Genomic DNA, 56513 nt, shown 5'->3' with positions numbered 1-56513 from the left:
GCAGCGTTCGGCGATGAATTCGGTCTGGCCGGGGTGGGTATAACCGATGCCGTGGAGCGCGTGCTTCGACACCGATCCGGTGACGAGCGCGTCGCTCGCGCCATTGCGGGTCAGGCCGATTCCAGTCTCGAGCGCGTGCAGCGCGCAGGTCGCGCCCGCGGGCGTCGGGGAACCGGGAGTCAGCGGCCCGCTGTCCTCGAGATGCCAGACGGGAAGCGCCGTGTCGAAGGCGCGGACCACTTCTTCCATGGCACCAACGCGCACCGCGGGGCCGTCCCACACCGCCTCGATCGCGGCGATGTCGCCGATCGCGACGAAGGGCGGCAAGCCATATTCGCGCCGCGCGGCCCATGCCCGCGCGGCGACTTCAGGGCCGACGCCGGCCGGGTCACCCATGGTGACCGCGATCGGCCGTCGCTCGTCGATATCAGGCATCAGCTATATTCGATCACCGCATCGCGGCGGAGATCGCGCAAATAGCGCTGGGCCCGCTTGTTGACCTTGTCCTCGAGGATCTTCTCCTCGATCTGGGCGCGATCGGGCTCGGCGGCCGTGTTCGGCATTTCGCGGCCGCACAGCACCAATACGCTGATGCCCTCGTTCGCGGCGCCGAAGGGCTGCGTCGTCTGGCCGACCTGCATCGTCGCGAGCGTCGATTGCAGCGGCGCCGGCAGCGCGCGCATCGCGATATTGTCGCGCGCGACGACGTGCGCGCCCAGCGAGGCCGCGACGCTGTCCGCGCCGCCGCAGCCGGCGATGCTGCGCGTCGCCTGGGCGAATTTGCTCGCCAGTTCGGCCGCCTGCGCTTCGTTCGTTCCGGGCGTGAAGTCGAGCGAGACCTGCTTCAGGCTCAGCACCGCGTCGCGCGGATCGGCGGTCAGCACCTGGCGTCGGTCGATCATCAGCAGGATCGATATGCCGCCCGGCACCTCGATCGGGCCGACAAGCTGCCCCGGCGCCATCTGCTGCGCCGCCTCGACCATCGAGGCAGGCAATTGGCCGCCGCGCACCCAGCCAAGGTCGCCGCCGACGACCGCGGTCGACGCTTCGGAGAATTGACGGGCATAGGCGGCAAAACTGCCGCCGGCCTGTAGCGCCTGAATGATCTTGCGCGCGTTCTCGACGACCGCGGCGGCATTTTCAGGCGTCGCCGACAGATAGATTTCGCCGAGGTGGAACTCATCCTGTCCCTTGGCCTCGTTCATCTGCTTGACGATCGAATCGACTTCGTCGGTCGATACGTTCGTCGTCGACTGGATGTTGCGCGACAGCAGGCGGTCCCAGGCATATTCGCCGCGAATCTGCTGCTTCACCGCCGCCGCCGCCGAACCCTTTGACTCGAGATATTTGGAAAATTCATCGGGAGTCTGCTTGAAGCGCGCGGCCAGGCGGGCGAACTGTTCGTTGATGACATTCTCGTCGATCTCGATCTTCGCGGCCTTGGCTTCCTGGATCTGCAATTTCTCGTCGATCAGGTTGCTGAACACCTGTTGGCGCAGCCGCTGCAATTCCTCCGGGGGCAGATCGACATTGTTGTTTGCGATCCGGATCAGCGCCATGCGCTGCTCGATGTCGGTCGCGGTGATGATCTCGCCGTTCACGGTCGCCGAGGGGCGATAGACGTTCGGCTTGTCGTCGCCATAGAGTTTGACGTCGCCCGGAATGTTGAGGCTCGTCGTCGGAACCTCGGTGTCGGGGACGGTCTGGCCCAGCACTGGCGTCATACCCACGGCCGCCACGCTGATCAGTCCGATCATGGTCGAAAATTTGGTCATTGCCATCCTATTCGAGAAATATCGGCTCGCTCCGTATCAGCGGACACGCCCGATGGTCCAGCGCAATCCGCGTCCGCCTGTCATAACTGCGGTCCGATCTAGGGTCGGGACGCTGAATGGAAGCTGAGTAAGGTGCTTTGGACTTCCGATCCTTTCCGGCCCGATCAGAACCCCAGGTTGCGAAAGGCGATGCGGAACGAGAAGCTGTTGCCGCGCCGCGCATCGCCGGTGTCGATATAGTCGCGGCGCCAGGTCAGCGCGATCGACAGGCATTCGTCGTCATAAGCCAGGCCCAGGCGATGGCGAATCGGGTCGAAGCCGTCGGCGACGCCCAGCGGATCGTCGCTCTTGCGCGTCAGGTCGACGATCGCCGATCCGAAGATCGACCAGTTCTTCGCAAAGGCGACGCGCCCGCCGGCGCGCACTTCCTCGCGATCCTGCAAATCCTCGCCGAGCAGCAATATGTCGCGGTTGAGCCGCGAATAGCCGAGCACGGCATAGGTCGAGCGGCTGCCGATCGTCGCGTCGATCTCGTTCCGGCGGACCGCCAGATTGTCCTTGTCGAGCCGGAAACGATGCGTCAGCCGCAGGAAATCCTTATAGGCGATGGTGGTGCGGCCGACGATGTCCGACGTGCGGTCGGTCAGGCCGGTGCCGTCCGGAAACAGGCTGGGCTTGTCCGACAGGCGATAGCTTTGCCCGATGATGCTGTTGATGTTGAGGCCCGGCCGGCTGAAATTCCATTCAAAGCCATAGGTGATGCGCGCGCCATCCTCGAACCGGTCGTAGCCGTTGAAGCGGTTGATCGCGAACAGATTGCTGTCCTCGAGGTCGAAGGCGCGCGAATCCTCGTTCGGAATGTCGAGATTCTTGAGGCTGGGGGTCGCGACGATCTGGACGCGCGGGGTCAGCGTCTGGGTGCCGCCCAGGAATTCGCCGATGAAGGGCCAGCGCATGTCGGCCGCGACCGCGGCGATGCCGCGGCCCTCCCAGCCCGATTTGCCGCGATAGCCGGGGATCGCGGTCAGCAGATTCTCGTCGCTGTGATAGACGTCGCCGCGCACCATCGCGGTCAGCACGACCTCCTGGCCCAGGCCGGTCAGCCCGCGCAGATTCCACGTCGCCCCGGCAAAGGCGCGCTGCGTGTCCTGGCCCGCGGTGCGGGCGATCGCCAGCGTGTTGAGCTGCAATTCGATCTGCCCGCCGAGCAACGGGTCGGCGAGCCGCTGGCGATAATCGATGATCGGCAGCGCGATCGGCTGCTGCCCCTGCGCGTCGTTGGCGCGCAGCGTCTGGGTCGCCCAGCCCGCGATCGACAAATAGCTCTGCCCGCCGATCCGCTCCAGCTCGAAGGTCGAACGCAGCCGGTCGTCGCGGCTGATGTCGTACCGGCGCATGAAGGTGCGGTCGGTCGTGATGCGGCCCGAATAGGACAGGCTCCAGCGCGGATCGAACTGAAATTTGCCCGCGCTTTCCAGATAGCCGCGGAACTGACGATTGGGGTCGATCACCTGTCCCGACACCGGAACGACCGAGCTGTGCGTTGCATAGCCGTTGATGCGGAACGAGCCGATGTCGGTCAGCGCGCGAAACTCGCCTTCGATCATCGGCACCGATTCGGTGTAGAGATGCGGCGTGATCGTGATGTCGCGGTCGGTCGCGAGGCGAAGATAATATGGCACCGCGATCTCGAATCCGTTGGTGCGGTCGAGGCGGATTTCGGGAACGAGCAGCCCGCTGCCCGCCTCGCTGTTCGCGGGATGGCTGAGCCCCGGCAGCGGGATCAGCGGCAGGCCGAAAATCTCGACCCGCGCGCCCTTGTATCTGACCTTGTTGTGGGCGCGGTCATAGATCACGCGGACGGCCCGAATCTGCCAGGTCGGCTTCTTGGGGCAACCCGACCCGTCCTCGACGGGGCAGGGGGTGTAGGCGGCGTTTTCCAGTTCGATATTGCCATTGTCGAAGCGCGTGCCCTTCACCGCCGCGAGGCGCGCGCCATTGTCGAGCACGACGAGCATGTTTTCGACCACGCCGTCGCGCAGCGTGTCGGTCAGGACGATGCGGTCGCCATAGGCGGTGTCGCCCTCTGGATTCTTCAGCGCGACATCACCCTCGGCGACGACTTCGCCGGTCTTGCGGTTCCACGTCACCCGGTCGGCGCGCATCTGGACCGCGTCGCGCTTCATTTCGACATTGCCTTCGGCGACGACGATCTCGGAGTCGGTGTCATAGTTGAGATTGTCGGCGGCGAAACCGACCTGTTCGTCCGATTTGGGCGCGGGCGCATCGACCGCCACCGCCGACACGTCACGGTCCTGCAGGTCGGGCTGGCCCTGCGGCGCCTGGACGACCGGCGGCTCGACCGTCTGCTGCGCGGCGACGGGGCACGCCATCAAGGCAGCGCCGCTGGCAGTCGCAAGCCAAAGCGGCTGTGTGCGTGCGGACCGATGGAACAAAGCCCAGCTCATTTGATATCTTTGTCCCACGCCTTATCTGGTGTCCACCCGGACAGAGTCGGCTGCTTTCGTTTTGCAACTCGCAGGCAAAACCCCTATCGGTCCGGCACGTTCCAATCAATCATCGCATGAGAAAGTTAAGGCATGGACATCCAGTTTGTCGCGCAAATCGATGCGTCCGCCGACGTCGTCGCATTTCCGGTCCGCAAGGGCGAGGCCGCCAAGCTCGGCGCGCTGCTCGGCGCGGCGGCGGCGCAGGCGCGGTTCGAGGGCGCGGCGGGCGGGATCGCGGAGACCGCGGCGCTCGACGGCGCGCAGGCGAAGCGGTTGCTGCTCGTCGGAATCGGCGACGGCACGACGCACGACCTCGAACGCGGCGGCGCGGCGCTGACCGCGAAGCTCCAGACGAGCGGCGTCACCAGCGTTCATGTCGATTTCGCGAGCGCGGGACAGAGCGACGAGGAGGATGTCCTCGCCTTTGCGATGGGCGCGCGCCTTCGCGACTGGCGCATCGATACCTATCGCACCCGGCTTGCCGACACGGCGAAGTCCAGCCTGAAGACGGTCGTCATCGCGTCGCCGGCGGGCGACCTGTCGGCGCGCTGGGGCCGCTATTCGGCGGTCGCCGACGGCGTCGCGCTGACCCAGACGCTCGTCGCCGAGCCGCCGAACATCCTCTATCCCGAAAGCTTCGTCGAGCGCTGCCAGCATCTGACCGACCTTGGCGTCGAACTCGAAGTGCTCGACGAACGGCAGATGAAGGCGCTCGGCATGGGCGCGCTGCTCGGCGTCGCGCAAGGCTCGACGCGCCCGCCGCGGCTGCTCGCGATGCGCTGGAACGGCGGCAATCCGGGCGAGGCGCCGGTGGTGTTCGTCGGCAAGGGCGTGACGTTCGACACCGGCGGGATCAGCCTGAAGCCCGGGCCGGGCATGGACATGATGAAGTGGGACATGGGCGGCGCGGGCGCGGTTGCCGGTGCGATCAAGGCGATCGCGGGCCGCAAGGCGAAGGCGAATGTCGTCGGCGTCGTCGGCCTCGTCGAAAATATGCCCGACGGCAATGCGATGCGCCCCGGCGACATCGTCACCACCCTGTCGGGGCAGACGGTCGAGGTGCTCAACACCGACGCCGAGGGTCGCCTGGTCCTCTGCGACGCGATCGCCTGGGCGCAGAAGGCCTATGATCCCAAGGTCATCGTCGATCTCGCGACGCTGACCGGCGCGATGGTCATCTCGCTCGGCCATGAATATGCGGGCGTGTTCGCGAACGACGACGATCTCGCCGCGAAGCTGCTCGACGCGGGCGAGGCGAGCGGCAACAAGCTGTGGCGCTTCCCGCTTTCGCCCGCCTATGACAAGCTGATCGACAGCCCCATCGCCGACATGAAGAATATCGGCCCGCGCGAAGGCGGATCGATCACCGCGGCGCAATTCCTCAAGCGCTATGTCGACGAAGGCGTCGCCTGGGCGCATCTCGACATCGCGGGCGTGGCGTGGGCCGACAAGGACGGGCCGGTCTATGGCAAGGGCGCGACGGGCTATGGCGTGCGCCTGCTCGACCGCTTCATCGCCGATCATCACGAAGGGTGATTCCGCATATGCTCGTCATTGCGAGGAGCGAAGCGACGCGGCAATCTCCCGCTATCGGCCTTGCGCGAGGTCGATGGCTGGAGGTTGCTTCCCCCGGCTTTCGCCGGGGTCGCAATGACTGAATAGCGGATGCCTCGCGTCGACTTCTACCGACTGACCCGCGACCCCGTCGAACGGGTGCTGCCCGCGATCGCGACGCGAATCCTGGGTAATGGCGACCGCTTGCTGGTGGTCGCCGCCTCGGCGATGCAGCGGCAGGCGATCGACGAAGCGTTGTGGACGCTTCAGCCCGCGAGTTTTCTGCCGCATGGCCATGCGGGTTCGCCCGACGAGGCGATCGAGCCGATCCTGCTTGCGGGCACGCTGGGCGCCTCACCGCCGAACCGCGCGTCGCACGTCGCGCTCGCCGACGGTGATTGGCGCGAGGAGGCGCTGGGTTTCGAGCGGGTTTTCCTGCTCTTCGACAACAGCCGCATCGACGACGCCCGCGCGGCGTGGCGTGCGCTCGCCGCGCGCGAGGACGTCGACAACCGCTTCTGGAAGCAGGACGATCGCGGCCGCTGGTCCGAAGGGCCGTAGCGCCCGCGCGCTCCGTCCTTGCAGTGCAGCAAAAGCACGGCTAGAGGCGCGCGCACCAAATAGAATAGCAACCCAGGAGCTTTCCCATGGCGGTCACCCGCACCTTTTCGATCATCAAGCCCGACGCGACGCGCCGCAACATCACCGGCGCCGTCACCAAGATGCTGGAAGACGCCGGCCTGCGTATCGTCGCCTCGAAGCGCATTCACATGAGCCGCGAGCAGGCCGAAGGCTTTTACGCGGTCCACAAGGAACGTCCCTTCTTTGGCGAACTTGTCGCCTTCATGATCAGCGGCCCGGTCGTCGTCCAGGTTCTCGAGGGCGAGAATGCGATGCAGGCGAACCGCGACATCATGGGCGCCACCAACCCCAAGGACGCCGCCCCCGGCACGATCCGCAAGGAACTCGCCGAAAGCATCGAGGCGAACACCGTACACGGCAGCGACAGCGACGAAAATGCGGCGATCGAGATCGCCTATTTCTTCAAGCCCGAAGAAATCGTCGGCTGAATTTTCTGCTATCGTCATGCCGAACTTGTTTCAGCATCCACGGCCAGGCCTCTCGGCAAGCGCCGCGTAAATCGATTGCGCAGGCCATGGACCCTGAAACAAGTTCAGGGTGACGAAAGATGGACAAAAATGGGCCGCCGGAGCGATCCGGCGGCCCATTTTTGTCAAAAATCGTCCGCTACCGCCATCAATCCCGCCAGCCTCTTCGGCGCGACCGCGAGCCAGCTCTTGCGCAGCCATTCGCCGATCGCCTCCCAGTCGGTGTCGCCGAGGTCAAGGCGGATGCCGATCCAGCCGTCGCCGAAATAGGCAGGGCGGTAATAGCGGTCTTCGTCGAGTTCGATCAGCATCGCCTGTTCCTCGGCGCCGCTGATTTTCACCAGCAGCGCGGTCTTGCCGTCGCCGTGATGGTCGTGGGTGAAATAGGCGAATTTCTTGGCTTTGACGATGCCGAAGCAGGGCATGCCGTGCGAACTCACCTCGTCGGCCTCGGGCAGCGTCATCGCCAATTCGCGCACGCGTCCGAGCAGATAGTCGGGATTGCGCTCGCGCGTGACGAAGGCGGCGAGGGTGGCCGGGTAAAGCTGATGCTCGGCGAACTGGACGCGCCGCGCGAGGCTTTCGGCGGTATCGCCGGGGGCGATCGCGACTTCGGTTTGCGCCAGCACCGGGCCGTCGTCGAGCGCCGGGGTGACGATATGGATGCTGCACCCGCCATAGGCGTCGCCCGCGTCGATGGCGTGCTGATGGGTGTGGAGGCCCTTATATTTGGGGAGCAGGCTCGGGTGGATGTTGAGCATCCGCCCCGCCCAGCGCGCAACGAAATCGTCGCTCAGGATGCGCATATAGCCTGCGAGCGCGACATAGTCGGCACCGGCGGCGCGGAGCCGTTCGTCGACCAGCGCGTCGAAGGCGTTGCGGTCCATGCCCTTGTGCGGATGCGCCCACGTCGCGATACCCTCGGCATTGGCGAGCGCGAGGCCCGCCGCATCGGGATTGTTGCTGGCGACGAGCACCAACTCATAGGGACAGGCTTCGGCCTTCGCGGCATAGAGCAGCGCGGCCATATTGGTTCCGGTGCCCGAGATCAGGACGGCGACCTTGGCTTTCACCTCTCCCCTCCCGCTTGCGGGAGGGGTCGGGGGAGGGCATGTCGGATGGGGGAGCGCCGAAACAGGTCCTCCCCTAACCCCTCCCGCAAGCGGGAGGGAGATTTTCGCGTCTTAGCCATGATGCGTCGCGCTCCAGGCTTCGCGCGCGCTCCACGTTTCGATACTGCCGGTCACGGTGCAGCCCTTCTCGCCATCGGCGATATGGCCGATGCGGTGCACCGTTTCGCCCGCGGCTTCGAGCGCCGCCGTCACCTCGGCGACGTCGCCCTCGGCGACGACGACCGCCATGCCGATGCCGCAGTTGAACGTGCGCGCCATTTCCTCGGGCTCGATATTTCCCTGCGCCTGCAGATAGGCCATCAGCCGCGGCTGTGCCCAGGCATCGGCATCGATATGCGCGTGCAATGTCTTGGGCAGGATACGTGGGATATTCTCGAGCAGTCCGCCGCCGGTGATATGCGCGAGCGCGTGAATGCGGCCGGTCTTCACCAGCGGCAGCAGGCTCTTCACATAGATGCGCGTCGGCACCATCAGCGCATCGATCAGCAGGATAGTCTGGTCGAACAGGGCAGGGCGGTCGAGTTTCCAGCCCTTGTCCGCCGCCAGCCGGCGCACGAGCGAAAAGCCGTTCGAGTGAACCCCCGACGACGCGAGGCCCAATATGACGTCGCCCGCCGCGACCTTGTCGGCGGTCAGCACCTGGTCGCGCTCGACAGCGCCGACGCAGAAGCCCGCAAGGTCGTAATCGCCGTCGGCATACATCCCCGGCATCTCGGCGGTTTCGCCGCCGATCAGCGCGCAGCCCGCCTGCTTGCAGCCCTCGGCGATGCTCGCGACGACCTCGGTCGCGACGGCGTTGTCGAGTTTTCCGGTCGCATAATAGTCGAGAAAGAATAAAGGCTCGGCGCCCTGCACGATCAGATCGTTCGCGCACATCGCGACCAGGTCGATGCCGACGCCGTCGTGCCGTCCCGAATCGATCGCGAGCTTGAGCTTGGTGCCGACGCCGTCGTTCGCCGCGACGAGCAGCGGATCGTTGAACCCCGCCGCCTTGAGGTCGAAGAAGCCGCCGAACCCCCCCAGGTCGGCGTCGGCGCCGGGGCGGCGCGTCGCTCGGGCGAGCGGGGCGATGGCACGGACCAGCGCATTGCCGGTCGCGATCGAGACGCCGGCCTCGGCATATGTGTAGGGCGTGGGTTGCCCCTCTCGTTGGTTGTGCTTGGAATCCATGGCACGCGCGACTAACGGTTCCAGCCGATAATTGCCATGATTTCCTTGTCGGGGCTCGCGCTTCGGGGCAAAGAATAGAGAAGATATGACTTCGGCCGCTTTCCCCCGCTCGACTCCCGGCTTCCCGCTCCGCGCGTTTATGCCCCGCGACTGGCGCTGGGCCGCGCTTTTTGGCCTGTTTTTCGCGGTTCTGCTCGCGGGGCTGGTCGAGGGGCAGATCGCGCACGGCGATCGCGGCATCACCCCGATCAACAGCAGCGGCGATTTCCTCGCCAGTGGAATCCTGATCGACGTCACCGGCGACAATGCCGAGGATGCGCGCGAAAAGGGCTGGCACGAGGCGCAGCGCAAGGGCTGGACGCAGCTTTATCGCCGCATCAATGGCAGCGACGGTCCGGCGCTTGGCGATTCGGTGCTCGACGGCATCGTCACCGCGATCGTCATCGAAAAGGAACAGATCGGCCCGCGCCGCTATGTCGCGACGCTGGGGGTCCAGTTCGACCGCGTGCGCGCGGGACAGATATTGGGCGTCAGCGGCCGCACGCTGCGCTCGCCGCCTTTGCTCGTCATCCCGGTCTATTCGATCGACGGCATCGAACAGGTGTTCGAACAGCGCAGCGCGTGGCAGCGCGCCTGGGCCGAATATAATACCGGGCAGAGCGCGATCGACTATGTCCGCACCGCGGGCACCGGCGCCGACACGCTGCTGCTCAATCCGGGGCAGATCGGGCGCCGCGGCCGTGTCTGGTGGCGTGTGATCCTCGACCAATATGGCGCCGCCGACGTGCTGGTTCCGATCGCACGGATCGAATATAGCTATCCCGGCGGGCCGATCAGAGGTGTTTTCACCGCGCGCTTCGGTCCCGATAACAAGCTGATCGACAGCTTCACCATGACCGGCCCCAGCCCTGCCGCGCTGCCCGACATGATGGAAAAGGCGGTGGCGCGGATGGACGGCATCTATACCGGCGCGCTCGCGGCGGGGGTGCTGCGCACCGACACCTATCTCGTCCTCGAAAAGCCGGTCGAAAAGGTCGACCTGCCCGACGCGGCGGCGGGCGAGGAGGATGCGCTGCCGACCGAAACCGACAGCAGCGCGCCGGCGACGCCGGCCGCCGGTATCCAGAGCTTCACCGTCCAGTACAGCTCGCCCGATGTCGATTCGGTGTCGGCGACCGAGCGTGCGGTCGGCGGCGTCGCGGGCGTCCAGTCGGCATCGACGACCAGCCTCGCGCTTGGCGGCACCTCGGTGATGCGCGTGGCCTTCCGCGGCGATCTTGCCGCGCTCAAGGCAGCGCTCGCCGCGCGCGGCTTCAAGGTGCAGGAAGGCGGCGGCCAACTCCGGATCAGTCGCTGATGCGCGGGCCTTCGGGACAGATCGCGCTGCCGCTCGACTGGAGTGCCGGCGGCTCGAACGACGGTCCGCTGATCGTCGGTCCGAGCAATGCCGACGCGGTGCGCTACCTTCGCCACGTCGCGACCTGGCCGGTGCGCACCGCGGTGCTGACCGGCCCGCGCGGATCGGGGCGCAGTCTGATCGGCCGGCTCTTCGCGCGCGAAACCGGCGGGCGGGTGATCGACGGGCACGCCAGCATTTGCGAAGAGGAGATTTTCCACGCCTGGAACGCCGCCCAATCGTCGGGGACGCCGCTCCTCATCATCGCCGACGCGCCGCCGCCCGCGTGGGTTATCGGGCTTCCCGACCTCGCCTCGCGTCTCGCCGCCGTCCCGGTACTGACGATCGGCGAGCCCGACGACTGCCTGGCGCGCGACCTGATCGAGGCGCTGTTCGCGCAGCGCGGGATCGCGATCGCGCCCGAGGTGGCGTCCTATATCGTGCCGCGCATGGAACGCAGCTATGCGATGCTGCACCGCGTCGTCGCGGCGCTCGATGCGGCTTCGCTCGAAAAAGGGCGCGGCATCACCATCCGTCTTACGCGTGAAACATTACTGTCACAGGGGCTGATCGATCCCGATTTGCTCGAACGACAGGATGAAGCAATATGTCGATAGCCGGCGGCCCTCTGCGCGCGGACAATGACGCCGATACGGCGCAGCCCGGTTTCGGACCCGACCGCTTTTTCAACCGCGAACTCTCGTGGCTCGCCTTCAACCGGCGCGTGATGGAAGAAGCGCGCAATCCGGCCCACCCGCTGCTCGAACGGCTGCGCTTCCTGTCGATTTCGGGCAGCAATCTCGACGAATTCTTCATGGTCCGCGTCGCCGGGCTGAAGGGCCAGCAGCTCCAGGGAATCGACGACCCCTCCGCCGACGGTCGCTCGCCGGGCCAGCAACTCAGCGAGATCGAAGCCGAGGTGAATCGCCTCGTCGATCAGCAGCAGAGTGAATGGCAGCTTCTCCACCGCCAGCTCGCCGAACAGGGGATCGTCGTCCACGGTTCCGGGTCGGACAAGGAGGCGTTGCGCGCGCATCTGCGCCAATATTTCATCAACCAGATTTTTCCGATCCTGACGCCGCAGGTGCTCGACCCGGCGCATCCCTTCCCCTTCATTCCGAACCGCGGCCTCGGCGTGATCTTCGACCTTCAGCGCAAGGCGACCGGCGACACGGTGCTCGAACTGGTGATGATCCCCGCTTCGCTGGCGCGGTTCGTTCCGGTGCCGGGCGAAGCGGGCAGCTTCGTGCCGATCGAATATCTGATCGAACTGTTCGCCGACCTGCTGTTTCCGGGCTTTGCGGTGCGCTCGCTCGGCGTCTTTCGCATCATCCGCGACAGCGATATCGAAATCGAGGAAGAGGCCGAGGATCTCGTGCGCCTGTTCCGCACCGCGATTCGCCGCCGCCGCCGCGGGCGCGTCATCCTGCTCGAACTCGAAGCCGACATGCCGGCCGAAATCGCCGAGGTGCTGGGTGCCGACATCCAGGGGCATGAAGCGATCGTCGCCAAGATCGGCGGTTTCATAGGCCTCGCGGCGCTGTCGGCGCTCGTCGATATCGACCGGCCCGACCTCAAATTTCCGGCCTATTCGCCGCGCTTTCCCGAGCGTATCCGCGAACATGGCGGCGATTGTTTCGCGGCGATCCGCTCGAAGGACATCGTCGTCCACCATCCCTATGAGAGCTTCGACGTCGTGCTCTCCTTCCTGCGTCAGGCGGCCGCCGATCCTGACGTCGTCGCGATCAAGCAGACGCTTTATCGCGCCGGCGACCAGTCGCCGGTCATCCGCGCGCTGATCGAGGCGGCCGAGGCGGGCAAGTCGGTGACCGCGATCGTCGAGCTTAAGGCGCGATTCGACGAGGAGCAGAATCTGCTCTGGGCGAACCAACTCGAACGCGCCGGGGTGCAGGTCGTCTATGGCTTCATCGAGTGGAAGACGCACGCCAAAATCTCGATGGTCGTGCGCCGCGAAGGGCAGGGCTATCGCACTTACTGCCACTTCGGCACCGGAAATTATCACCCGGTGACGGCGCGTATCTATACCGATTTGAGCTTTTTCACCGCCGATCCGCGCGCCGGGCGCGATGCGGCGCAGCTCTTCAATTATATCACCGGCTATGTCGAGCCCGAGCGGCTCGAACTCATCACCATGTCGCCGCTCAACATGCGCCACCATCTTAGCGACCTGATCGATGTCGAGATCGCGTCGGCGAAGGCGGGGAAGGCGTCGGGGCTGTGGGCGAAGATGAACAGCCTTGTCGATCCCGATATCATCGACAAGCTTTACGAAGCGAGCGCGGCGGGGGTGCCGATCGACCTGATCGTGCGCGGCATCTGCTGCCTGCGCCCCGGCGTCCCCGGTCTGTCGGAGACGATCCGCGTGAAGTCGGTCGTCGGACGCTTTCTGGAACATAGCCGCATCTGGGCCTTCGCCAATGGCGCCTACCTGCCGCATAGCGGCACCAAGCTCTATATCTCCAGCGCCGACTGGATGCCGCGCAACTTCGACCGCCGGGTCGAATATATGATCCCGATCGAGAACCCGACCGTCCATGACCAGATTCTCGACCAGGTGCTGGTCGCCAATTTGATCGACAATGAACAAAGCTGGGTGCTGCGGCCCGACGGCACCTATCGCCGACTGCTCCCGGGTGACAAGCCATTCAACCTGCATCATTATTTCATGAACAATCCGTCGCTGTCGGGTCGCGGCACTGCGCTGCACAAGCGCCACGACGTCCCCACGCTCGACTTTCCCATGCGTGAGGATCGATAGGTTTTGGGCCTTTCCCGCCCCCCGGAAAACGGCGTGCGCCGCTCGGCGGTGATCGATATCGGATCCAACTCGGTCCGCATCGTCGTCTATGAAGGCCCGGCGCGTGCGCCGGCGGTGATTTTCAATGAAAAGGTCGCGGCGGGGCTTGGCCGCGGGCTGGCGATCGACGGCCGGATCGCGCCCGAGGACGCGACGCGCGGCCTCGTCGCGCTGCGCCGCTACGCGCTGCTCGCCCGGCACATGGCGGTGACCGATCTGCAATGCGTCGCGACCGCGGCGGTGCGCGACGCCGCCAACGGTCCGGCCTTCATTGCCGCCGCCGCCGAGGCGGGGCTCGATATCCGGCTCCTGTCGGGCGAGGAAGAGGCCGAGGCGGCGGGACATGGCGTGCTGTCGGCGATTCCCGATGCGCGCGGGATCGCGGTCGATCTGGGTGGCGGCAGCCTTGAACTTGCCGAGGTCGCGGACGGTGTGGTCGGGCGCCGCGCCTCCTTCCCGCTCGGCGTGCTGCGCTTGCCCGCGCTTCGCGAGGACGGCGAGCAGGCGTTCGAGCGCGCGATCCGCAAGATGCTGAAGAGCGCGGGCTGGCCGAACGGCGGACTTTCGGGGCTACCGCTCTATCTAGTCGGCGGCTCGTGGCGCGCGCTGTCGCGCCTCGATCTTGAACTGACGAAAGATCCGCTCGCGGTGCTCGACCAGCACCGGCTACCGCGCAGCGCGCTCCGCCGTCTGCTCCGCGCGACGAAGCGGCTGAGCTTCGAGGAATTGCGCGCGATCCCCGGCATGGCGGCGAACCGCGCCGCGACCCTGCCCGACGCCGCCGCCTTGCTCGCCGCGCTCGTCAACATTCTCGACGTGCCCGAGATGACGGTATCCTCGTCGGGGCTGCGCGAAGGCCTGCTGTTTCAGGCGCTCGATGCCGAAACGCGCGCGCAGGACCCGCTGATTGTCGCGGCCGATTTCGAGGGGCGCCGACTGGCGCGGTTCGCGCCGCACGGCCGCGCGGTCGCCGGCTGGATCGCGCCGCTCTTTGCCGGGGAGGCGACCGAAGACAGCCGCGTCCGCCTCGCCGCGAGCTTGCTCAGCGATGTCGCCTGGTCGGCGAACCCCGATTTCCGCGCCGAACGCGGCACCGAGATCGGCCTGCACGGCAATTGGCGCAGCATCGACATCCAGGGGCGCATATTGCTGGCGCGCGCGCTGTATGCGGGGTTTGGCGGCGCCGATTCCGACTTTCCCGCGATGGGCCGGCTGGTCAGCGACGAGCGACTGGCGCGGGCGCGGCAATGGGGTCTGGCGATCCGTCTCGCCCAGCGGCTGACCGGCGGCGTCGAGGCACCGCTGAAGGCCAGCGCTGTTACGCTCGTCGATGGCAAGCTGCGGCTCTGCCTCGACGCCGGCTGGCATCATCTGGCGGGCGAATCGGTCGAACGCCGCCTGCGCATCCTCGCGCAGGCGCTCGATGCTAAGCCGGAATTGGTGCTGCTCTGAGAATGAAAAGAGACGTGCGTCCCCGCGAAGGCGGGGACCCATCTCCTGCCGGCTCGAAATAGGACCGTCCGGTGATGGGCCCCCGCCTTCGCGGGGGCACACGATCTTTCGTTCAGACTTCGCTTGCCGTCGCGGCGTCGATTTCGCTCATCAACAATTTGCCGTTCTTGACCGCAAAGCCCATCCGCCCCTCGACCAGGTCGAGCGCGGCGTTGCCGAACACATCGTAGCGCCAACCCTGCATCATCGCGATGCCTTCGCGCGCGCCCGCGGCGAGCGCTTCGAGATCGTCGCTCCGCGCGATCAGCCGCGCCGCGACATTGAGTTCGCGCGCGCGGATCTTGAGCAGCAGCTTGAGCAGGTCGGCGACCAGCGCGCCTTCCTTGCCGAGCCCCGGCCCGCGCGGCGCGCGATCGGGCATATCGTCCTTCGCCAGCGGCTCGGCATGGGCGAGCGCGTCCATCAGCCGGCGGCCGATATCGTTCGCCTTCCACGTCGCCGACAGCCCGCGCACCCCGCCGAGGCCATCCTGTTGCTTGGGCGGATGCGCGGCGAGGTCGGCGAGCGTCTCGTCCTTGACGATGCGGCCGCGCGGTAAATTCTTGCCTCGCGCCTCGCGTTCGCGCCAGGCGGCGAGCGCTTTCAGCCGCCCGAGCACATCGGGTTTGCGCGACGGGATCTTGATCCGCTGCCACGCCTTGTCGGGATCGAGGCTGTAGTTCGCCGGATTGGCGAGCTTTTCCATTTCCTCGTCGAGCCAGTGGCCGCGATCGGTCTTGATCAGCTTTTTCAGCATCATCGGGAAAATCGTGGCGAGGTGCGTCACGTCGCCGATCGCATAGTCGATCTGCCGCTTGTCGAGCGGGCGGCGGCTCCAGTCGGTGAAGCGCGCGCCCTTGTCGAGCTGCAGCCCGATCCACGCCTCGACAAGGTTGGAATAGCCGACCTGTTCGGCTTGCCCGAGGGCCATCTGGCCGATCTGGGTGTCGAAGATCGGGTGCGGCGTCTTGCCGGTCAGGTTGAAGATGATTTCGACATCCTGCCCGCCCGCGTGAAAAACCTTGAGCACATCCTGATTGTCGACGAGCAGGTCGAGCAGCGGCTTCATGTCGATTCCCGGCGCCATCGGGTCGATCGCGGCGGCATGTTCGCTGTCGGCGACCTGGATCAGGCAGAGTTCGGGCCAAAAGGTGTTTTCGCGCATGAATTCGGTATCGACCGCGACGAAATCGCTGGTCTTGATCCGGTCTATGAATTCGACGAGCGCGGCGCTGGTTTCGATAAGCGGATGGATTTGCATGTTTGGCCTATACAGCGACTTCTTCGCGACGGGCAGGAAAATTTACCGGGCATGAATTGGCCTCGACAGACCAGCGATTCCGCCGTCTACCCTTGACAAATGGCGCGCCGCATTGCCTTAGGCGCGGCCATAAATCACGTTTTACGTGATATTCTCAATCACTGAAAGACGATCAAAATGCACGCCTATCGCACCCATAATTGCGGCCAGCTTCGCGCCGAGGACGTCGGCCAGAATGTCCGCGTATCGGGCTGGGTGCACAGGAAGCGCGACCATGGCGGCCTGCTCTTCGTCGATCTTCGCGACCATTATGGCCTGACGCAGATCGTCGCCGACAGCAGCGACCCGGCGTTCGCGACCCTCGACGGTCTGCGCGCCGAAAGCGTCGTGACGATCACCGGCGACGTCGTCGCGCGCTCGGCCGAAACGATCAATGCCAACCTGCCGACCGGCGCGATCGAAGTGCGCGCACGCGACGTGTCGGTCCAGTCGGCCGCCGCCGAACTGCCGATGCCGGTCGCGGGCGAGCAGGAATATCCCGAGGATATCCGCCTCAAATACCGCTTCCTCGACCTGCGCCGCGAGCGCCTGCACGCGAACATCCTGCTGCGCTCGAACGTCATCGCCAGCCTGCGCCGCCGCATGGTCGATCAGGGCTTCACCGAATATCAGACGCCGATCCTCACCGCCTCGTCGCCCGAAGGCGCGCGCGACTATCTGGTGCCGAGCCGCGTCCACCCCGGCAAATTCTATGCGCTGCCGCAGGCGCCGCAGATGTTCAAGCAACTGCTGATGGTCGCGGGCTTCGACCGCTATTTCCAAATCGCGCCCTGTTTTCGCGACGAGGATGCGCGCGCCGACCGTAGCCCAGGCGAATTCTACCAGCTCGATTTCGAGATGAGCTTCGTCACCCAGGATGACGTCTTCAACGCGATCGAGCCGGTGCTTGCCGGCGTGTTCGAGGAATTTGCGAACGGCAAGTCGGTGACCCCGGCGGGTTCGTTCCCGCGCATCCCCTACCGCGAGTCGATGCTGAAATATGGCAACGACAAGCCTGACCTGCGCAACCCGCTGATCATCACCGACGTCTCGGCGCATTTCGCGGGCTCGGGCTTTGGCCGCTTCGCCGACATCGTCGCGGCGGGCGACGTCGTTCGGGCCATCCCGGCCCCGGCAACCGCCGAGAAGAGCCGCAAATTCTTCGACGACATGAACAGCTGGGCGCAGGGCGAGGGCTTTGCCGGCCTGGGCTATGCGACGCGCAAGGGCGGCGAGTGGGGCGGCCCGATCGCCAAGAACCATGGCCCCGACAAGATGGACGCGCTCGCCGCCGAACTCGGCATCGGTCCCGACGACGGCCTGTTCTTCGCCGCGGGCAAGGAAGCGGTGGCGGCGCGGCTCGCGGGCTTCGCGCGCACCCGCGTTGCCGAGCAACTCGACCTGATCGACCCCGGCAAGTTCGAAATGTGCTGGATCGTCGACTTCCCGATGTTCGAGGCCGACGAGGACACCGGCAAGATCGACTTCAGCCACAACCCGTTCAGCATGCCGCAGGGCGAGCTGGAGGCGCTGGAGACCAAGGACCCGCTCGACATTCTCGCGTGGCAATATGACATCGTCTGCAACGGCGTCGAACTGTCGTCGGGCGCGATCCGGAACCATCGCCCCGACATCATGTATAAGGCGTTCGCGATCGCGGGCTATAGCCAGGCCGACGTCGACAGCAATTTCGCGGGCATGATCAACGCCTTCAAATATGGCGCGCCGCCGCACGGCGGTTCGGCGCCGGGGGTCGATCGCATCGTGATGCTGCTCGCCGACGAGCCGAACATCCGCGAAGTCGTCGTCTTCCCGATGAACCAGAAGGCCGAAGACCTGATGATGGGCGCCCCGGCGCCGGTCAGCGACAAGCAGCTCAAGGAACTGAGCATCCGCCTGGTGGACGGGCCGAAGAGCTAAAAGATGCGCGCGCCACGCGAACACCGGCTCGCCACGCCGGATGGCGACATCTGCTGGTTCGAGTGGGGCGTGCCGGGCGCGGGGCCTTCGCTGCTGCTGCTCCACGCGACCGGATTTCACGCCCGGCTGTGGGATCAGGTCGTCGCGGCCCTGCCCGTGGACACGCATGTCGTCGCACCCGACCATCGCGGCCATGGGCGCAGCTTCAAGCCTGCATCGCTTGCCGACTGGGGCGGCAATGCCACGGCGCTGTTGCCGCTGCTCGATCGCTTTGCGGGGAGGCCGCTGGTCGGCTGCGGGCACAGTATGGGCGGCACCGTGCTGACCCGGCTCGCCGCCGAACGACCCGAGGCGTTCCGCCGCCTTCTCCTCATCGATCCGGTGATCATGGCGCCCGGCCTTTATGAAGGGCAGGCGGCGCTGCCGATGCCCGACCCCGCCGAGCATCCCGTCGCGCGCCGCCGCAACCAATGGGCGAATGCCGAGGAGATGCGCGCGCGCTTCGCCGACCGGCTCCCCTACAGCCGCTGGCAGGCTCAGGTGCTGGCCGATTATTGCGACTATGGCCTGCTGCCCGCGGCCTCCGGCGACGGCTATGCACTCGCCTGTCCGCCGGCGCTCGAAGCCTCGATGTACCAGAATGCGCTGCGCACCGACCCGCACGCCTGGCTCGGCGCGGTGAAGGCGCCGGTGACGCTGATCCGCGCACCGACGGGCGAGCGCGGCGATGCCATGGATTTTTCGCTGAGTCCGACCTGGACCGGCCTTGGCCCCGCGCTTCATGCCGAGGTCGACGAATTGTGGGCGGGACACAGCCATTTCATCCCGATGGAAGCGCCGCGGCGCGTCGCCGACCTGATCGCCGCCACGCTTTGACGCATCCGGCTGTGCCGGAACCGGACAGACCGCATCGCCCGCTTGGTTCGGCGTGCGTGACTGGCTAGGGACAGGCCATGACCATCGCGCTCTCCGATTATGAAACCGGCGCCAAATATGACGGCGACTATGGCAATGATCTCGCGGCGCTGGAGGGTCGGATCGAGCGGCTGCAAGCCGCGCACATCACCCACGGCCAGCGCAGCGTCATCATGTTCGAGGGCTGGGACGCGGCGGGGAAGGGCGGCATCATCCAGCGGCTGACCGCCTCGCTCGATCCGCGCTATTTCGAGGTGTGGCCGATCGGCGCGCCGAGGGACGAGGAAAAGGCGCGCCATTTCCTCTGGCGGTTCTGGAAGCGCTTGCCGGGAAGCCGCGAAATCTCGATCTTCGACCGCAGCTGGTACGGCCGCGTCCTCGTCGAGCGCGTCGAGGGTTTTGCGAGCGAGGCCGAATGGCGCAAGGGCTATGACGAGATCAACGAGTTTGAGGCGCAACTGACCGGCAGCGCCACCCACCTCGTCAAACTGTTCGTCCACATCACGCAGGACGAGCAGGATAAGCGCTTCGCCGACCGGCTGAACGATCCGTGGAAGCGCTGGAAGACCGGCGCCGACGATTATCGCAACCGGTCGAAGCGCAAGGATTATCTCGCCGCGATGGACGAGATGTTCGAGCAGACCGACACGCGCTGGGCGCCGTGGAAGGTGATCGACGGCAATCACAAGAAGGCCGCGCGCATCGCCGCGCTGACGCATATCGTCGAAACGCTCGAGGCCGCGGTGCCGATGACCCCGCCCGACCTCGACCCCGCGGTCGTCAAACTGGCGCACAAGGCGTTCGGATATGAGGCGAAGCAAGGGGCTTAAGGCCACAAAAGCCCCGCTTGAGCGCGTCGGATTTGTGTCCTTTGTGGCTTTAGGGCGCCCTTGATACCACCGGGACGCCATTGCTTCGCTGGGCTCGCAATGACGCCAATGGCTCTGAAGAAACCGCCCTGCAAAAATTCGTGCGCCCCGCCTGCGTGGGGATCACAGCTTTTCTCGCCAGGATACTCGATATCTGGACGGGAAACCGACGATGGCAAAGAGCCGAGGCGCGAGGCTGGCACGGCGGAATAATGTAGGAAAGGCCTTTTTGCGCCCTTTTCGATCGCCGCCGCCTAGCCATGGCTGCCTCCAGTCGCTACATGGGGTCGGATGAGCCGCGCCAAGAGATCCGATGACTGGGGTTTTCCCCGCTGGCGCCCCTATGGATCGAGCACCGAAGCGCAGAAGTTGCGCCTGTGCGATCGCCACGGCTGCACCAACCCCGGCAACTGCCCGGCGCCCAAGTCGCCGAACAGCCCCGAACGCTGGTATTTCTGCGAAAGCCACGCCGCCGAATATAATCGCGGCTGGGATTATTTCGAAGGATTGAGCGCGGAAGATGCCGCCGCGCGCGCTGCCGAGGAAGCGCGCGGCGCGAACAGCTATGCCCGCGCGCAGCATTATGCCTGGGGCGGATCGGGCGACGGCAGCCGCAGCGCCGACGAAATGCGCGCGCTCGAAATCCTCGACCTCGAACCCGACGCCGATTTCGAGACGACGAAGAAGGCGTGGCGCAACCTCGCCAAGGAGTGCCATCCCGACGTCAAGCCGGGCGACGCCGATGCCGCGAAGCGTTTTGCGGCGGGGCAGGCGGCATTCGAGGTGCTGAAGCAGGCCGAAGAGCGGAAAAGCTGGAAGCCGGCGTAGCGGGCGAACGACGCTGCCGGTTAGCGACCGAAAACCGACATCTCTTTCATCGTCACCCTGAACTTGTTTCAGGGTCCATGGCCGGACGTCTCCTTCAGCGCGGCGCTTGACGAGAACGCAGGCCATGGATGCTGAAACAAGTTCAGCATGACGAGGTTTAAAGCCTGCAATCGACTGATTGCGGACGGCTGCTCTCCCCTCCCGCAGGCGGGAGGGGATGGGGGTGGGCAGCAACGTCGCAATGGCCCACCCCGCTGCGGCTAGCGAACAAGTTCGCAAGTCTCGCTGCCCCTCCCGCTTGCGGGAGGGGGCATCAGTGCAATCCTTCATGGACGTTTCCCGCTCCAAAGCGGTCTCATTTATGGGGATTATGTTGTTTGCAAACGACATAATCGGCTTATTTATAAACACACCCATCCAGCCCGTCGCGCCCGACGACCCCGATGCGCGCGCGGATCGAGTTGCCGTAGCGGCGGGTGAAGCCTGACGGGCTGACCGCCTCGCGCTTTTTCGGCAGCGGCAGGATCGCGGCGATGCGTGCCGCTTCCTGCGGGGTCAGCTTGCTGGCGCCATGGTTGAAATAACGCCGCGCTCCCGCCTCGACGCCATAGGTGCCAAGGCCGGTCTCGGCGACGTTCAGGTAGACCTCCATGATCCGCCGCTTGCCCCAGATTTTTTCGATCAGGAAGGTGAACCACACCTCGGGCACCTTGCGGATATAGCGGGTCCAGCCGCTGCCCTGCCACAGGAAGACATTTTTTGCGGTCTGCTGGCTGATCGTCGATCCGCCGCGGATTCGCTTGCCCTTGGCGTTGCGCTCGATCGCCTGTTCGATCGCTTCGCGGTCGAAGCCGTCGTGGGCGCAGAATTTGCCGTCCTCGGCGGCGATCACGGCGCGCACCATGTTGCGGTCGATATGCGACAGGCCGGTCCAGTCCTTGGTGATGCCGTTGCCGTCGGTGAGCATGGTGATGGTCACCGGCGGCGGCACGAGTGCGTAGAGCAGTACCCACAGGACCGAGAAAAGGATGAAACCGATGAGCAGTTTGGCGGCCGACTTCCAGAGCCGCCCGATGGTGAATTTGCTGCCTGCCCCGCTTTTCCTTCGCATCGATCTCGCCTAGTCCAGCGCGGCGCGAAGGAAAAGTCCCCATCGCGGCCAGGAAGGATCGCTTGATGTTTCGTCGCCTCTGTCTCCTCGTCGCCCTGACCGCCAGCGCCCCCGCGATGGCGAGCGAGGGACGCGACCTTTGCCCCGATCGCCCCGGTCTCGGGACGCCGGCCTGCACCGTCGCGCCGGGCGAGGTGGTTTTCGAGCTTGGGCTGGGCGACTGGACGCGCGAGGATGACGGCCCGCAACGAACCGACACGATCCTGGCCGGTGAGGCGCTCGTCCGCGTCGGCCTGACATCGTCGCTGGAGGCGCAGGTCGGCTGGACCGCGATCGGTCATGTCCGCGAACGCGACGCGGTGCTCGGCACCACGGCCAAGCGAACGCGCTCCGGCGATGTGACGCTCGCGCTTCGCCAGAATCTGCGCAACCCCGATGGGTCGGGCTTTTCGATCGCCGCCATGCCCTATGCCAGCCTGCCGACCGGCGGCAGCGGCGTGGGGGCGGGGGATTGGGGCGCGGGGCTGCTCGTACCGGTCGGGATCGAGGCGGGGCCGGTGTCGATCGGCCTGACGCCGCATATCGATGCCGCGGTCGATAGCGACGGCAATGGGCGGCATCTCGCCTATGGCACCGTCGCGGGGCTGGGTTTCGATCTGTCGGATACGGTTTCGGTGTCGACCGAAGTTTCCGTCACCCGCGACCGCGATCCGGTGGGGCGCACGACCGAGTGGCTCGCGGGGGTTTCGGCGGGGTGGCAACCCGACGATGACAGCCAGTGGGATGCGGGCGTGAACGTCGGGCTCAATCGCGATAGTCCCGATCTTCAAATCTATGCCGGATATGCGCGACGCTTTTAACCCTCAGCGAGCTTAAAAGGCTATGGCTCCCGCGCAGGCGGGGGCCCATCTCCGGTTCGTGCCATGCTGAGCCGGCCGGTGATGGGTCCCCGCCTTCGCGGGGACACGGCGCTTTATTCCAGATTATTCCAGAACGGCGTCTTCCAACCGTCGCCTCAGTCGACCACCAGCTTGCCCGTCATGCCCATCGTCGAGTGCATGAAGTGCGAGCAGTGCACCTTGTAGGTGCCCGCGCGCGGGGTCAGCGTCACGTCGCGGCTTTCGCCCTTGCCGAGCGAAACGCGGCCCTTGGCGCCGTCGACGCGCGCGCGGTTCGCGGCGTCCATCGTCGCGGCGGCAAAGAATTCCGCGGCGGTGAAATCATGTCCGCCCGAACCATCGTTGACGAAATGGATCGTCACCGGCTGCCCGGCATGGAGGTGGAGGTCGGCGGGGGTGAAGCTGAAATTCGCGAGCGTCACCGTCACCCTCGCCGGGGCCTCGGCGGCGGTGACGGGAACGGAGAGGGCGAGCGCCGCGAGAGCGAGGGGAATGACGCGCATGGCAATTCTCCTTCGCCGGAAAAGTCCGGCACGATGGCCCCCGCGATCTTTTCGCTCAGGCGTTGATCAGCCGCCGGTCGCCCGCCAGCTTGAGCATCGCCTTTTGCAGCTTCTCGAAAGCGCGCACCTCGATCTGGCGCACGCGTTCGCGGCTGACGTCATAGACCTGGCTCAAATCCTCGAGCGTCTTGGGGTCGTCGGTCAGGCGACGTTCGGTGAGGATGTGGCGCTCGCGCTCGTTGAGCGTCTCCAGCGCTTCGCTCAGCAGCGAATGGCGCACGTCGCGTTCCTGCGCCTCGGCGACACGCTCGTCCTGCAACGGGCCCTCGTCGCCGAGCAAATCCTGCCACTGGCTGTCGCCATCCTCGCCCATCGGGACGTTCAGCGACGTGTCGCCGCCCATCGCCATGCGGCGGTTCATGCTGGTGACCTCTTCCTCGGTCACGCCGAGGTCGGTCGCGATCTTGGTGAGATGTTCGGGAGTCAGGTCGCCGTCCTCGAACGCTTCGAGGTTGTTCTTCATCCGGCGGAGGTTGAAGAACAGCTTCTTCTGCGCCGCGGTGGTGCCCATCTTCACGAGGCTCCACGAGCGCAGGATGAATTCCTGGATCGAAGCGCGAATCCACCACATCGCATAGGTGGCGAGGCGGAAGCCGCGTTCGGGGTCGAATTTCTTCACCCCCTGCATCAGGCCGATATTGCCTTCGCTGATCAACTCGCTGACCGGCAGGCCATAGCCGCGATAGCCCATCGCGATCTTCGCGACGAGGCGGAGGTGCGAGGTGACGAGCTGGGCCGCGGCCTCATTGTCGCCATGCTCCTGAAAACGCCGCGCGAGCATATATTCCTGCTCGGGCGTCAGCAGCGGAAATTTGCGGATTTCGGCCAGGTAGCGGTTCAGGCTCGCCTCACCGCCGAGCGCGGGCACCGTGGCCGGGACGTTGCTTTTATTAGCCATGGAGAGTGTCTTCCCTAAAACCTGAAATCATCTTGCGCCCGTTTGCCCGGTGCGTCAAAATAGATTTTCATTCGAAACCTAAACGTGCAGTTCGTCGATCAGTTCCCGCATGTCATGGGGGAGGCCGCTGTCGAGCGCGACCTTGTTACCGGTCACTGGATGAATAAAGCCCAAATGGGCCGCGTGCAACGCCTGGCGCGCGAAATTACGCGCTTTTAATATATCCGACAGCGGCTTTCTGGCGCGGCCATAGGCCGGGTCGCCGACCAGCGGATGGCCGATATGCGCCATATGGACGCGCACCTGATGCGTGCGCCCGGTTTCCAGCCGGCATTCGACCAGCGTCGCGCCCTTCAGCGGCTCGATCGTCCGATAATGGGTGATCGCATGCTTGCCGCGTCCTTCGGCGACCACCGCCATCTTCTTGCGGTTGCTACTCGACCGGCCCAGCGCCGCGTCGATGGTGCCGCTGGCAGGCATCGGGCGGCCGGTGGCGAGCGCGAGGTAGCGGCGGTCGATGCTGTGCGCCGCGAATTGTCTGGCGAGGCCTTCGTGCGCCTTGTCGTGCTTCGCGGCGACGATCAGCCCGCTGGTGTCCTTATCGATGCGGTGGACGATGCCGGGGCGAGCGACGCCGCCGATCCCCGAAAGCTGCCCCGCGCAATGGTGGAGCAGCGCGTTGACCAGCGTGCCGTCGAGATTGCCCGCCGCCGGGTGGACGACCATCCCCGCGGGTTTGTCGACGACGATCAGATGGTCGTCCTCAAAGGCGATGACGAGGTCCAGATCCTGCGCGACATTGTGCGCGGGAGTGGGGGCGGGCAGGCGGACCGCCAGCGTCGCCGGGGCCGGGGCCTTGGCCGATGGATCCCACAATATGATTCCGCGGCCGTCCGATACGCGGCCGCCCTTGATCAGCGTCTTCAGCCGTTCGCGCGAAAGGTCGGGGAGCGCCTCTGCCAGCGCCCGGTCGAGCCGCAGCCCGGCCGCGCCGTCGGCAAGCATCACGGTCAGTATCTCGTCGTCCCCCAACATCGACCGCGATATGGGTTGGGGGTGCCGCTTTTCAAGAAGGGGCGTTCGGCTTCTCCCTTGCCCTTAACCATATGCCTGCCCTAGGGAGCAGGCGCGAGCCGGACGCATCCGGCCTGCGGGGAGCCTGTTCAGCCATGTCCGACGACCGCGTCGATTTCGCCTCCATGCTGGCCTCGCGGCTGTGCCACGATCTGCTGAGCCCGGTCGGGGCCTTTGCCAACGGCCTTGAGCTGCTGGCCGACGAAAAAGACCCCGAAATGCGCGCGCGTTGCATCGACCTGCTCGAACAGAGCGCGCGGACGTCGGCGAACAAGCTCAAATTCTTTCGCCTTGCTTTCGGTTCGGCGGGCGGTTTCGGCGAGCGCGTTCCTGCCGACGAGGCGAGGTCGGCGATTCAGGGGATCATCGGCGACCGCGCGATCGACCTCAACTGGATGATCGGCACCGATCCGCTGCCCAAGCCCGCGGTCAAGATCATCCTCAACCTGTCGTTGCTGCTCGTCGACGCGCTGGTACGCGGCGGGCGGCTCGACGTCGGCTGCGAAAACCAGGACGCCCATCCGGGGGGCGGCATCGAAATCGCCTTGCATGTCGAGGCCGAGCGCCTGTTCCTCGACGCCGATGTCGAACGCATCCTGGCCGAGGGCGAAGGCGCCAGCGCGATGACCTCGCGCACCGCGCCGGCGGTACTCGTCCAGGCGGTCGCGAAGCAGAATGGCGGGACGGTGATGCTGGCCCGCGAAACGCCGACCTCGCTGCTCGTCGGGGCGGTGCTGAAGGGGCGCTGAAGGCCCAATCCCGTCAGGGCTTCGGGGCGCGCAATAATCGGTCCCATTTTCGCGAAACAAACCCTCCATTAACCATTGTCCGCCATGGTGAAGCCTCGAATTTTTGGGGCGCACCGACACTCGATGGACGATCTGCTGAACGATTTTCTCGCCGAAACGGCGGAAATCCTTGCCGAGGCCGGCGGGGCGCTTGTCGCGTGGGAGGCGGACCCCGCCGACCGCGCGCAGCTCGATGCGATCTTCCGCCTCGTCCACACGATCAAGGGCAGTTCGGGCTTCCTGTCGCTGCCGCGCGTCACGGCGCTGTCGCATGCGGCGGAAGATGCGCTCGACCAGGTGCGCCGCGGCAACCGCGCCGCCGACGCAGCGCTGGTGACCGCGGTCCTTGCGATTGTCGACCGGCTGTCGGTGCTTTGCGAAGCGCTCGGCAAGGGCGGCGCCGAGCCGGTGGGCGACGATGGCGAGGTGATCGCCGGGCTCGCGGCCACCGGCGCGCCTGCCGAAGACCCATCGGGATCCGGTGAGATTCCGCTTCGCCGCGAGGAGGATCTGGCGACCGACCCGCAGGGCTGGCGCTCGATCCGCGTGCCGCTGCCTTTGCTCGACAGCGTGATGACCGGGGTCACCGACATCGTCCTCGCGCGCAACGAATTCGCGCGCATGCTCCGCGAATCGGGCGCCGATCCGTCGCTGATCGCTTCGTTCGATCGTCTGTCGGATTCGATCGCGGGGATGCGCCAGTCGGTCAGCCAGATGCGGATGCAGCGCATCGACAAGCTGTTCGCGCCGCTGCCGCGCATCGTGCGCGATCTGGCGCAGGATCTCGGCAAGAAGGTCCGCTTCGCCACCAGCGGCGGCGAGGTCGAACTCGATCGCGAGATGATGGAGAATATCCGCGACCCGCTGATCCACATCGTCCGCAACGCGATCGATCATGGCGTCGAGAGCCTCGACGACCGTGTCGCCGCGGGCAAGGAGATTACCGCCACCATCGCGGTTTCGGCGCGCCAGTCGGGCAACCAGATCGAGATCGAAGTGCGCGACGACGGGCGCGGCCTGTCGCCCGACGCTCTGGTCCACAAAGCAATGTCGGCGCGGCTGCTGTCGGCGGCCGACGCGCGGGCGCTGACCCCGCGCGAAAAGCTCGACCTGATCTTTCGCCCCGGCTTCTCGACCGCATCGAAGATCACCTCCATCTCGGGCCGCGGCGTCGGCATGGACATCGTCAAGGCGAACGTCGAGAAGATCGGCGGGGTCGTCGATCTGCGCAATGACGAAGGCCGCGGGCTGGCGATCGTGCTGCGCGTTCCGATGACGCTGACGATCATCTCGGGCCTGATGGTCCGCGCGGCGGGGCAGTATTTCGCGATTCCGCGCGGCGCGGTGCGGGAAATCCTGCTCGAGACGAGCGACAGCGTCCGCATTGAGCGCGTCGGCGGCGGCGAACTCGTCACCGTGCGCGGCGAACCCTTTCCGCTGCTTCGCCTCGAAACCGTGCTCGGCCGCGAACGCGACCCCGACGACGATGTCGAGGATCGCGCGCTCGTCCTCGTCCGGCCGGGGCAGGGGCAAAGCTATGCGCTCAGCGTCGCGGCGATCCACGACCATGAGGAACTGGTGATCAAGCCCGCGGCGCCGATGATCATGGCGACCGGGCTTTATGCGGGTACGACGCTTCCCGACAACGGCCGTCCGGTGCTGCTGCTCGACGTCCAGGGCATCCTCGCCGCCGCCGCGATCGATGCGTCGGAAGCCGGGCGCGAGCGCGATCGCGCCGCCGAGGCCGACGCCAGCGCGGCCGCCGAGCGCAACGCCGCGCAACTGCTTCTTTTCCGCGACGTGGGCGGCCGCACCCGCGGCGTTCGCCTCTCGGTCATCGAGCGCGTCGAGGAAGTGCCCGCGCTCGCGCTGTTCGAAAGCGCCGGCCGCGTCCAGGTCCAGATCGGCGAAGGAATCTTCCCCGTCCACGCTGCGCGCTTGCCCGAGGATCATGGCACGCTGAAACTGCTGCGCCTCCACGACGGGCATATGATCCTCTGCTATCCGATCGAGGCGGTGATCGACATCGTCCGCCTGCCGGAAGTGACGCAGCCGGCCCCGGCGCCGGGGCTGATCGCGGGGGTCGTGCTGGTCGGCGGCGAGCCGGTCGAGATCGTCGATCCCTTCTGGCTGATGGAGCAATATGCGCCCGGCCTCGCCGCTGCGCCCGCCGCGCGCCCGCTGGTGTGCCGCCTCGCCGAAGACCGCGACGGCTGGGGCGACAATTTCCTGGCGCCGATCCTCCGCAATGCGGGCTATCGCGTGGTGCCCGAAAGCTCCGACGAGGCGGCCGACGTGCTGCTCTGCCTGACGGGCGAGGGTGTCTGCGCGCAGGACGGCGATGATGTGCCGGTGATCCGCCTGCGGACGTCCGCGGCGCCGATCGGCCCCGACGACGACACCGTCTATCGCTATGATCGCGGCGCGTTGCTCGATGCGCTGCGCCGCCGCATCGGGGGAGCAAGCGCATGATGGACAAGCTGTATCTGATCGCGCGCATCGCCGACACGCGCGTCGCGCTGCGCAGCCGCTCGATCCATTCGGTCGTCGCGGTCGGCACGCCGGTCGAGGTTCCCGGCGCGCCGCCGCACGTCGCGGGGCTGTTCGCGCTGCGCAGCCGCGTCTTTACGCTGATCGACCCGCATGTCGTCGTCGGTCTGGCCCCGGTCGCGGTCGCCCCCGGTCAGCGCGTCGTCGTCGTCGATGTCGCCGAACATGGCTATGCGCTGCTCGCCGACGCGATCGAGGATGTCTGTTTCATCGACGCGCCCGAGGTGCGGGTCACCGGCAAGCTGCTTCCCGGCTGGGCGCGCGTCGCCGAGGCGATGATCGAGCATGAGGGGCATTCACTGCTCGTCGTCGACCCGGCGCATTTTATCTCGCTGCCCGCGCTTAAGGCCGCTTGATTCCGGCCGTATTAACAACCTGCACACCCCTTCGTCCTAACAAGGCGACAACCCTGGGGGTCGGAGGCATAAATGTCTAAATCTTGTCTGGTCGTCGATGACAGCAAAGTGATTCGTAAGGTCGCGCGGCATATTCTTGAAAGCATGGCTTTTTCTGTCGATGAGGCGGCCGACGGGCAGGAGGCGCTGACCTTTTGCCGCGCCAATCGTCCCGACGTGATCCTGCTCGACTGGAACATGCCGGTGATGAGCGGGATGGAGTTTCTCGGCGCGTTCAACGACCTCGACTTCGGGCGCGAGGACCGGCCGCGCGTCGTCTTTTGCACCACCGAAAACAGCATCGACCATATTCGCGCCGCGATCGAGGCGGGCGCCGACGAATATGTGATGAAGCCGTTCGACCGCGACACGCTCGAAGGAAAGCTCCAGCTCGTCGGCGTGGCCTGAGACACGGTCGATGGCGCGGTCCGCCTCCCTTTCCATCAATCCAGACGGGGCCGAACGCCCCACAGGCCGCAGCGTTCGCGTGATGCTGGTCGACGACAGCCTTGTCGTCCGCAGCATCCTCGAACGCATCGTCGATCAGAGGATGGGGCTGATGGTCTGCGCCTCGGTTGCGTCGGCGCACGAAGCGCTGGCCTATCTGGCGTGCGAACCCGTCGACGTCGTCGTGCTCGATATCGAAATGCCGGGGATGAACGGCATCGACGCGCTGCCGCATATATTGGAGCGCGCCGCCAATGCGCGCGTGCTGATCCTGTCGTCGAACTGCGTCGAAGGCGGCCCGGCTGCGATCGAGGCGCTTGCGCTCGGCGCCAGCGACACGCTCGCCAAGCCCGGCCGCGGCAGTTTCTCGGGCCGCTTTGCCGAAGTGCTGACCGACCGGCTCCTGTCGCTCGGGCAGCTTGAGGCGGTTCCCGCGGCGACGCGCATCGCCTTTCGCCCGCCGGTGCCCCCGGCGCCGGTCGCGGTCGATGCCGACCAGCGGCTCGAATGTATCGCGGTCGCGGCCTCGACCGGCGGCATTCCGGCCTTCGCCAATTTCCTCGCCCATCTCGATCCGCGGATTACCGCGCCGATCCTGCTCACCCAGCATCTGCCCGATGCCTTCATGGAATTTTACGCACGGCAGATCGCGACGATGACCAAGCGCAAGGTGTGCGTGGGCGTGGCCGGGATGAAGGTCGAGCCCGACCATATCTATCTCGCGCCCGGCGACGCGCATCTGATGGTGGTCGCGAACGGCGTACGCCGCGAGATCGCGCTCGACCGGCGGCCGGTCGAAAATGGCTGCTGCCCGTCGGCCGACCCGATGCTGGCGTCGGTCGCCGACGCCTATGGCGCGGGCGGGGTCGCGGTCGTGCTGAGCGGCATGGGCCGCGACGGCGCGCAGGGCGCGGCGCGGCTCAAGGCGGCGGGCGGCACGATCTTTGCCCAGGCGCCCGAAAGCTGCGTGATCTGGGGCATGCCCGGCGCGGTGGCAAAGGCGGGGCTTGCGGCGGCGACGCTCAACCCCGACGCGATCGCGCTGATGCTGCGCGGCTATCTGCCCGGACGCCGTCCGTCATGATGGGCGGGACGGCGAGCGAGTCGGCCTATCGCGTGCTGATGGGCGTGCTCGAATCGCGGACCGGGCAGACGCTGTCGCCGAACCGCATCTGGCGCATCGAAATGTCGCTGAAGCCGGTGATGCAGCGGCACGGCATCACCGATCTCGACGCGCTCGTCGCGGCGCTCGTGACCTCGAACAGCCGGCAGTTGCTCGACGACACGGTCGATGCGATGCTCAACAACGAAACCTATTTCTATCGTGAATATAGCATATTCGACGATATTGCTGCCAACGCGCTTGAGCATATCCACCGCGTCAACCTGCGCGAACGGCGGCTGACGATCTGGCATTGTGGCGTGTCGACCGGGCAGGAAGCCTATTCGATGGCGATGCTGCTCGCCGAACAGGACAGCAAATGGGCGGGATGGCGGGTCGACATCGTCGGCACCGACGTTAGCTATCATGCGATCGGCCGCGCGCGCGTCGGGCTTTACAGCCAGTTCGAAATCCAGCGTGGCCTGCCGGTGCAGCGGATGGTGCGCTGGTTCGACCAGACCGAAGCGGGCTGGCTCGCCAAGGCCGATTTGCGCCGCCGCGTCGATTTTTCGGTGCAGAACATGCTGACCGACCGGCCGCCGCTCGCGGCGCCCGCCGACCTGATCTTCTGCCGCAACCTGCTGCTCTATTTCTCGCTGCCGATGCGGCAAAAGGCCTTTGCCCGGCTGCGCGCGGTGGCGGCGCCGCAAAGCTTCCTCATCCTCGGCGCGGGCGAGACGGTGCTCGGCCAGACCGACCAGTTCGTCGCCAGCCCGCGGCTGCGCGGTCTCTACGAGCCCGCCGACCAGCAGGTCCGCCGTTCGCCGATCGCGCCGCAGGTTGCTGCCTGACCTTGCTTTTTGCGGCCCGCTGGCGCAGGGGAAGACGGGGCAGGGACAGGATGGACCGCGAGGCGCATGAGCGATTTTATCGAACGCTGGTCACCCAATTTCGACGAGCGCGCCCTGCCCATATCGATGATCGTCCTTCATTATACGGGTATGAAGACCGGTGCGGAAGCACTTGATCGGCTTGCCGATTCGGCGGCGAAGGTTTCGGCGCACTATGTCGTCAGCGAGGACGGCCAGATCACCCATATGGTGGCGGAGGACAAGCGCGCCTGGCACGCGGGCAAGGCGCATTGGCGCGGGGTCAGCGACATAAATTCGGCGAGCGTTGGAATCGAGATCGTCAATCCGGGGCACGAATGGGGCTATGTGCCCTTTCCCGACCCGCAGGTCGCGTCGGTTGTCCGGCTCGTTCACCAGATCAAGGATCGCTATGCGATCACGCGCGGCAATGTCGTCGGCCATTCGGACATCGCGCCGACGCGCAAGCAGGATCCGGGCGAGTTGTTTCCGTGGGATGAACTCGCGCGCCGCCGCCTGGCGTTGCCGCGTCCGACCAGAAAGCTCACCGATCCCTTGTGGACCGATGCGGGCTTCCTGCTCGCGCTCGAACGGTTCGGTTATGACGTGACCGACGGTTTCGCGGCGACGGTGGCGTTTCAGCGGCGGTTCCGGCCCGAACTGATCGACGGCACGATCGACGGCGAATGCCGCGCGATCCTGCTCGCGCTGCTGCTGCCGCAGCCCGAGGGGAATTGATCGGCGGCTAACGACTGGAAGCTGGCGTTGCCAATTCCTCCCCGGAACGGGGAGGGGGACCGCCCGAAGGGTGGTGGAGGGGTCGCAGCGGTGCGTCCTGACGAGAGGTTTCGACCCCTCCGTCAGCCCTGCGGGCTGCCACCTCCCCGTTCCGGGGAGGAACTGGCAACGGCCGCTTCCCACCCCAAAACAGCCGCTCCGCACAATCTCTCGTAATCACCCTTCATTCGCGCTATAATGCGCTTCGCCAGAGGGTCGGGCGATCGCCGCTTCGCGCAAGCGAGGGGGAGGAAAGTCCGGGCTCCACGGAAACCACGGTGCCGGATAACGTCCGGCGGCCTCCGCAAGGGGGTCAGGGAAAGTGCCACAGAGAGAAGACCGCCCAAGGCTTCGGCCCGGCGAAAGGTGAAAGGGTGCGGTAAGAGCGCACCGCGCGGACGGTAACGGACGCGGCATGGCAAACCCCACCGGGAGCAAGGTCGAATAGGGATGGCACGAGTTCGCTCTTCGGGGCAACTCAGGGCTGGTTCCGGCCCCGTCGTCCGGGTTGACTGCTTGAGCGTTCGGGTAACCGCACGCCTAGAGGAATGATCGCCCATCCCCGGCAACGGGGTGGACAGAACCCGGCTTACAGACCCTCTGGCGCACTCTCCCCATCGATAGGCGCGGAACCCCGCGCAGCCGACCCGCGTTTCAAGCGGACCAGAAGGGAAACGAGCCATGAAAGTCGTCGATGACCATGTCGAGGTGACCGAAACCGAAGCGAGCGGCGGCGTGAAGGAGCAGGGCGTGCGCTATGTTCTGGCGATTTCGCTGCTGGCCGTGATCGTCGTGCTGTCGGCCATCTGGATCGTGCCGGTGCTGTTATCGCGATGACTCTGCCCAGCTTCTGATCCCGCGGGTTCAGGGATAGCGGACCGCCATCACTTCCCATAGCTTCGGCCCGGCGGGAAGCTGCACGGTGCGCAGGTCGCCGACCGCGGCGCCGCGCAGCGCGCGGGCGAGGGGACTGTTCCAGCCGATCCGGCCGACGCCGGCGTCAGCCTCGTCGTCGCCGACGAGCGTGACGATGCGCCGCGCGTCGTCGTCATCGGCGATCTCGACCGTCGCGCCGAACCAGATGCGGCTTTGGTCGGGCTGCGCCGCCGGATCGACGACGCGCGCCGCCTTCATCCGCCGCGCGAGGAAGCCGAGCCGCCGGTCGATCTCGCGCAGCCGCTTGCGGCCATAGATATAGTCGCCATTCTCGCTGCGGTCGCCATTGCCCGCCGCCCAGCTGATCGTTTCGACCAGCCTGGGACGTTCGTCGCCCAGCAAGGCGTCATATTCGGCGCGCAGCGCGGCGAAGCCTGCCGGGCTGATGATATTGCTCCGCTCCCCCGCCATGGGGCCTAGCCCGGATTGCGCTTGCCGAGGTAAAAGCTCAGCGGCGCCTTGGGCAGCGTCCGCCCCTCGCGCAGCGTGTCGTAGACGACGGCGTTTTCGAGCACGCGCTGGACATAGTTGCGCGTCTCGAAAATCGGGATCGCCTCGATCCAATCGACCATGTCGATGCCGCCGCCGCGCGGATCGCCATTGGCGCGCAGCCATTTGTTCACATTGCCCGGCCCGGCATTATAGGCCGCGACCGCGAGCGGATAGCTGCCGCCGAAATAGCGCAGCATCTGCTGGAAATAGGTCGAGCCGAGCGTGAGGTTGTAATTGGTGTCGCTGGTCAGCGAACCCGCGTCATAGCTGAGGCCAAGCTTGCCCGCGACTTCGCGCGCGGTGCCGGGCATGAGCTGCATCATGCCGCGCGCGCCGGCATGGCTGATCGCCTGGCGGTCGAACTGGCTTTCCTGCCGCGTGATCGCGTGGATGAAGGTCCAATTGCCCTCGTGGCCCGCGGGGACGCGCACGGTCGGGAAGCCCGATACCTCGACCGCGTCGAGGCTGTTCGCCTGCGCGCTGCGGCCGATCATCACGCCCAGGTCGGGGCGGCCGATCGACGAGGCGAGCTGGCCCGCGAGGACATGATCGGCGGGCGAGGTTGCGCGCTGCGCCAGCGCGCGCAGGAATTGCGACTGCTCGCGCCACGCGCCGATCTCCCCCAGCGCGCGCGCGGCGCGCACCAGCCGGTTGTCGTCGAACGCCCGGCGCTGCTCGCTGCTGACCTGAATGGTCGGGTCTTGCGGCGGCTTGGGCTGCGGCCGGCCGAGCCGTTCGAGCGAAAGCTGGCCGTAGAATTGGTCATAATGCTGCGCGGCGTCGTTGAAATAGCGGTTCGCGGTGTCGCGGTCGCCGGCGGCGAGCGCGGCGCGCCCGGCCCAATAAAAGCCCTTGGTCCGCGTCTGCGCCGAGCGCGCGGCTTCGCCATAGGCGGCATAGAGCCGCACCGCCTCGCCGGGACGACCGAGACTCTTGAAGGCGAGCTGGCCGGCGAGCCAGGCGAGCGAGGTATAATCGTCGCGCACGCCGAGCGGCTCCTCGCGGATCACCACGCCCGGCGCGAAACTGTCGCCGATCTGCTTGGCGATATCATAGGCGACGCGCTTGTCGCCCGCCGCGTCGGCCTGGCGCGCGTTGGTGAGCAAGGTCTCGATCCATTCCTCGGCATCGGTCGGCGCCTTGGCGAGCGCGCGCGGCGCAGCGAGCAGCTCGCGCGCCTCGCCGACGCGGCCCGCCTTGCGCAGCCAGGTCGCCTTGGCGGTGATATAGCCGGGATCGGTGCGGGTGAGCGACGGATTGGCGCTTTCGACCGCCGCTGCCTGCAGCGCGGCATCGACCGCGCCGCTGCGCATCGCGAGGCGCGCCGCGAACGCCGCGCGCTTGTCGGGCGAGACATAGGGAAGCTGGCGGCCCGCCGCGATCGTCGAGTTCGACCATAGCAGCCGGTCCATGCGCGCGTCATGATCGGCGAGGCTGAACACGCCGGGGAACAGGCTGAGCGCCCGGCTCACTTCCATCTCGTCGACAATGCCGCCGGTCCAGGCGCGCCGCGCCGCGGCATTGGCGTCGTCGCGGCGGCCCGATGCCTTGAGCGCGAGCGCATAGCGCAGTTCGCCGCTGGGGGTGCGCGGCGGATAGGCCTGGAAGAAAGCGAGCGTGCGCTGCGGGTCATAGCTGTCGAGCGCGATCGCCTTTTCGGCGCGCACGCGCAGCTTGTCGGCGTCGGGCCAGTCGCGGTTCGCCATCAGGAACCGCGAGAGCTGGTCGAAGGAGGCGGTGTTGGTCGCGGTCAGCCGCCGCCACTCCATCACCGCATCGCCGACCGAACTGGTCGAGGGCGGCGGGCCCGACTGGGCGGCCAGGCCCATCTGCGCGCGATACCAGGCCATTTGTTCGGGGGTAAGCTCGCTGGCATGAGCGATCGTGGGAAAGAGAAGGGCGGCGGCGAGCGCCAGACGGGAAATGCGGGTCAGCGAAATCATGCCGGGCATCTTAGTTGCAAACTCCTTGCGGGGCGCTGAATAGGCGTCCAATAGCGAGCGCGCTCCGATCTTCTATCGGTCGAGCGGAGTCCTTGTAAAGGAGCAGAGCATGTTTTCGGGGTCGATTCCCGCCTTGGTGACGCCATTTCGCGACGGTGCGTTCGACGCGCCGGCGTTCAAACGGCTCGTCGAATGGCAGATCGACGAAGGAACGAGCGCGCTCGTGCCGTGCGGCACCACCGGCGAGAGCCCGACCTTGGGCTTCGACGAACATTATCGGGTCATCGACGCCTGCATCGAGGCGGCGGCGGGGCGCGTGCCGGTGATCGCCGGCTGCGGGTCGAACGACACCGCGACCGCGATCCGCCACATGCGCCATGCAGAGGCGGCGGGGGCGACTGCGGCGCTGGTCGTCGCGCCCTATTACAACCGGCCGACGCAGGACGGGCTGCTTGCGCATTTCGAGGCGCTGGCCGAGGCGAGCGACCTGCCGATCGTCGTCTACAATGTTCCCAGCCGCACGGTCACCGACATCAGCGCCGAGACGATGTGTCGGCTCGCCGAAATCCCCTCGATCGTCGCGATCAAGGATGCGAGCGGCGATCTGGCGCGCGTCACCGTCCACCGTGCGGGGGCGGGCGGCGATTTCTGCCAGCTCAGCGGCAATGACGATCTGTGGCTGCCGCACGCCGTTCTCGGCGGGGCGGGGTGCATTTCGGTCACCGCCAATGTCGCGCCGCGCCTGTGCGCCGATTTCGCCGCGGCGTGCGCGCGGGGCGACTGGACCGGGGCGCTCATGCTCCACGACCGGCTGTTCGCGCTGCACAAGGCGATGTTCTCCGACGCATCGCCCGGCCCGGTCAAATATGCGCTGTCGCGCGTCCACGACTGGTTTTCGCCCGAAGTGCGCCTACCTATCATCCCGGCGTCCGAGGCATCGCGCAAGGCCGTCGATGCCGCATTGGTCGCGGCCGGAGTTCTCTAGGTTCAATCGCATGGCCCGTCCGCAGTCCGTAGCCGAATTCGACAAGAAGAAGGTCGTCGCCGAGAACCGGCGCGCACGCTTTGACTTTGCCATCGAACAGGTGTTCGAGGCCGGGATCGCCTTGCAGGGGACCGAAGTCAAATCGCTGCGCTTTGGCGAGGGGACGATCGCCGAAAGTTATGCCGAGGTGAAGGGCAATGAGGTGTGGCTGATCAACAGCAACATCCCCGAATTCAGCCACGGCAACCGTCACAACCATGAACCCAAAAGGCCGCGCAAGCTGTTGCTCAACGGGCGCGAGATCAACAAGATGCACGCCGGGGTGATGCGGCAGGGGATGACGCTCGTCCCGCTGTCGGTCTATTTCAACAGCCGGGGCCGCGCCAAGGTCGAACTGGCGCTCGCCAAGGGCAAGAAGGCGCACGACAAGCGCGAGTCGATCAAGGAACGCGACTGGAAGCGCGACAAGCAGCGCCTGATGAAAGAACGCGGATGAGCGGGGGGCGGCCACAGGATAAAGCGGTCCTGATGAACTGGATCCGCAAGAACTCGCCGACGCGCGAGGAATTGCTGGAAAGCCGCTTCGTCAAACCCTTTGCGCACCGCGTCGCGCACAGCCATTTGTGGCGTTTCAGCCGGACCTCGGTGCGGCGCGGGACGGCGCTTGGGCTGTTCGTCGGCATTTTCTTCCTGATCCCCGGCGTCCAGATTTTGGGTGTCGCGCTGCTCGCGCTGCCGTTCCGCGCCAATATCCCGATCGGCGCGGCGATGACCTTTTTGTCGAACCCGGTGACGACGCCGTTCATCCTCGCCGCGTCGGTCTGGCTCGGCAATGTCCTGTTCGGGATGCACACCAATGTGTCGGGCCTTTATGCGCTCTACGAAAGATCGGCCTCGCTTTCCGACTGGTGGCAATGGTTCACCGCCAATGCCGGACCGGCGCTGCTCGGCGGGCTGGGGGGGCTGTTCGTGATTTCGGCGGTTTCGGCGATCGTCGGCTATATCCTCGCCTCGCTCATCTGGGACAATTGGATTCGCCTGCGCTGGCGGCGCAAGATTCGCCGCGCGCGCGACCAACGACATGAGCCATCGACGAGCGACACCGCCGCCGGTTGAACCGCGGCGGCCCGCGCGCCTATACTGATCGCATCGCAAGATCGCGCCGCCCCGGTTTCGCGGCGCGCTTTTCGCATATCTATCTGGGGAACATCATGACTTTGAACCTGTCTTCGCGCCTGATGGCGACCGCCGCGCTTGGCGCGATGCTGATGGCGACTGCGCCCGCTTTTGCTCAGGGCGCGGCCGCCCCGGCACCCGCAGCCCCCATCTCCGCGACCGACGCCGCCGCCAAGCCTGAAATCGGCGATTTCGGCTTCGACCTTTCGGGCATGGACAAGAGCGTCCAGCCCGGCGACGATTTCTACGCCTATGCCAATGGCACCTGGGCGAAGGACACCGCGATCCCGGCCGACAAGTCGAACTATGGCATGTTCACCGCGCTCGCCGACCTGTCGCAGAAGCGCACGCAGGAAATCCTCGAAGCCGCCAAGGGCGACCCGAACAGCATGATCGGCCGCGCCTATGCCTCCTATCTCGATTCGGCGGCGGTCGAGGCGAAGGGCCTGGCCCCGATCGAGCCTTGGCTGAACAAGATCCGCGCCGTCGACAAGGCGGGGCTTCCCGCGCTGCTCGCCGAGGCCGACCGCAGCGGCGTGTCGCATTTCTTCGGCGGCTATGTCGGGCAGGATGACAAGAATCCCGACGTCTATATCTATACCATGTTCCAGGGCGGCATCGGCATGCCCGACCGCGACTTCTATCTGAAGGACGGCGAGCGCAATGTGAAGTTGCAGGCGGCCTATCTCAAGCATCTGGAGAATGTGCTGACGCTGGCGGGCGAAAAGGATGCCGCGGCGCGCGCGCAGGCGATCTATGCCTTTGAAAAACAGGTCGCGACCGTCCATTGGGACAAGAACGACAGCAGCGACGCGACCAAGGTCTATAACAAGATGACGGTCGCCGACCTTGCCAAGGCCGCGCCCGGCTTTGACTGGGCCACCTTCATTCGCGGCGTCGGCGTCAACGAGGATGCGATCCTCGTTGCCCAGCCGAGCGCGCTGACCGGCGAGGCCAAGCTGATCGCCGACGCGCCGATCGGCGTGCTGCGCGACGCGCTGCTCGTCCGCAGCCTCGACGGCTTTTCGAGCGTGCTGCCCGATGCGGTCGCCGAGGAAGCCTTCTCCTTCTATGGCACCGCGTTGTCGGGCACGCCGCAGATGCAGGAACGCTGGAAGCGCGCGGTCGATTTCACCACCAACAATCTGGGGGAAGCGGTCGGCCAGGATTATGTCGCGAAATATTTCCCGCCCGAAACCAAGGCGGCGATGGATGTACTGGTGAAGAATGTCCTCGCCGCGCTCGACACCCGCATCGGCAAGCTGAGCTGGATGCAGCCCGAGACCAAGGTGAAGGCAAAGAAGAAGCTCGCCAATTTCACGACCAAGATCGGCTATCCCGACCGCTGGAAGGATTATGGCAAGCTGGAGATCAAGGCCGACGATCTGTTCGGCAATGCGCTGCGTTCGAACCAGTTCGCCCACGACGACAATATCAGCCGCCTCGGCGGGCCGATCCGCCGTTGGGAGTGGGGGATGACCCCGATGGAGGTCAACGCCTACGCCAATTTCGGGATGAACGAGATCGTCTTCCCCGCCGCGATCCTGCAACCGCCCTTTTTCGATCCCAAGGCCGACGCGGCGATCAACTATGGCGGCATCGGCGCCGTCATCGGCCATGAGGTCAGCCATCATTTCGACGATCAGGGCGCGAAATATGACGAGACTGGCAAGCTCGCCGACTGGTGGACCCCCGCCGACGTCAAGGCGTTCGAGGCCGCGGGCAAGGCGCTCGTCGCGCAATATGACGCTTATGAAGTGCTGCCCGGCGAACATATCGACGGCACCTTCACGCTGGGTGAGAATATCGGCGATCTCGCCGGGCTGACGATCGCCTATGACGCCTACAAAAAATCGCTCGGCGGCAAGGAAGCGCCGGTGATCGACGGGCTGACCGGCGACCAGCGCTTCTTCCTCGGCTGGGCGCAGGTGTGGCGGCGCAACTATCGCGAGCAGAATCTGGCGCAGCGCATCACGACCGATCCGCATTCGCCGTCGATTCAGCGGGCTTGGGTCTCGCGCAACCTTGACCCCTGGTATAAGGCCTATAACGTCAAGGACGGCCAGAAGCTCTATCTGGCGCCGAAGGATCGCGTCCGCATCTGGTGATGCGCCAACAGGAAAGTTAGTCATTGACCGCGCAAAGCCTGCCCGCTGCTGATGGAGATTTCAGCCGGGGGGCCGGTTCCGCGGGGCCGCTTTCCGCGCGCGCGTCGCTGTCGCGCGTCGATCTTGCCCTGGTTGGCGGCCTCGCGCTGCTGTCGGTCGCGCTGCTGTTCTGGGCGACGGGCAGCGGCGCGCTTGCCGCGGGGTTCCTCGCCGGGATTGCGATCGCGGTCGCCGGCATCCTGCTCGTGCGCCGGCTGTTTCCCGCCTCGGCCGGCGGCGAGGCCGCGCTGCCCGACTGGACGATGCTGCGCGCGGCGGTCAATCACGACGATGTCGCGATCGCGGTGACCGACCGCGGGGGGCGGCTCGTCTGCGCCAACGACCTGTTCGCGACCTGGATGGGCGGGTTCGTGACCCCGCCGGGGCTGCCGCTCGACGGGCGCGGCGGCGAGCTTCTGAAAAACGCCGGGCGCGCCGCGTGGCGCGACGGCGAGGGGCATGTCGACGATATCGCGGTCGGGCCGCTGCAATTGCAGGCGCAGGTGACGCGGACCGGGCAGGCCGAGGATTATCTCGTCTGGCGCTTTGCCGCGCTCGAACGGCTCGATCTCGCGAACGAAGTGATGCGTCATCTCGACGGACCGGCGGGCCGCACGCTGGGGCAGGCGGGGATCATGGCGGCGCTGGTCAGCGCCGAGGGGCGGCTGCGCACCGCCAACCCGGCTTTCCTGCTGCGCGCGTTCGACGAAAGCGACCAGGCGCATTATGCCGGGCGCGACGTCGCCGCGATGCTGCGGCTCGACGATGCGGGCACGCTCACTTTCGCGCGCGAGGGCGATCGCGCGACGCCGGTGCGGATGCTCCAGATTCCGCTGGCGCCCGCCGACGGCCATGGGCCGTTGCTGCTCGCGATGCTCGACGAGGAAATGGGCCCCGCCGACCGCGGCACCGCGCAAACCTATGTCGAGACCTTGCTGTCGCTGCTGCCCTTCGGGCTGGCACTGGTCGATCGCGACGGTCGCTTCCTGTACATGAACCGCGCTTTCATCCGCGCCGCGGGCATCGGCGCGAACCGGACGCCGCGCTATCCCGGCGACCTGGTCGTCGGTGAGGACAAGGGGCCGCTCGCCGACATGATCCGCCGCCACAGCAGCGGGCAGCAAGTCGGCGGCGACCTGTCGATCCGGCTGATCGGGCAGGGCGACGACCCGGTGTCGATGCGCGTCGTCGGGGTGCGCGGGCTCGGCGAGGCGGCGGTGCTGCTCAGCCTCAAGGATTCGAGCGAGGAGTCGCGGCTGAAGCGCCAGGTCGCGCAGGCGTCGAAGATGCAGGCGGTCGGCCAGCTCGCGGGCGGCGTCGCGCATGATTTCAACAATATATTGACCGCGGTGCTCGGCGCCTGCGACCTGATGCTGATGCGCCACACGCCCGGCGACAGCGACTATGACGATATCCAGCAGATCCGCAGCAACGCCAATCGCGCCGCCAGCCTGACGCGGCAATTGCTCGCCTTCTCGCGCCAGCAGACGCTGCGCCCGCAGATCTTGCAACTCCCCGATGTGATCTCTGAGGTCTCGCATCTGCTCAAGCGGCTGATCGGCGACACCATTCAGCTTATCGTGCACCATGGCCGCGGCCTGGGCGCGGTGCGCGCCGATCCGGGGCAGCTCGAACAGGTGATCATCAACCTCGCGGTCAACGCGCGCGACGCGATGGCGGGCGCCGGCACGCTGACGATCGAGACCTATCCGGTGTCGGCGGCCGACGTGCGCCAGATGGGCAATGAGTTCATGCCCCCCGCCGATTACAGCGCGCTCAAGGTCAGCGACACCGGCAGCGGTATTCCCGCCGACGTGCTGCCCAAGATTTTCGAGCCCTTTTTCACGACCAAGGACGTCGGCAAGGGGACCGGGCTTGGCCTGTCGACCGTCTATGGCATCATCAAGCAGTCGGCGGGCTTCATCTTTGCCGACAGCCGGCCGGGCGAGACCAGCTTCACCATCTACCTCCCCGTCCACCGCGCCGACCATGACGTCCCCGCGGTGCCCGCGCCGCCGGCGAAGCCCAAGAAGAGCCAGTGGGGCACCGGCACGATCCTGCTCGTCGAGGATGAGGATATGGTGCGCGCGGTCGCGGAACGCGCGCTGACCCGTGCGGGTTATAGCGTCGTCACCGCCTCGCAGGGCGAGGAAGGGCTGGAGCGCTTCGCCGGGATGGAAAAAATCGACCTGATCGTCAGCGACGTCGTGATGCCGACGATGGACGGCCCGGCGATGGTGCGCGCGATGCGCGCGAAGCGGCCGACGCTGCCCATATTGTTCATGTCGGGCTATGCCGAGGAGCAGCTCCGCCAGTCGATCGATATCGCCGACGTCGCTTTCCTGCCCAAACCCTTTTCGGTCGCGCAACTGGCCGAGGCGGTGTCGGCGGCGCTCGACGATGCGGCGCATCGGGCGGGCCGTGGCTGAGGCATCGCGCATCCTGCTCGTCGAGGATGACGTGCTGATCGGCATGATGCTGGCCGACATGTTCGACGCGCTCGGCCTGCCCGAACCCGCGCAGGCGACGACGAACGACGAAGCGCTGGCGATCATCGCCGCCGAATCGATCGGCGGCGCGCTGATCGACATCAACCTTGGCGATGAAAAGGGCTGGCCGGTCGCCGACGCGCTCGCCGCGCGCGACATTCCTTTTGCCTTCACCTCGGGCGGCGGCGACATGATCCCTCCGGCGCACGCGCACCGGCGGCTGGTGACCAAGCCGTTCCGCCTGACCGACATCGAGGCGGCGATCGCGGAGTTCGGGGCCTGACCCATACGCCGCCCCCGCCTTCGCTGAGGCGGCGAACTATTTTTGTTCCCCTCTTGTTCCACGAGAACAAATGTGGCACATGGGGTCCGGCGTTGCGATGCTTCCGCGGTCGCTCTAGAGCAGGAAAGGACGGCAAATGGCCGGACAATTGTCACTCGTCGAATCGGGGAAATCAGTGAACGGAACGGACAGACAGAAGGCGCTCGACGCTGCGCTCGCGCAGATCGATCGCGCGTTCGGCAAGGGCTCGGTGATGAAGCTGGGCTCGAAGGAAGCGATGCAGGTGGAGGCGGTGTCGACCGGCTCGCTCGGGCTCGACATCGCGCTTGGCGTCGGCGGCCTGCCGCGCGGCCGCGTCATCGAAATCTATGGCCCCGAAAGCTCGGGCAAGACGACGCTGGCGCTGCATTGCATCGCCGAGGCGCAGAAGATGGGCGGCACCGCCGCCTTCGTCGACGCCGAACATGCGCTCGATCCGGGTTATGCGAAAAAGCTGGGGGTCGATATCGACGAACTGATCGTGTCGCAGCCCGACACCGGCGAGCAGGCGCTCGAGATCGTCGATACGCTGGTGCGATCGAACGCGATCGACGTGCTCGTCATCGACTCGGTCGCCGCGCTGGTGCCGCGCGCCGAGATTGAGGGCGAGATGGGCGACAGCCATGTCGGGCTTCAGGCGCGCCTGATGTCGCAGAGCCTGCGCAAGCTGACCGGCTCGATCAGCCGTTCGCGCTGCATGGTGATCTTCATCAACCAGCTCCGCATGAAGATCGGCGTGATGTACGGCAATCCCGAAACCACGACCGGCGGCAACGCGCTCAAATTCTACGCTTCGGTCCGTCTCGACATCCGCCGTACCGGCCAGATCAAGAATGGCGACGAGATCGTCGGCAACACGACGCGCGTCAAGGTCGTCAAGAACAAGGTCGCGCCGCCGTTCAAGCAGGTCGAATTCGACATCATGTACGGTCAGGGCATCTCCAAGATCGGCGAGATCCTCGATCTGGGCGTCAAGGCCGGCATCGTGGAGAAATCGGGTGCCTGGTTCAGCTATGATTCGATCCGCATCGGACAGGGCCGCGAAAATTCCAAGACCTTCCTCAAGGAAAATCCGGAACTGATGGAGCGGCTCGAAGCTGCGATCCGCAGCCGGACCGACGCGGTGGCCGAAGAGATGATGGCCGGTCCCGACGACGACGGCGGCACCGACGCCTGATCATAACCGATTGCCATCCCGGCCGGTTTCGCGCTCCTGTGGAATCGGTCGGCCGACGGCGGCGGGCCTCGCAGCCTCCTTGCGGCTGCATCGCACCTGCACATGTCCCTCTCCTGCAGGTTGGCCCGCCCGCCGTTGAACCATCCAGCCTTTGCGCACGGCGCCCGTTGCGCCTTGCGCGGGTCATGGCAGAGGTTACAAGCGGCGCATGCCCGCGATCCGTCTTTTCGGCCTGCCCACTGATATCAACAGCAGCTTTGAACGCGGCGCGGCGGCTGGTCCCGCGGCGATCCGCGCGGCGTTGTGGAGCGATCGCGGCAATCTCGCCAGCGAACTCGGGCCGGAGATCGGCGTCGATATCGCCTTCACCGACGACGGCGATCTGCCGCTCGCCGAAGACACGCCGCGTGACGATGCGGCGATCCGCCGCCATGTCGCGATGCTGCACGAGGACGGCGAGGTGCCGCTCGCGCTCGGCGGCGACCATGCGGTGACCGTTCCGCTCGTCGAGGCGGCGGCGACCTGTTGCGGGCCGCTGACCATTCTCCACATCGACGCGCACCCTGATCTCTACGATGATTTCGGCGGCAATCCGCGCAGCCACGCCTCGCCCTTTGCGCGCATCTGCGAGGCCGGCCATGCCGCGCGGCTCGTCCAGGTCGGTATCCGCACGCTGAATGATCATTGCCGCGCGCAGGCGAAACGCTTTGGAGTCGAGATCGTCCCGATGGCCGGTTTCACACCCGATGCGGTGCCGGTGCTGGACGGCCCGCTCTATATCTCGATCGACCTCGACGGGCTCGACCCGTCGGCGGCGCCCGGCGTCGCGCATCCCGAGCCCGGCGGACTGACGGTGCGCGAACTGCTCGCGCTGCTCCACAAGCAGACCGCGCCGATCGTCGGCGCCGACATCGTCGAATGCCATCCCGGCCGCGACGTCGGCGGCGTCACCGCGATTCTCGGCGCCAAGCTGGTGCGCGAGCTCGCGGCGCTGATCGACCGCAACGGCCCCTGGAAACCCTGAAAGGATCGCGTGATGAGCCTGATCGTCCACCATCTCAACAACAGCCGGTCACAGCGCATATTGTGGCTGCTCGAGGAAATCGGCGCGCCCTATGAGGTGAAATATTACGACCGCGACCCGGTGACCAACCTCGCGCCGCCCGACCTGCTTGCGGTGCATCCGCTCGGCAAGTCGCCGGTGATCGAGGATGACGGGAGGGTGATCACCGAATCGGGGGCGATCACCGAATATCTGTGCGAGCGCCATGGCGGCGGCGCTCTCGTCCCCGAACACGGGACCGACGATCATGTCCGCCACCTCGAATGGATGCACTTCGCCGAGGGGTCGGCGATGACGCCGATCCTGCTGCGTATCTATACCGCGCGGCTCGGCGCGGCGGCGGCGGCGATCGAGCCGCGCATCGCGCAGCAGCTCGATTCGCATTTTTCCTATATGGAAAGCCGGGTGAGCGACGCGGGGCATTTCATCGGTTCGGACCTGTCGGCGGCCGACGTGATGCTGAGCTTTCCCGCCGAGGTCGCGATCATGCAGGGCATGGCGCCGCGCTATCCGAAGCTCGCCAATTTCGTCAATGCCTGCCACGACCGCCCCGCATGGCGCCGCGCGCGCGACAAGGGCGGCGCTTATTATGGCTATTGACCGCCGCAGGGCCGTCGCCGCGGTGATGGCGGCGGCGGCGCTGTTGCTTATGGGCGTCCCGGTCGCGCTCGCCGCGCCGCCGACAGTCGGGCCCGAAGTCGAGCGCAACATCGTCGTGCCCGACGGCGCGAGTTTCAAGCCGACCGCGGCCGATGAAGAGGGCGCGATCGACCGGTTCGCCGCTTACACGCTGGCGCTGGCACGGCGCGATTTCGCCGCCGCCTATGCGATGCTGCGCCTGTCGTTCCAGGCGTCGAACCCGCGGCTCGAATGGGAGATGAACCAGCGCAAGCGCGCGACGCTGTGGGCCGACGGCCAGATCCGCATCCTGCGGCTGAGCTGGTATCCCGACCCCGCGGGACAACCGGCGGGCCTTTACGCCGCCTTTGATTTTCGCGGCGACCGCCAGGATGGGACGATGGATTGCGGCTATGTCGTCGTCCACCGCGCCGACCCCGCCAGCAGCTTCACCGTCGTGCGCATCGACACGTCCGAAGTGCCGCCGCAACTGATCGAGGAGGGCGTGCCCAAGGCCGACGTGCTGCGCCAGCTTCCCTGCTATCTGGGCAAGGGGATTGCGACGGCTTTCTAAGCCGCAACAGGCCTCGACCGAAGGCGCAATGGAATCACCTTGTCGCATCGAACCAAAATCCCTAATTCGCGGCCATGACCTCGACCAACGACCTTCGCCGCTCTTTCCTCGATTATTTCGGGGAGGCGGGACATCATATCGAACCTTCGGCGCCGCTGGTGCCGTATAACGACCCGACGTTGATGTTCGTCAACGCGGGCATGGTGCCGTTCAAGAATGTCTTCACGGGGCTGGAGAAGCGCCCCTACAGCACCGCGACCTCGTCGCAGAAATGCGTGCGCGCGGGCGGCAAGCACAATGATCTCGACAATGTCGGCTATACCGCGCGGCATCATACTTTCTTTGAAATGCTGGGGAATTTCTCCTTCGGCGATTATTTCAAGGAACAGGCGATCACCCACGCCTGGACGCTGCTCACCAAGGATTGGGGGCTGCCGGCGGAGAAGCTGACCGCGACGGTCTATCACACCGACGACGAAGCGTTCGACCTGTGGCGCAAGATTTCGGGGCTGCCCGAGGAGCGCATCATCCGCATCCCGACCAGCGACAATTTCTGGTCGATGGGCGACACCGGGCCGTGCGGGCCGTGCAGCGAAATCTTCTATGACCATGGCGACCATATCTGGGGCGGTCCGCCGGGATCGCCGGAGGAAGACGGCGACCGCTTCGTCGAAATCTGGAACCTGGTGTTCATGCAATATGACCAGTTGCCGGGCGGCGAGCGCGTCGACCTGCCGCGGCCGAGCATCGACACCGGCATGGGGCTGGAGCGCGTCGCGGCGGTGATGCAGGGCGTCCACGACAATTACGACACCGACACGTTCAAGGCGCTGATCGCGGCGTCGGTCGACCTGACCGGCGTTCCGGCCGCGGGGGCGACCCAGGCGAGCCACCGCGTCATCGCCGACCATCTGCGCGCGTCGAGCTTCCTCGTCGCCGATGGGGTGCTGCCGTCGAACGAAGGGCGCGGCTATGTGCTGCGCCGGATCATGCGCCGCGCGATGCGCCACGCGCACCTGCTCGGCGCCAAAGACCCGCTGATGCACCGGCTGCTGCCGTCGCTGACCGCCGAGATGGGCGCCGCCTATCCCGAGCTGATCCGCGCCCAGCCGCTGATCGCCGAGACGCTGGAGCGTGAGGAAGCCAAGTTCCGCCAGACGCTCGACAAGGGGCTGCGGCTGCTCGACGAGGCGACGGTCGGCATGGGCAAGGGCGACACGCTGGCCGGCGAGGTCGCGTTCAAGCTCTACGACACCTTTGGTTTTCCCTATGACCTGACCGAGGACGCTCTGCGGGCGAACGACATCGCGGTCGATCGCGCGGGCTTTGACGCGGCGATGGCGCAGCAGAAGGCGGCGGCGCGCGCGGCGTGGAAGGGCAGCGGCGACCGGGCGTCGGACGAAATCTGGTTCGACCTTGCCGAAGCGAACGGCAGCACCGAATTCACCGGCTACACCTCGACCGCGGGCGAGGCGACCGTCATCGGTCTGGTCAAGGACGGCAAGCCGGTCGACGAAGCCACGGCGGGCGACGAGGTCGTCGTGCTGACCAACCAGACGCCCTTTTATGGCGAGAGCGGCGGTCAGATGGGCGATGCGGGGACGATCGCGACGCTGGAGGGCGCGAAGGCGGTCGTCGGCGACACCGGCAAGCCGCTCGGGCGCCTGCACACGCATCAGGCGAAGCTCGAGGCCGGAACGCTGAAGGTCGGCGATACGGTGCAGCTCACCATCGACGCCGCGCGGCGCGACCGGATTCGCGCCAACCACAGCGCGACGCATTTGCTCCACGCGGCGCTGCGGGGCCGGCTCGGCGGCCATGTGACGCAGAAGGGCAGCCTGGTTGCCGAGGACCGTTTCCGCTTCGACTTTTCGCACCCCAAGGCGCTGACCGCGGACGAGATCGCGCAGGTCGAGGCCGATGTGAACGCGCAGATTCGTGCCAACGAGCCGGTATCGACGCGGCTGATGACTCCCGACGACGCGATCGCGGCGGGCGCGATGGCGCTGTTCGGGGAGAAATATGGCGACGAGGTGCGCGTGCTCAGCATGGGGCGTGCCGACGACCATAGCTATTCGGTCGAGCTGTGCGGCGGGACGCATGTCCGCGCGCTTGGCGATATCGCCTTGTTCAAGATCGTCGGCGAAAGCGCGGTCTCGTCGGGCGTGCGGCGCATCGAGGCGCTGACCGGCGAGGCGGCGCGCCAATGGCTGAACGGCCGCGACGAGGCGCTGAAGAGCGCGGCGGCGGCGCTCAAGACTTCGCCCGACGAGGTGCCGGCGCGGGTCGCCGCGCTCGCCGAGCAGCTCAAAAAGGCCGAGCGCGAGCTTGCGGACGCGAAAAAGGCGCTGGCGCTTGGTGGTGCTGGGGGTGGCGCGAGCGGCGCGGCGGCCGGACCGGCAGTGGAGCAGGTCGGCGACACGGCGTTCCTCGCGCAGGTCGTCGAAGGGCTCGACCCCAAGGAATTGCGCGGCACCGTCGATGGCCTGAAAAAGCAGGTCGGCAGCGGGGTCGCGATGCTCGTCGCGGTCAACGACGGGCGCGCGTCGGTCGCGGTCGGCGTGACCGACGATGTCGCCCAGCAGCATAGTGCGGTCGACCTCGTCAAGGCGGCGGTCGCGGCGCTTGGCGGGCAGGGCGGCGGCGGGCGGCCCGACATGGCGCAGGGCGGCGGGCCTGACGGCGGCGCGGCCGATGCGGCGGTCGCGGCGGTCAAAGCCGCGCTCGCTTGAAACCGACCAGGAAGACGCGGCGCACCGACCATGCCGAGCGGCTGATCGCGGCGCCGCTTCCCGATGTTTTCGCGGCGTTCACCAGCGCCGCGAAGCTGGCGCGCTGGCTGCCGCCCGAGGGCGCGACCGGCGCATTCGAGCATGTCGATCTGCGAGCCGGGGGCGGCTTTCGGCTGCGGCTGACGTTCGACGATGCCGATGTCGAGACCAAGAGCGACGACGACAGCGATAGGATCGAGGTGCAGATCCCGACCCTCGACGACGGGCGGCTGATCGTCTGGGAGGTCGCGTTCGTGTCCGACGATCCGCGCTTTTCGGGGACGATGGCGATGCACTGGTATCTGTCGCGCCAGAGCGGCGGCACGCTGGTCACGATCGACGCACATCATGTGCCGCCGGGGATTTCGGCGAAGGATCATCAGGCGGGGCTGAATTCGTCGCTCGCGAATCTGGCGACGGTGGTGGAATAGGATTCGCGCGGAGAGCGCAGAAGATTTGGTTCACGCGGAGACGCGGAGAAAAAGAAAGGGCGGCAAAGCCGCCAATCTCCTAAACCTCCGCGTCTCCGCGTCTCCGCGTGAACATTAGGAAAAGCCGCCGCCCCCGGCCCATCCGATGCCAGTTCAAAATAGCTCCGTTTGGCGATGGGCACCCGCTTTCGCGGGTGACCACGGCCATTTTGGCGACGCTTTCAGCCGCTCACCCCTTTCGCCTGTCCCCAGGCCCGTGCGGCGGTGTAGCCGAGATAGCCGGTCCCGAAGAGCGCGTAGAGCGGTTCGGGAATGCCCGCGAGATAGGCATTCATGCCCTCGGCGATGCTCCTTGCCATGGCGGGGCGCGCGGCGGCGATCAGGCCCATCGGGATCGCCCACAGCAGCAGCGCATACATGACATAGAGGAAGCTCGGCCGCGCGCGGCTGGTCCAGGGGTCGGTGCTGTTCGCCTCGGCGACGATCGCGGTCATCCGCGTCCGAATCGCGTCCATTTCCTGGCTGCCCTCCAATTTGAGCAGTTCGAGCTTGGCGCGGTCGCGCGCTTCGGGGTCGGGGATGATCTTGTCGATCAGCTTGGCGATGGGGCCGATCAGGCCTTCGATGATGCTCATGGCAATGCTCCTACAGGTTCAAAGTTCAGGGAAGTTCAGCCCAATGGCGCGCGGTGAGGCATCAGCCGTCGCCGATGCGGTTCGCCAGCCAGCCGTAGAGGAAGGCTTCCTGGCTCGGGCGGCGTTCGGCGAGGGCGATGTAGCGTTCGCCCTGCAGCGCCTCCATCGCGCGCAGCAGCACGGTCTCGCCGCCCCGGCCGCGCGCCTTCAACAGGCCGTCGAGCGCCGACAGGGTGCGCGGACCGATGGCGCGGTCGACCGCGATGTCGGGATAATCGCGCGCGGCGCGGTTGAGCGCGTTGAGCGCGCGCTGGAGAAAGCCCGTGGCGGTGCCGGTGCCCATGTTGACGCCGGTGTCGAAGAGTTCGGCGGCGATTTTGGGGGCGCGTAGCGCGACCCGGTCGAAGGCGGGGCGCAGCCAATAAACGCTGCGATAGATGGAGGCCGCCGCAGTGCGCGGCAGCTCGCGCATCGCGCCGTCATAGCCCTGCGCCCGCGCGACCGCTTCGCTGATTCCCCAGCAGGTCGGGCCGCCGCGATCGGCGGGGTGGTTTACATATCGGCCTTCGCGGTCGATGACGGCGTCGATCAGCGCGTCGGCGTCGGCGGTCAACGGATCGGGTCGTGGCATGATTCGCTCCTGTGGTTTGTTCAATTTCTAAAACGAACCATATTGGGATATTGTAGGAAAGGCTTTTCTCGATGCGGGCTTTGCAGGTGCGCGACCTTTTGCCCGATCATGCGGGCGCGATGCTGGTCGAACTGGCGGTGCCCGAGCCGGGGCCGGGCGAGGTGCGGGTGCGGGTGCGCGCCGCCGCGGTGAATTTCCCCGACCTGTTGATGACGCGCGGCGCCTATCAGTTGAAGCCCGACCTGCCCTTCGTGTCGGGGCTCGAATTTTCGGGCGAGGTCGATGCGGTGGGCGAGGGAGTCACCGGCTGGCGCGCCGGCGACGCGGTGGTCGGCGGCAATCGGTTTGGCGCGATGGCCGAATATGCGGTGGTCCCGGCCGCGGCGCTGCGTGCCAAGCCCGCGGCGCTCGGCTGGGACGAAGCGGCGGCCTATCCGGTCGCCTATCTCACCGCTTATGTCGCGCTCGTCCGCTGCGCGCGGATCGAGCCGGGCGAAACCTTGCTCGTCCATGGCGCGGCGGGCGGCGTCGGGCTGGCCGCGGTCGATCTTGGCCGGGCGCTCGGCGCGCGGGTGATCGCGGCGGCGAGCAGCGCGGCCAAGCGCGACGCGGTCGCCAGCGCCTATGCCCCCGATGCGGTGATCGCGGCCGAACCCGGTTTCCGCGAGGAAGTGAAGGCGCTGACCGGGGGCCAGGGCGCCGATGTGATCTTCGATCCCGTCGGCGGCGACATCTTCGACGAATCGACGCGCTGCATCGCGTTCGGCGGTCGCCTGCTGGTGATCGGCTTTGCGTCGGGACGCATCCCCGAGGTTTCGGTGAATAGGCCGCTGATCAAGGGCTTTTCGGTCGTCGGCGTGCGCGCGGGCGAATATGGCCGCCGCTTTCCGGCGCGCGGCGCGGAAAATGTCGCGGCGATCGACGCGCTCGCGGCGGCGGGCCGGATCCGGCCGCACGTCCACGCCGCGCTCGACCTTGCCGACTGGCGTCGGGGGTTCGCGATGCTCGAACGCCGCGAGGTGGTGGGGAAGGTCGTGCTGCGGCCGTGACGGGCCGAAGGCCGCTGCCATAGTTTTGCGACATTCGCGCCCCCATGTCCGCGCCGGGGTGCCCGGCGCTCTCGCCGAACAAACAAAGGATGGACTATGAAGACATGGACGATGATCGCCGCCGCGTTCGGGGTGGCGATGCCCGTCGCCGCGAGCGCGCAGCCGCCGCACGACGGCGGCCGCATGTTCGCGATGATGGACGGCAATGGCGACGGCAAGCTCGACAAGGCCGAGATTACCAAAATGGCCCAGATGCGCGCCGAGCGGCAGGGCGATCCGTCGCTGGCCTCGCCCGAAAGGATCGATGCCTTCTTCAAGCATCTCGACGCCAATGGCGACGGCTTCATCGACAAGGGCGAAATGGAATCGATGCGCAAGGCCCGCGCCGCCCCGCCGCCGCAGGACGACCCGCAAGACGCGCCCGACGACGCGAGCTGAACCGGACGGGGCGGCGTTTCCCTGGGGAATGCCGCCTCAGCCCGGCACGCGCGACCGCGAGGCCCGTCTGCACGGTGCCGTCGCCTTGATGCTATGGATCAAATTGGTCGGGACGAGAGGATTCGAACCTCCGACCCCCACACCCCCAGTGTGATGCGCTACCAGGCTGCGCTACGTCCCGACCGGCCCGATTGGGCAGGCGAGGCCCCTAGCGCGGCTTGGCGGGGGATGCAAGCGGCGGAGGCAGCAGCCGAGCAGATTTTCGGCGTCGTCGCGAGGAGCCCCGGACTTGATCCGGGGCGACGCGGCCATCGAGGGGCGGCGCTCCACCGCTCTGGATGGCTTCGCTGCGCTCGCCAGGACGAGCCGACGGTCGTCGTCCTCTTCGCAGCCAGCGCCTCTGCGTCCATATCCTTGCCATACCAGCCATCGCGCCGCCCACGCCTTGATCTGTCCCCCCGCCTCCCCATGTCTGCCTCGCCTGCAAGGGGAGGGCGCGCGCAGCGAGCGGTTGCGTCGCATTTCCCCGCGTGATAGGCGCCGCGCCATTATTTGCGCGCCCGTTCCCGGGGGGAGGGGGTGATGCTGCACACAGAAAGTCTTTCATTCATGTCGACCAATCTGCTTCTGACCCAGGCGGCTGGCTCCGCGGGCGGAGTTGCCGGTTTCATCATGCTGGTGCCCTATCTGCTGATCTTCGTCGTTTTCTGGTTCTTCCTGATCCGCCCGCAGCAGGTGCGGATGAAGGAACATCGCGCCAAGGTCGCGGCGGTGAAGCCGCGCGACCAGGTGGTGACCGGCGGCGGCATCGTCGGCAAGGTGACGCGCGTCGATGATGATTTCGCCGACATCGAGATCGCGCAGGGCGTGAAGATCAAGGTGGTGAAGTCGACCATCTCCGACGTCCTGCAGCCCGGCGCGAAACCCGCGAACGACTGATGCCCCGGCGCCGCCGGCGGCGGCGCCCAGAACCGGAATTTCCCTATGCTCGATTTCCCGCGCTGGAAGACCATCGGCATCAGCCTGATCCTGCTGTTCGGCATCGTCTTTTCCATTCCCAGCTTCCTGCCCGAAAAAACCTTCGACCGCCTGCCGTCCTTCGCGCAGGTGAAGGTCAATCTGGGCCTCGACCTGGCGGGCGGCAGCCATCTGCTGCTCGAGGCCGACGTCGGCGATCTTCAAAAGACCCAGCTCGCCAACATGGAAAAGACCGTGCGCGCGGCGATGCGCGGCGAGCGCGGGGCCGACGACGACATCGCGATCGGCGAACTGTCGACCGCGGGCGACAAGATCAGCTTTCTTGTCCGCGACCAGAAGCAGCTCGACGAAGCGCGCGACCGGCTGTTCAAGGAGACGCGCGGCGCGGCCATGACCGGCCAGCGCGACTGGCAGATCGACGTTATCGATACGACGCGCCTGGTGCTGACGCCGACCGCGGCGGGGCAGAAGCAGGCGGTCGCCAATGCGATGGATACCGCGCGCGACATCATCGACAAGCGCGTCAACGCGCTCGGCACGCGCGAGCCGACGATCATCCGCCAGGGCGACGACCGGATCGTCGTCCAGGTGCCGGGCCTTCAGGACCCGCAGCAATTGAAGGATCTGATCGGCAAGACCGCGCGGCTCGAATTCCGCATGGTCGACACCAATGCCGACCCCAATGAAGCGGCGGCGGGCCGCGTGCCGGTGGGGAGCGAGATCGTCCCCTATGCCGAGGGCGCGGGTGCCGGACAGAGCTTTGAGGTGCTGCGCCGTCAGGTCATGATCAGCGGCGAACAGCTGCTCGACGCCAAGCAGGGCTATGACGGCCAGTCGGGCCAGCCGGTCGTCAACATCCGTTTCGATTCGGGCGGTTCGGCGACTTTCGCCAAGGTGACGGCGCAGAGTGTCGGCAAGCGGTTCGCGATGGTGCTCGATGGCCGGGTGCTGTCGGCACCGTCGATCAACGAGCCGATCCTGGGCGGCAGCGCCCAGATTTCGGGCAGCTTCTCGGTCGCGAGTGCGAACAACCTTGCCATCTCGCTGCGCTCGGGCGCGTTGCCGGTCAAGATGACGGTGGTCGAAGAGCGGACGGTGACCCCCGAACTCGGCGCCGATTCGATTCGCAAGGGCGCGATCGCGGGGATCATCGCGACGGTCTCGGTGCTCGTGCTGATGCTGATCGTCTATGGCCGTTTCGGCGTCTATGCGTGCATCGCGCTCTTCTTCAACCTCTTCCTGATCATCGCGATCATGGCGGGGTTCAACGCGACGCTGACCTTGCCGGGCATTGCCGGTTTCGTGCTGACGATCGGCGCCGCGGTCGACGCCAACGTGCTGATCAACGAACGCATACGCGAGGAATTGAAGCGCGGGCGACGGGTGTTCCAGGCCGTCGAGCTTGGCTATTCGGAGGCGAGCCGCGCGATCTTCGACGCGAACGTCACCAACGTCATCGCCGCGGCGCTGATGTTCTGGTTCGGCACCGGCCCGATCAAGGGCTTTGCCGTGGTGCTGACCATCGGCATCGCCACCAGCGTCTTTACCGCCGTTACCGTCACGCGCCTGTTTGCCGCCCGCTGGCTGCACGCCAAGCGTCCGACGACCATCACCATTTAAGAGAAAGGGAGCGAAACGATGCGTCTGCTGAAACTCGTCCCTGAGGACACGAATATCGATTTTCTGCGGTGGCGGAAAATCGCGTCGGCCGCGAGCTTCATCCTCGTGGTCGTATCGATCGCGCTGGTCGCGGTGAAGGGCCTCAATCTGGGCGTCGATTTCGTCGGCGGCCAGTCGGTCCGCGTCGAATTCCCGCAGACGATGCCCAAGATCGACGAGATTCGCGACAAGGTCGGCGATATCGGCCTTGGCGAAGCGACGATCCAGCAATTCGGCTCCGACAAGGCGGTGGCGATCCGCACCGGGCTTCCCGAGGGCGACAAGGCGGCGGCCGACCGCGCGGGCAAGCAGCTCGTCGACGGCATCCACAAGGCCTTTCCGACCGCCCACACCGGGTCGGTCGAGACCGTGTCGGGCAAGGTGTCGGGCGAGCTGATCCGCACCGGCGCGCTCAGCCTCGTGCTCGCGATGATCGGCATCTCGATCTATATCTGGATCCGCTTCGAATGGCAGTTCGGGGTCGGTGCGCTGGGGCGCCTGTTCCACGAAGTCGCGCTGACCTTTGGCCTGTTCGCGGTGACGCAGCTCCAGTTCGACCTCAACAGCATCGCGGCGTTGCTGACGATCGTCGGCTATTCGCTGAACGACACGATCGTCGTCTATGACCGCGTGCGCGAAAATCTGAAGAAATATCGGAAGATGGAGATCGTCCCGCTGCTCAATCTCAGCATCAACGAAACGCTGTCGCGCACCGTCATGACCAGCGTGTCGGTGATGCTGGCGCTTGGCATGCTGCTGCTCTTCGGCCCCGACGTGATCTTTGGCTTCACCGCGGCGATGCTGTTCGGCGTCTTCGTCGGCACCTATTCGTCGATCCTGATGTCGACCCCGGTGCTCGTCTGGCTGAAGGTCGGCCCGCAAAGCTTCGTGCCGCGCACCAGCGCCGCGACCGAGGGCGCCGAGCGCGTGACCCGCAAGGACGACGGCGCGGTCGTGTGATTAAATAGGGACTGTCCCTATTTAATGGCCCGCACAGCGGCGGAGATGGTCGGCCAGTTCGCGGCCGTTGCGGTCCCAGTCGAAACGGCCGTTCAGGCTGGCGGCGACGGCCGCTGGTGATGGCGGCGCGGCGAGGATGCCCTGCACCGCCGCTGCGATCGCGTGCGGCGTGCGTTGGACGATGCGGCCCGCGGTCGCTGACGTAACGAGTTCGGCGGCGCCACCCGCCTCGCTGATCACGATCGGCGTTCCGCAGGCGAGCGCTTCGACCCAGGCGTTGGCAAGGCCTTCGCTGACCGACGGCATGACGAGCGCGTCGGCGGCGCGATAGAGGAGCGGCAGGTCGGCGTTGGCGACCGGACCCATCAGGTGGACGCGATCGGCGACGCCGTGCCGCTGCGCCAGGGCGTGATAGCGGCCGTCCTCTTCGCCCGCCCCCGCGAGCCAGTAATGGACGCCGGGAAGCGCGGGCAGCGCCTCGATCACCAGCGCCTGGCCCTTGCGCGGAATGAGGGCGCCGACGGTGGCGATGACCGGGCCGTCGCCCATGCCGAGCGCGGCGCGCGCGGCGGCGCGGTCGCCGGGGTGAAAGCGGCCGGTGTCGATCCCGGTATAATGCACCGCCACCTTGCCCGCATCGATGCCGATCGCCGCCATGTCGCGGCGCATCGCGGCGGAGACCGCGAGCAGGCCCGCGGCGCGATCGGCGGCCTTCAGCACCGCGGCCCGCGTCGCCGGGTCGTGCCCGAAATGGCTGATGTCGGCGCCGCGCGCCTTG

The 56513-nt window shown here is 66.5% G+C and carries 52 protein-coding genes, 1 tRNA gene and 1 other RNA gene (2 of these 54 only partly in view); 38 read left to right on the top strand and 16 right to left on the bottom strand.

Translation table 11 applies throughout. The features are described from left to right. The 3 genes from pdxA to CVO77_RS05280 all read right to left on the bottom strand — a co-directional run. Window positions 1–435 carry the start of a 4-hydroxythreonine-4-phosphate dehydrogenase PdxA gene (pdxA, locus tag CVO77_RS05290; protein ID WP_105998213.1) on the bottom strand. Its footprint begins 585 nt before the window's first position, so the window shows 435 of its 1020 coding nt (coding positions 1–435); the start codon lies at window positions 433–435; the stop codon falls past the left edge of the window. Continuing rightward, entirely contained in the window at window positions 435–1775 is a 1341-nt protein-coding gene (locus tag CVO77_RS05285) for a peptidylprolyl isomerase (protein ID WP_105998212.1), read from the bottom strand. Before CVO77_RS05285 ends, pdxA begins: the two co-directional genes overlap by 1 nt. Window positions 1776–1939: 164 nt before the next feature. Further along, window positions 1940–4168: an LPS-assembly protein LptD gene (locus CVO77_RS05280; protein ID WP_420822530.1), complete on the bottom strand. Its 2229-nt coding sequence runs from the start codon at window positions 4166–4168 to the stop codon at window positions 1940–1942. 207 nt (window positions 4169–4375) lie between these two features. On the opposite strand from CVO77_RS05280, the gene CVO77_RS05275 reads away from it, so the two are divergent. The 3 genes from CVO77_RS05275 (at window position 4376) to ndk (ending at window position 6909) form a co-directional block, all read left to right on the top strand. Continuing rightward, complete coding sequence (locus tag CVO77_RS05275; RefSeq protein ID WP_105998210.1) at window positions 4376–5821, top strand: leucyl aminopeptidase; 1446 nt, start codon at window positions 4376–4378, stop codon at window positions 5819–5821. 129 nt (window positions 5822–5950) lie between these two features. Then, window positions 5951–6400: a DNA polymerase III subunit chi gene (locus CVO77_RS05270; RefSeq protein WP_105998209.1), complete on the top strand. Its 450-nt coding sequence runs from the start codon at window positions 5951–5953 to the stop codon at window positions 6398–6400. 86 nt (window positions 6401–6486) lie between these two features. After that, window positions 6487–6909, top strand: coding sequence for a nucleoside-diphosphate kinase (ndk, locus tag CVO77_RS05265; RefSeq protein ID WP_105998208.1), 423 nt, complete (start codon window positions 6487–6489; stop codon window positions 6907–6909). Between the two features lie 164 nt (window positions 6910–7073). Here the strand turns inward: ndk and purN are convergent, their stop codons facing one another. Beyond that, window positions 7074–8021, bottom strand: coding sequence for a phosphoribosylglycinamide formyltransferase (gene purN / locus CVO77_RS05260; RefSeq protein ID WP_105998207.1), 948 nt, complete (start codon window positions 8019–8021; stop codon window positions 7074–7076). 111 nt (window positions 8022–8132) lie between these two features. Next, window positions 8133–9251, bottom strand: coding sequence for a phosphoribosylformylglycinamidine cyclo-ligase (gene purM / locus CVO77_RS05255; RefSeq protein WP_105998206.1), 1119 nt, complete (start codon window positions 9249–9251; stop codon window positions 8133–8135). A 139-nt stretch (window positions 9252–9390) separates the two neighbouring features. On the opposite strand from purM, the gene CVO77_RS05250 reads away from it, so the two are divergent. From CVO77_RS05250 to CVO77_RS05235, 4 genes are read left to right on the top strand one after another with little or no spacing between them, the layout of a single operon-like run. Further along, the gene (locus CVO77_RS05250) at window positions 9391–10608 is read left to right on the top strand and encodes a heavy-metal-associated domain-containing protein (RefSeq protein WP_242446106.1); all 1218 of its coding nucleotides are present in this window, start codon (window positions 9391–9393) and stop codon (window positions 10606–10608) included. Further along, window positions 10608–11264, top strand: a complete 657-nt coding sequence (locus tag CVO77_RS05245; protein WP_105998204.1) for an HdaA/DnaA family protein — start codon at window positions 10608–10610, stop codon at window positions 11262–11264. The genes CVO77_RS05250 and CVO77_RS05245 overlap by 1 nt, the downstream gene beginning before the upstream one ends. Then, window positions 11255–13426, top strand: a complete 2172-nt coding sequence (locus CVO77_RS05240; RefSeq protein WP_242446105.1) for an RNA degradosome polyphosphate kinase — start codon at window positions 11255–11257, stop codon at window positions 13424–13426. The genes CVO77_RS05245 and CVO77_RS05240 overlap by 10 nt, the downstream gene beginning before the upstream one ends. Window positions 13427–13459: 33 nt before the next feature. Then, window positions 13460–14917, top strand: coding sequence for a Ppx/GppA family phosphatase (locus CVO77_RS05235; protein ID WP_242446104.1), 1458 nt, complete (start codon window positions 13460–13462; stop codon window positions 14915–14917). 112 nt (window positions 14918–15029) lie between these two features. On the opposite strand, the gene rnd is transcribed toward CVO77_RS05235, so the two are convergent. Then, window positions 15030–16217: a ribonuclease D gene (gene rnd / locus CVO77_RS05230; RefSeq protein WP_105998202.1), complete on the bottom strand. Its 1188-nt coding sequence runs from the start codon at window positions 16215–16217 to the stop codon at window positions 15030–15032. 177 nt (window positions 16218–16394) lie between these two features. On the opposite strand from rnd, the gene aspS reads away from it, so the two are divergent. The 4 genes from aspS (at window position 16395) to CVO77_RS05210 (ending at window position 20788) form a co-directional block, all read left to right on the top strand. Next, complete coding sequence (aspS, locus tag CVO77_RS05225; protein WP_105998201.1) at window positions 16395–18176, top strand: aspartate--tRNA ligase; 1782 nt, start codon at window positions 16395–16397, stop codon at window positions 18174–18176. 3 nt (window positions 18177–18179) lie between these two features. Next, the gene (locus CVO77_RS05220; RefSeq protein WP_105998200.1) at window positions 18180–19052 is read left to right on the top strand and encodes an alpha/beta fold hydrolase; all 873 of its coding nucleotides are present in this window, start codon (window positions 18180–18182) and stop codon (window positions 19050–19052) included. Window positions 19053–19129: 77 nt separating this feature from the next. Next, window positions 19130–19921, top strand: a complete 792-nt coding sequence (locus tag CVO77_RS05215) for a polyphosphate kinase 2 family protein (protein WP_105998199.1) — start codon at window positions 19130–19132, stop codon at window positions 19919–19921. Between the two features lie 330 nt (window positions 19922–20251). After that, the gene (locus CVO77_RS05210; RefSeq protein WP_105998198.1) at window positions 20252–20788 is read left to right on the top strand and encodes a J domain-containing protein; all 537 of its coding nucleotides are present in this window, start codon (window positions 20252–20254) and stop codon (window positions 20786–20788) included. Between the two features lie 397 nt (window positions 20789–21185). Here the strand turns inward: CVO77_RS05210 and mtgA are convergent, their stop codons facing one another. Further along, entirely contained in the window at window positions 21186–21899 is a 714-nt protein-coding gene (gene mtgA / locus CVO77_RS05205) for a monofunctional biosynthetic peptidoglycan transglycosylase (protein ID WP_105998197.1), read from the bottom strand. Between the two features lie 65 nt (window positions 21900–21964). Here mtgA and CVO77_RS05200 point away from each other — a divergent pair, with 65 nt between their 5' ends. Continuing rightward, complete coding sequence (locus CVO77_RS05200) at window positions 21965–22759, top strand: transporter (protein ID WP_105998196.1); 795 nt, start codon at window positions 21965–21967, stop codon at window positions 22757–22759. Window positions 22760–22914: 155 nt separating this feature from the next. Here the strand turns inward: CVO77_RS05200 and CVO77_RS05195 are convergent, their stop codons facing one another. The 3 genes from CVO77_RS05195 to CVO77_RS05185 all read right to left on the bottom strand — a co-directional run bounded on the left by CVO77_RS05195 (window position 22915) and on the right by CVO77_RS05185 (window position 25294). After that, the gene (locus tag CVO77_RS05195; protein WP_105998195.1) at window positions 22915–23301 is read right to left on the bottom strand and encodes a cupredoxin domain-containing protein; all 387 of its coding nucleotides are present in this window, start codon (window positions 23299–23301) and stop codon (window positions 22915–22917) included. 55 nt (window positions 23302–23356) lie between these two features. Continuing rightward, window positions 23357–24259, bottom strand: coding sequence for an RNA polymerase sigma factor RpoH (gene rpoH, locus CVO77_RS05190; RefSeq protein ID WP_105998194.1), 903 nt, complete (start codon window positions 24257–24259; stop codon window positions 23357–23359). 78 nt (window positions 24260–24337) lie between these two features. Then, window positions 24338–25294, bottom strand: a complete 957-nt coding sequence (locus tag CVO77_RS05185; protein ID WP_105998193.1) for an RluA family pseudouridine synthase — start codon at window positions 25292–25294, stop codon at window positions 24338–24340. 134 nt (window positions 25295–25428) lie between these two features. On the opposite strand from CVO77_RS05185, the gene CVO77_RS05180 reads away from it, so the two are divergent. The 9 genes from CVO77_RS05180 to CVO77_RS21225 all read left to right on the top strand — a co-directional run bounded on the left by CVO77_RS05180 (window position 25429) and on the right by CVO77_RS21225 (window position 33098). Next, on the top strand, window positions 25429–26082 hold the full coding sequence (locus CVO77_RS05180; protein WP_105998192.1) for a histidine phosphotransferase family protein: 654 nt from the start codon (window positions 25429–25431) through the stop codon (window positions 26080–26082). Between the two features lie 123 nt (window positions 26083–26205). After that, entirely contained in the window at window positions 26206–28593 is a 2388-nt protein-coding gene (locus tag CVO77_RS05175) for a chemotaxis protein CheA (protein ID WP_105998191.1), read from the top strand. Next, window positions 28590–29027 (top strand): chemotaxis protein CheW, encoded by a 438-nt coding sequence (locus CVO77_RS05170; protein WP_242446103.1) that lies wholly within the window; start codon window positions 28590–28592, stop codon window positions 29025–29027. Before CVO77_RS05175 ends, CVO77_RS05170 begins: the two co-directional genes overlap by 4 nt. Window positions 29028–29099: 72 nt before the next feature. Next, the gene (locus tag CVO77_RS05165; protein ID WP_105998189.1) at window positions 29100–29474 is read left to right on the top strand and encodes a response regulator; all 375 of its coding nucleotides are present in this window, start codon (window positions 29100–29102) and stop codon (window positions 29472–29474) included. An 82-nt stretch (window positions 29475–29556) separates the two neighbouring features. Beyond that, window positions 29557–30597 carry a chemotaxis protein CheB gene (locus tag CVO77_RS05160; RefSeq protein WP_242446171.1) on the top strand — a complete coding sequence of 347 codons (1041 nt, stop codon included), beginning with the start codon at window positions 29557–29559 and terminating at the stop codon, window positions 30595–30597. Further along, on the top strand, window positions 30594–31466 hold the full coding sequence (locus tag CVO77_RS05155) for a CheR family methyltransferase (protein WP_192878870.1): 873 nt from the start codon (window positions 30594–30596) through the stop codon (window positions 31464–31466). Before CVO77_RS05160 ends, CVO77_RS05155 begins: the two co-directional genes overlap by 4 nt. 66 nt (window positions 31467–31532) lie before the next feature. Further along, window positions 31533–32222: an N-acetylmuramoyl-L-alanine amidase gene (locus tag CVO77_RS05150; RefSeq protein ID WP_105998186.1), complete on the top strand. Its 690-nt coding sequence runs from the start codon at window positions 31533–31535 to the stop codon at window positions 32220–32222. 247 nt (window positions 32223–32469) lie between these two features. Further along, window positions 32470–32869, top strand: an RNA gene (gene rnpB / locus CVO77_RS05145) — RNase P RNA component class A. 73 nt (window positions 32870–32942) lie between these two features. Then, window positions 32943–33098: a hypothetical protein gene (locus CVO77_RS21225; protein WP_158258005.1), complete on the top strand. Its 156-nt coding sequence runs from the start codon at window positions 32943–32945 to the stop codon at window positions 33096–33098. Window positions 33099–33125: 27 nt separating this feature from the next. Here CVO77_RS21225 and greB read toward each other — a convergent pair whose 3' ends face one another. Next, window positions 33126–33608 (bottom strand): transcription elongation factor GreB, encoded by a 483-nt coding sequence (gene greB, locus CVO77_RS05140; protein ID WP_105998185.1) that lies wholly within the window; start codon window positions 33606–33608, stop codon window positions 33126–33128. 5 nt (window positions 33609–33613) lie between these two features. Beyond that, a complete protein-coding gene (locus tag CVO77_RS05135) occupies window positions 33614–35641 on the bottom strand; it encodes a lytic transglycosylase domain-containing protein (protein WP_105998184.1) in 2028 nt (675 codons plus the stop codon). 100 nt (window positions 35642–35741) lie between these two features. Between CVO77_RS05135 and dapA the strand changes: the two genes are divergently transcribed. The 12 genes from dapA (at window position 35742) to CVO77_RS05075 (ending at window position 49385) form a co-directional block, all read left to right on the top strand. Then, a complete protein-coding gene (gene dapA, locus CVO77_RS05130; RefSeq protein ID WP_105998183.1) occupies window positions 35742–36617 on the top strand; it encodes a 4-hydroxy-tetrahydrodipicolinate synthase in 876 nt (291 codons plus the stop codon). 10 nt (window positions 36618–36627) lie between these two features. Then, on the top strand, window positions 36628–37113 hold the full coding sequence (gene smpB / locus CVO77_RS05125; protein WP_105998182.1) for an SsrA-binding protein SmpB: 486 nt from the start codon (window positions 36628–36630) through the stop codon (window positions 37111–37113). Between the two features lie 32 nt (window positions 37114–37145). Beyond that, complete coding sequence (locus CVO77_RS05120) at window positions 37146–37733, top strand: DUF2062 domain-containing protein (protein WP_338061533.1); 588 nt, start codon at window positions 37146–37148, stop codon at window positions 37731–37733. A gap of 95 nt (window positions 37734–37828) precedes the next feature. Next, entirely contained in the window at window positions 37829–39901 is a 2073-nt protein-coding gene (locus CVO77_RS05115) for a M13 family metallopeptidase (RefSeq protein ID WP_192878869.1), read from the top strand. Window positions 39902–40008: 107 nt separating this feature from the next. Continuing rightward, window positions 40009–42369: a hybrid sensor histidine kinase/response regulator gene (locus CVO77_RS05110; RefSeq protein ID WP_106000653.1), complete on the top strand. Its 2361-nt coding sequence runs from the start codon at window positions 40009–40011 to the stop codon at window positions 42367–42369. Next, window positions 42362–42712: a response regulator gene (locus CVO77_RS05105; RefSeq protein WP_106000654.1), complete on the top strand. Its 351-nt coding sequence runs from the start codon at window positions 42362–42364 to the stop codon at window positions 42710–42712. Before CVO77_RS05110 ends, CVO77_RS05105 begins: the two co-directional genes overlap by 8 nt. A 136-nt stretch (window positions 42713–42848) precedes the next feature. Beyond that, the gene (gene recA, locus CVO77_RS05100) at window positions 42849–43928 is read left to right on the top strand and encodes a recombinase RecA (RefSeq protein WP_105998180.1); all 1080 of its coding nucleotides are present in this window, start codon (window positions 42849–42851) and stop codon (window positions 43926–43928) included. Between the two features lie 208 nt (window positions 43929–44136). Then, complete coding sequence (gene speB, locus CVO77_RS05095; RefSeq protein ID WP_105998179.1) at window positions 44137–44952, top strand: agmatinase; 816 nt, start codon at window positions 44137–44139, stop codon at window positions 44950–44952. Between the two features lie 12 nt (window positions 44953–44964). Continuing rightward, window positions 44965–45591 carry a glutathione S-transferase family protein gene (locus CVO77_RS05090; protein ID WP_105998178.1) on the top strand — a complete coding sequence of 209 codons (627 nt, stop codon included), beginning with the start codon at window positions 44965–44967 and terminating at the stop codon, window positions 45589–45591. Then, entirely contained in the window at window positions 45581–46183 is a 603-nt protein-coding gene (locus tag CVO77_RS05085; protein WP_192878868.1) for a hypothetical protein, read from the top strand. The genes CVO77_RS05090 and CVO77_RS05085 overlap by 11 nt, the downstream gene beginning before the upstream one ends. A gap of 74 nt (window positions 46184–46257) precedes the next feature. Further along, a complete protein-coding gene (alaS, locus tag CVO77_RS05080; protein ID WP_105998177.1) occupies window positions 46258–48915 on the top strand; it encodes an alanine--tRNA ligase in 2658 nt (885 codons plus the stop codon). Then, window positions 48912–49385: an SRPBCC family protein gene (locus CVO77_RS05075; RefSeq protein ID WP_105998176.1), complete on the top strand. Its 474-nt coding sequence runs from the start codon at window positions 48912–48914 to the stop codon at window positions 49383–49385. The genes alaS and CVO77_RS05075 overlap by 4 nt, the downstream gene beginning before the upstream one ends. A gap of 221 nt (window positions 49386–49606) precedes the next feature. On the opposite strand, the gene CVO77_RS05070 is transcribed toward CVO77_RS05075, so the two are convergent. Both CVO77_RS05070 and CVO77_RS05065 read right to left on the bottom strand, forming a co-directional pair. After that, window positions 49607–50020 (bottom strand): holin family protein, encoded by a 414-nt coding sequence (locus tag CVO77_RS05070; protein ID WP_105998175.1) that lies wholly within the window; start codon window positions 50018–50020, stop codon window positions 49607–49609. Window positions 50021–50081: 61 nt separating this feature from the next. Beyond that, complete coding sequence (locus CVO77_RS05065) at window positions 50082–50651, bottom strand: glycoside hydrolase family 108 protein (RefSeq protein WP_105998174.1); 570 nt, start codon at window positions 50649–50651, stop codon at window positions 50082–50084. A 71-nt stretch (window positions 50652–50722) separates the two neighbouring features. Between CVO77_RS05065 and CVO77_RS05060 the strand changes: the two genes are divergently transcribed. Both CVO77_RS05060 and CVO77_RS05055 read left to right on the top strand, forming a co-directional pair. Continuing rightward, the gene (locus tag CVO77_RS05060; protein WP_105998173.1) at window positions 50723–51700 is read left to right on the top strand and encodes an NADPH:quinone oxidoreductase family protein; all 978 of its coding nucleotides are present in this window, start codon (window positions 50723–50725) and stop codon (window positions 51698–51700) included. 96 nt (window positions 51701–51796) lie between these two features. Continuing rightward, complete coding sequence (locus tag CVO77_RS05055) at window positions 51797–52138, top strand: EF-hand domain-containing protein (RefSeq protein WP_105998172.1); 342 nt, start codon at window positions 51797–51799, stop codon at window positions 52136–52138. Window positions 52139–52242: 104 nt separating this feature from the next. Here CVO77_RS05055 and CVO77_RS05050 read toward each other — a convergent pair. Then, window positions 52243–52319: transfer RNA gene (locus CVO77_RS05050), tRNA-Pro, on the bottom strand. A gap of 428 nt (window positions 52320–52747) precedes the next feature. Here CVO77_RS05050 and yajC point away from each other — a divergent pair. Genes yajC through secF form a run of 3 tightly spaced genes read left to right on the top strand, consistent with a single transcriptional unit; the run spans window position 52748 to window position 55735 of the window. Then, window positions 52748–53077, top strand: a complete 330-nt coding sequence (yajC, locus tag CVO77_RS05045) for a preprotein translocase subunit YajC (protein ID WP_105998171.1) — start codon at window positions 52748–52750, stop codon at window positions 53075–53077. 45 nt (window positions 53078–53122) lie between these two features. After that, entirely contained in the window at window positions 53123–54736 is a 1614-nt protein-coding gene (secD, locus tag CVO77_RS05040; RefSeq protein ID WP_105998170.1) for a protein translocase subunit SecD, read from the top strand. Between the two features lie 18 nt (window positions 54737–54754). After that, a complete protein-coding gene (gene secF / locus CVO77_RS05035) occupies window positions 54755–55735 on the top strand; it encodes a protein translocase subunit SecF (RefSeq protein ID WP_105998169.1) in 981 nt (326 codons plus the stop codon). A gap of 21 nt (window positions 55736–55756) precedes the next feature. Here secF and CVO77_RS05030 read toward each other — a convergent pair whose 3' ends face one another. Further along, on the bottom strand, window positions 55757–56513 hold the 3' portion of the coding sequence (locus tag CVO77_RS05030; RefSeq protein ID WP_106000651.1) for a glycosyltransferase. It continues 413 nt past the right edge of the window; 757 of the gene's 1170 nt are visible here — the last part of the coding sequence; the start codon falls outside the window, past its right edge; the stop codon is at window positions 55757–55759.

This window comes from Sphingopyxis lindanitolerans (assembly GCF_002993885.1).
In the GTDB taxonomy this organism is placed as follows: Bacteria; Pseudomonadota; Alphaproteobacteria; order Sphingomonadales; family Sphingomonadaceae; genus Sphingopyxis; species Sphingopyxis lindanitolerans.
This window is presented reverse-complemented; position numbering and strand designations above follow the sequence as displayed.

Bases quoted from the DNA above. Each gene is read 5' to 3' on its own strand.
- CVO77_RS05175 (WP_105998191.1), top strand. From the start codon at position 26,206: ATGGACGATCTGCTGAACGATTTTCTCGCCGAAACGGCGGAAATCCTT.
- yajC (WP_105998171.1), top strand. From the start codon at position 52,748: ATGTCGACCAATCTGCTTCTGACCCAGGCGGCTGGCTCCGCGGGCGGA.
- CVO77_RS05070 (WP_105998175.1), bottom strand. From the start codon at position 50,020: ATGAGCATCATCGAAGGCCTGATCGGCCCCATCGCCAAGCTGATCGAC.
- secD (WP_105998170.1), top strand. From the start codon at position 53,123: ATGCTCGATTTCCCGCGCTGGAAGACCATCGGCATCAGCCTGATCCTG.
- CVO77_RS05150 (WP_105998186.1), top strand. From the start codon at position 31,533: ATGAGCGATTTTATCGAACGCTGGTCACCCAATTTCGACGAGCGCGCC.
- CVO77_RS05275 (WP_105998210.1), top strand. From the start codon at position 4,376: ATGGACATCCAGTTTGTCGCGCAAATCGATGCGTCCGCCGACGTCGTC.
- CVO77_RS05170 (WP_242446103.1), top strand. From the start codon at position 28,590: ATGATGGACAAGCTGTATCTGATCGCGCGCATCGCCGACACGCGCGTC.
- CVO77_RS21225 (WP_158258005.1), top strand. From the start codon at position 32,943: ATGAAAGTCGTCGATGACCATGTCGAGGTGACCGAAACCGAAGCGAGC.
- rnd (WP_105998202.1), bottom strand. From the start codon at position 16,217: ATGCAAATCCATCCGCTTATCGAAACCAGCGCCGCGCTCGTCGAATTC.
- CVO77_RS05215 (WP_105998199.1), top strand. From the start codon at position 19,130: ATGACCATCGCGCTCTCCGATTATGAAACCGGCGCCAAATATGACGGC.
- CVO77_RS05120 (WP_338061533.1), top strand. From the start codon at position 37,146: ATGAACTGGATCCGCAAGAACTCGCCGACGCGCGAGGAATTGCTGGAA.
- mtgA (WP_105998197.1), bottom strand. From the start codon at position 21,899: ATGCGAAGGAAAAGCGGGGCAGGCAGCAAATTCACCATCGGGCGGCTC.
- CVO77_RS05250 (WP_242446106.1), top strand. From the start codon at position 9,391: ATGCCCCGCGACTGGCGCTGGGCCGCGCTTTTTGGCCTGTTTTTCGCG.
- smpB (WP_105998182.1), top strand. From the start codon at position 36,628: ATGGCCCGTCCGCAGTCCGTAGCCGAATTCGACAAGAAGAAGGTCGTC.
- CVO77_RS05195 (WP_105998195.1), bottom strand. From the start codon at position 23,301: ATGCGCGTCATTCCCCTCGCTCTCGCGGCGCTCGCCCTCTCCGTTCCC.
- CVO77_RS05060 (WP_105998173.1), top strand. From the start codon at position 50,723: ATGCGGGCTTTGCAGGTGCGCGACCTTTTGCCCGATCATGCGGGCGCG.
- CVO77_RS05285 (WP_105998212.1), bottom strand. From the start codon at position 1,775: ATGACCAAATTTTCGACCATGATCGGACTGATCAGCGTGGCGGCCGTG.
- CVO77_RS05055 (WP_105998172.1), top strand. From the start codon at position 51,797: ATGAAGACATGGACGATGATCGCCGCCGCGTTCGGGGTGGCGATGCCC.
- recA (WP_105998180.1), top strand. From the start codon at position 42,849: ATGGCCGGACAATTGTCACTCGTCGAATCGGGGAAATCAGTGAACGGA.
- CVO77_RS05115 (WP_192878869.1), top strand. From the start codon at position 37,829: ATGACTTTGAACCTGTCTTCGCGCCTGATGGCGACCGCCGCGCTTGGC.
- CVO77_RS05090 (WP_105998178.1), top strand. From the start codon at position 44,965: ATGAGCCTGATCGTCCACCATCTCAACAACAGCCGGTCACAGCGCATA.
- CVO77_RS05200 (WP_105998196.1), top strand. From the start codon at position 21,965: ATGTTTCGTCGCCTCTGTCTCCTCGTCGCCCTGACCGCCAGCGCCCCC.
- CVO77_RS05270 (WP_105998209.1), top strand. From the start codon at position 5,951: ATGCCTCGCGTCGACTTCTACCGACTGACCCGCGACCCCGTCGAACGG.
- CVO77_RS05160 (WP_242446171.1), top strand. From the start codon at position 29,557: ATGCTGGTCGACGACAGCCTTGTCGTCCGCAGCATCCTCGAACGCATC.
- rpoH (WP_105998194.1), bottom strand. From the start codon at position 24,259: ATGGCTAATAAAAGCAACGTCCCGGCCACGGTGCCCGCGCTCGGCGGT.
- CVO77_RS05135 (WP_105998184.1), bottom strand. From the start codon at position 35,641: ATGCCCGGCATGATTTCGCTGACCCGCATTTCCCGTCTGGCGCTCGCC.
- CVO77_RS05180 (WP_105998192.1), top strand. From the start codon at position 25,429: ATGTCCGACGACCGCGTCGATTTCGCCTCCATGCTGGCCTCGCGGCTG.
- CVO77_RS05245 (WP_105998204.1), top strand. From the start codon at position 10,608: ATGCGCGGGCCTTCGGGACAGATCGCGCTGCCGCTCGACTGGAGTGCC.
- CVO77_RS05240 (WP_242446105.1), top strand. From the start codon at position 11,255: ATGTCGATAGCCGGCGGCCCTCTGCGCGCGGACAATGACGCCGATACG.
- ndk (WP_105998208.1), top strand. From the start codon at position 6,487: ATGGCGGTCACCCGCACCTTTTCGATCATCAAGCCCGACGCGACGCGC.
- CVO77_RS05220 (WP_105998200.1), top strand. From the start codon at position 18,180: ATGCGCGCGCCACGCGAACACCGGCTCGCCACGCCGGATGGCGACATC.
- CVO77_RS05210 (WP_105998198.1), top strand. From the start codon at position 20,252: ATGAGCCGCGCCAAGAGATCCGATGACTGGGGTTTTCCCCGCTGGCGC.
- CVO77_RS05165 (WP_105998189.1), top strand. From the start codon at position 29,100: ATGTCTAAATCTTGTCTGGTCGTCGATGACAGCAAAGTGATTCGTAAG.
- purM (WP_105998206.1), bottom strand. From the start codon at position 9,251: ATGGATTCCAAGCACAACCAACGAGAGGGGCAACCCACGCCCTACACA.
- dapA (WP_105998183.1), top strand. From the start codon at position 35,742: ATGTTTTCGGGGTCGATTCCCGCCTTGGTGACGCCATTTCGCGACGGT.
- greB (WP_105998185.1), bottom strand. From the start codon at position 33,608: ATGGCGGGGGAGCGGAGCAATATCATCAGCCCGGCAGGCTTCGCCGCG.
- alaS (WP_105998177.1), top strand. From the start codon at position 46,258: ATGACCTCGACCAACGACCTTCGCCGCTCTTTCCTCGATTATTTCGGG.
- CVO77_RS05155 (WP_192878870.1), top strand. From the start codon at position 30,594: ATGATGGGCGGGACGGCGAGCGAGTCGGCCTATCGCGTGCTGATGGGC.
- CVO77_RS05065 (WP_105998174.1), bottom strand. From the start codon at position 50,651: ATGCCACGACCCGATCCGTTGACCGCCGACGCCGACGCGCTGATCGAC.
- CVO77_RS05280 (WP_420822530.1), bottom strand. From the start codon at position 4,168: ATGGCGTGCCCCGTCGCCGCGCAGCAGACGGTCGAGCCGCCGGTCGTC.
- secF (WP_105998169.1), top strand. From the start codon at position 54,755: ATGCGTCTGCTGAAACTCGTCCCTGAGGACACGAATATCGATTTTCTG.
- CVO77_RS05185 (WP_105998193.1), bottom strand. From the start codon at position 25,294: ATGTTGGGGGACGACGAGATACTGACCGTGATGCTTGCCGACGGCGCG.
- speB (WP_105998179.1), top strand. From the start codon at position 44,137: ATGCCCGCGATCCGTCTTTTCGGCCTGCCCACTGATATCAACAGCAGC.
- CVO77_RS05085 (WP_192878868.1), top strand. From the start codon at position 45,581: ATGGCTATTGACCGCCGCAGGGCCGTCGCCGCGGTGATGGCGGCGGCG.
- aspS (WP_105998201.1), top strand. From the start codon at position 16,395: ATGCACGCCTATCGCACCCATAATTGCGGCCAGCTTCGCGCCGAGGAC.